At 37.3% G+C, this 57671-nt stretch carries 46 protein-coding genes (2 of these 46 running past the window's edge); 24 read left to right on the forward strand and 22 right to left on the reverse strand.

Annotation, left to right across the window (positions count from 1 at the left end; translation table 11 throughout):
• From BLR60_RS01100 to BLR60_RS01120, 4 genes are all read right to left on the reverse strand, one after another.
• Window positions 1-463, reverse strand: the 5' portion of a protein-coding gene (locus BLR60_RS01100; RefSeq protein ID WP_090496213.1) for a bifunctional 5,10-methylenetetrahydrofolate dehydrogenase/5,10-methenyltetrahydrofolate cyclohydrolase. The gene continues 419 nt to the left of window position 1, outside the view; the window shows 463 of its 882 coding nt (coding positions 1-463); its start codon is at window positions 461-463; the stop codon falls past the left edge of the window.
• Window positions 464-546: 83 nt separating this feature from the next.
• Window positions 547-2334 carry a translation elongation factor 4 gene (lepA, locus tag BLR60_RS01105; RefSeq protein ID WP_090496214.1) on the reverse strand — a complete coding sequence of 596 codons (1788 nt, stop codon included), beginning with the start codon at window positions 2332-2334 and terminating at the stop codon, window positions 547-549.
• A gap of 284 nt (window positions 2335-2618) precedes the next feature.
• Window positions 2619-4043, reverse strand: a complete 1425-nt coding sequence (locus BLR60_RS01115; protein WP_090496216.1) for an MATE family efflux transporter — start codon at window positions 4041-4043, stop codon at window positions 2619-2621.
• Window positions 4044-4290: 247 nt separating this feature from the next.
• Window positions 4291-4710: an acyl-CoA thioesterase gene (locus tag BLR60_RS01120; protein WP_090496675.1), complete on the reverse strand. Its 420-nt coding sequence runs from the start codon at window positions 4708-4710 to the stop codon at window positions 4291-4293.
• A gap of 259 nt (window positions 4711-4969) precedes the next feature.
• On the opposite strand from BLR60_RS01120, the gene rpsO reads away from it, so the two are divergent.
• The 6 genes from rpsO to BLR60_RS01150 all read left to right on the forward strand — a co-directional run bounded on the left by rpsO (window position 4970) and on the right by BLR60_RS01150 (window position 13398).
• Window positions 4970-5254 carry a 30S ribosomal protein S15 gene (rpsO, locus tag BLR60_RS01125; RefSeq protein WP_025146265.1) on the forward strand — a complete coding sequence of 95 codons (285 nt, stop codon included), beginning with the start codon at window positions 4970-4972 and terminating at the stop codon, window positions 5252-5254.
• Window positions 5255-5429: 175 nt separating this feature from the next.
• On the forward strand, window positions 5430-7565 hold the full coding sequence (pnp, locus tag BLR60_RS01130) for a polyribonucleotide nucleotidyltransferase (RefSeq protein ID WP_090496217.1): 2136 nt from the start codon (window positions 5430-5432) through the stop codon (window positions 7563-7565).
• 285 nt (window positions 7566-7850) lie between these two features.
• Window positions 7851-8522, forward strand: coding sequence for a ribulose-phosphate 3-epimerase (gene rpe, locus BLR60_RS01135; RefSeq protein ID WP_090496218.1), 672 nt, complete (start codon window positions 7851-7853; stop codon window positions 8520-8522).
• Window positions 8523-8658: 136 nt separating this feature from the next.
• On the forward strand, window positions 8659-11079 hold the full coding sequence (locus BLR60_RS01140) for a TonB-dependent receptor (RefSeq protein WP_090496219.1): 2421 nt from the start codon (window positions 8659-8661) through the stop codon (window positions 11077-11079).
• Between the two features lie 217 nt (window positions 11080-11296).
• A complete protein-coding gene (serC, locus tag BLR60_RS01145) occupies window positions 11297-12370 on the forward strand; it encodes a 3-phosphoserine/phosphohydroxythreonine transaminase (RefSeq protein ID WP_090496220.1) in 1074 nt (357 codons plus the stop codon).
• Window positions 12371-12447: 77 nt separating this feature from the next.
• The gene (locus BLR60_RS01150) at window positions 12448-13398 is read left to right on the forward strand and encodes a D-2-hydroxyacid dehydrogenase (RefSeq protein ID WP_208600547.1); all 951 of its coding nucleotides are present in this window, start codon (window positions 12448-12450) and stop codon (window positions 13396-13398) included.
• 297 nt (window positions 13399-13695) lie between these two features.
• Here the strand turns inward: BLR60_RS01150 and BLR60_RS01155 are convergent, their stop codons facing one another.
• Entirely contained in the window at window positions 13696-14223 is a 528-nt protein-coding gene (locus BLR60_RS01155; protein ID WP_090496221.1) for a hypothetical protein, read from the reverse strand.
• Window positions 14224-14414: 191 nt separating this feature from the next.
• The gene (locus BLR60_RS01160; protein ID WP_090496222.1) at window positions 14415-15194 is read right to left on the reverse strand and encodes an SAM hydrolase/SAM-dependent halogenase family protein; all 780 of its coding nucleotides are present in this window, start codon (window positions 15192-15194) and stop codon (window positions 14415-14417) included.
• A gap of 103 nt (window positions 15195-15297) precedes the next feature.
• On the opposite strand from BLR60_RS01160, the gene BLR60_RS01165 reads away from it, so the two are divergent.
• The 4 genes from BLR60_RS01165 to BLR60_RS01180 all read left to right on the forward strand — a co-directional run bounded on the left by BLR60_RS01165 (window position 15298) and on the right by BLR60_RS01180 (window position 19036).
• Window positions 15298-16257 carry a PhoH family protein gene (locus BLR60_RS01165; protein ID WP_090496223.1) on the forward strand — a complete coding sequence of 320 codons (960 nt, stop codon included), beginning with the start codon at window positions 15298-15300 and terminating at the stop codon, window positions 16255-16257.
• Between the two features lie 439 nt (window positions 16258-16696).
• Window positions 16697-17641: a phosphoribosylaminoimidazolesuccinocarboxamide synthase gene (locus BLR60_RS01170; protein WP_090496224.1), complete on the forward strand. Its 945-nt coding sequence runs from the start codon at window positions 16697-16699 to the stop codon at window positions 17639-17641.
• Between the two features lie 42 nt (window positions 17642-17683).
• Window positions 17684-18061 (forward strand): STAS domain-containing protein, encoded by a 378-nt coding sequence (locus tag BLR60_RS01175; protein WP_090496225.1) that lies wholly within the window; start codon window positions 17684-17686, stop codon window positions 18059-18061.
• A gap of 69 nt (window positions 18062-18130) precedes the next feature.
• On the forward strand, window positions 18131-19036 hold the full coding sequence (locus BLR60_RS01180) for a ribonuclease Z (RefSeq protein ID WP_090496226.1): 906 nt from the start codon (window positions 18131-18133) through the stop codon (window positions 19034-19036).
• Window positions 19037-19547: 511 nt separating this feature from the next.
• Here the strand turns inward: BLR60_RS01180 and BLR60_RS01185 are convergent.
• The 3 genes from BLR60_RS01185 to BLR60_RS01195 all read right to left on the reverse strand — a co-directional run bounded on the left by BLR60_RS01185 (window position 19548) and on the right by BLR60_RS01195 (window position 22369).
• Window positions 19548-20501: an MlaD family protein gene (locus tag BLR60_RS01185; protein ID WP_090496227.1), complete on the reverse strand. Its 954-nt coding sequence runs from the start codon at window positions 20499-20501 to the stop codon at window positions 19548-19550.
• Window positions 20502-20671: 170 nt separating this feature from the next.
• Window positions 20672-21448 (reverse strand): N-acetylmuramoyl-L-alanine amidase family protein, encoded by a 777-nt coding sequence (locus BLR60_RS01190; RefSeq protein ID WP_090496228.1) that lies wholly within the window; start codon window positions 21446-21448, stop codon window positions 20672-20674.
• 12 nt (window positions 21449-21460) lie between these two features.
• The gene (locus BLR60_RS01195) at window positions 21461-22369 is read right to left on the reverse strand and encodes an N-acetylmuramoyl-L-alanine amidase family protein (protein ID WP_244155557.1); all 909 of its coding nucleotides are present in this window, start codon (window positions 22367-22369) and stop codon (window positions 21461-21463) included.
• 29 nt (window positions 22370-22398) lie between these two features.
• Here BLR60_RS01195 and BLR60_RS01200 point away from each other — a divergent pair, with 29 nt between their 5' ends.
• The 5 genes from BLR60_RS01200 to trxA all read left to right on the forward strand — a co-directional run bounded on the left by BLR60_RS01200 (window position 22399) and on the right by trxA (window position 28857).
• Window positions 22399-25059, forward strand: a complete 2661-nt coding sequence (locus BLR60_RS01200) for a putative LPS assembly protein LptD (protein ID WP_090496229.1) — start codon at window positions 22399-22401, stop codon at window positions 25057-25059.
• Between the two features lie 4 nt (window positions 25060-25063).
• A complete protein-coding gene (locus BLR60_RS01205; protein WP_090496230.1) occupies window positions 25064-26308 on the forward strand; it encodes a competence/damage-inducible protein A in 1245 nt (414 codons plus the stop codon).
• A 56-nt stretch (window positions 26309-26364) separates the two neighbouring features.
• On the forward strand, window positions 26365-27720 hold the full coding sequence (locus tag BLR60_RS01210) for a dihydrolipoamide acetyltransferase family protein (protein ID WP_090496231.1): 1356 nt from the start codon (window positions 26365-26367) through the stop codon (window positions 27718-27720).
• A 72-nt stretch (window positions 27721-27792) separates the two neighbouring features.
• Entirely contained in the window at window positions 27793-28407 is a 615-nt protein-coding gene (locus BLR60_RS01215; RefSeq protein ID WP_090496232.1) for a hypothetical protein, read from the forward strand.
• A gap of 153 nt (window positions 28408-28560) precedes the next feature.
• Window positions 28561-28857, forward strand: coding sequence for a thioredoxin (gene trxA, locus BLR60_RS01220; protein ID WP_090496233.1), 297 nt, complete (start codon window positions 28561-28563; stop codon window positions 28855-28857).
• Here the strand turns inward: trxA and pdeM are convergent.
• The 4 genes from pdeM to BLR60_RS01240 all read right to left on the reverse strand — a co-directional run bounded on the left by pdeM (window position 28854) and on the right by BLR60_RS01240 (window position 34956).
• Window positions 28854-29492, reverse strand: a complete 639-nt coding sequence (gene pdeM / locus BLR60_RS01225) for a ligase-associated DNA damage response endonuclease PdeM (protein WP_090496234.1) — start codon at window positions 29490-29492, stop codon at window positions 28854-28856. The genes trxA and pdeM overlap by 4 nt on opposite strands.
• A 71-nt stretch (window positions 29493-29563) precedes the next feature.
• Window positions 29564-32041: a ligase-associated DNA damage response DEXH box helicase gene (locus tag BLR60_RS01230; protein ID WP_090496235.1), complete on the reverse strand. Its 2478-nt coding sequence runs from the start codon at window positions 32039-32041 to the stop codon at window positions 29564-29566.
• Between the two features lie 294 nt (window positions 32042-32335).
• Window positions 32336-33925 carry an ATP-dependent DNA ligase gene (locus BLR60_RS01235; RefSeq protein ID WP_090496236.1) on the reverse strand — a complete coding sequence of 530 codons (1590 nt, stop codon included), beginning with the start codon at window positions 33923-33925 and terminating at the stop codon, window positions 32336-32338.
• A gap of 2 nt (window positions 33926-33927) precedes the next feature.
• On the reverse strand, window positions 33928-34956 hold the full coding sequence (locus BLR60_RS01240) for a ligase-associated DNA damage response exonuclease (RefSeq protein WP_090496237.1): 1029 nt from the start codon (window positions 34954-34956) through the stop codon (window positions 33928-33930).
• A 155-nt stretch (window positions 34957-35111) separates the two neighbouring features.
• On the opposite strand from BLR60_RS01240, the gene BLR60_RS01245 reads away from it, so the two are divergent.
• Both BLR60_RS01245 and BLR60_RS01250 read left to right on the forward strand, forming a co-directional pair.
• Window positions 35112-35723, forward strand: coding sequence for a SatD family protein (locus tag BLR60_RS01245; protein ID WP_090496238.1), 612 nt, complete (start codon window positions 35112-35114; stop codon window positions 35721-35723).
• Window positions 35723-36433 carry a DUF3307 domain-containing protein gene (locus BLR60_RS01250; RefSeq protein WP_090496239.1) on the forward strand — a complete coding sequence of 237 codons (711 nt, stop codon included), beginning with the start codon at window positions 35723-35725 and terminating at the stop codon, window positions 36431-36433. Before BLR60_RS01245 ends, BLR60_RS01250 begins: the two co-directional genes overlap by 1 nt.
• A gap of 34 nt (window positions 36434-36467) precedes the next feature.
• Here the strand turns inward: BLR60_RS01250 and BLR60_RS01255 are convergent, their stop codons facing one another.
• From BLR60_RS01255 to BLR60_RS01280, 6 genes are all read right to left on the reverse strand, one after another.
• Complete coding sequence (locus BLR60_RS01255) at window positions 36468-38636, reverse strand: S9 family peptidase (RefSeq protein WP_090496240.1); 2169 nt, start codon at window positions 38634-38636, stop codon at window positions 36468-36470.
• A gap of 98 nt (window positions 38637-38734) precedes the next feature.
• A complete protein-coding gene (locus BLR60_RS01260) occupies window positions 38735-39382 on the reverse strand; it encodes a DUF4412 domain-containing protein (RefSeq protein WP_090496241.1) in 648 nt (215 codons plus the stop codon).
• A gap of 22 nt (window positions 39383-39404) precedes the next feature.
• A complete protein-coding gene (locus BLR60_RS01265) occupies window positions 39405-40181 on the reverse strand; it encodes an enoyl-CoA hydratase/isomerase family protein (protein WP_090496242.1) in 777 nt (258 codons plus the stop codon).
• Window position 40182: 1 nt separating this feature from the next.
• On the reverse strand, window positions 40183-42270 hold the full coding sequence (locus BLR60_RS01270; protein ID WP_090496243.1) for a ComEC/Rec2 family competence protein: 2088 nt from the start codon (window positions 42268-42270) through the stop codon (window positions 40183-40185).
• A gap of 3 nt (window positions 42271-42273) precedes the next feature.
• On the reverse strand, window positions 42274-44505 hold the full coding sequence (locus tag BLR60_RS01275; protein WP_244155558.1) for a helix-hairpin-helix domain-containing protein: 2232 nt from the start codon (window positions 44503-44505) through the stop codon (window positions 42274-42276).
• A 146-nt stretch (window positions 44506-44651) separates the two neighbouring features.
• Window positions 44652-44987, reverse strand: coding sequence for a MerR family transcriptional regulator (locus BLR60_RS01280; RefSeq protein WP_029274329.1), 336 nt, complete (start codon window positions 44985-44987; stop codon window positions 44652-44654).
• 116 nt (window positions 44988-45103) lie between these two features.
• On the opposite strand from BLR60_RS01280, the gene alaS reads away from it, so the two are divergent.
• Entirely contained in the window at window positions 45104-47761 is a 2658-nt protein-coding gene (gene alaS / locus BLR60_RS01285) for an alanine--tRNA ligase (protein ID WP_090496244.1), read from the forward strand.
• Between the two features lie 70 nt (window positions 47762-47831).
• On the opposite strand, the gene BLR60_RS01290 is transcribed toward alaS, so the two are convergent.
• Window positions 47832-48338 (reverse strand): hypothetical protein, encoded by a 507-nt coding sequence (locus tag BLR60_RS01290; RefSeq protein WP_090496245.1) that lies wholly within the window; start codon window positions 48336-48338, stop codon window positions 47832-47834.
• A gap of 124 nt (window positions 48339-48462) precedes the next feature.
• The gene (locus BLR60_RS01295) at window positions 48463-49056 is read right to left on the reverse strand and encodes a hypothetical protein (protein WP_090496246.1); all 594 of its coding nucleotides are present in this window, start codon (window positions 49054-49056) and stop codon (window positions 48463-48465) included.
• Window positions 49057-49371: 315 nt separating this feature from the next.
• Between BLR60_RS01295 and BLR60_RS01300 the strand changes: the two genes are divergently transcribed.
• From BLR60_RS01300 to BLR60_RS01325, 6 genes are all read left to right on the forward strand, one after another.
• Window positions 49372-50559, forward strand: a complete 1188-nt coding sequence (locus BLR60_RS01300; RefSeq protein ID WP_090496247.1) for an ATP-binding protein — start codon at window positions 49372-49374, stop codon at window positions 50557-50559.
• Window positions 50560-50669: 110 nt separating this feature from the next.
• Window positions 50670-52133, forward strand: coding sequence for an Asp-tRNA(Asn)/Glu-tRNA(Gln) amidotransferase subunit GatB (gene gatB / locus BLR60_RS01305; RefSeq protein ID WP_090496248.1), 1464 nt, complete (start codon window positions 50670-50672; stop codon window positions 52131-52133).
• A complete protein-coding gene (locus tag BLR60_RS01310; RefSeq protein WP_090496249.1) occupies window positions 52133-53245 on the forward strand; it encodes a TlpA disulfide reductase family protein in 1113 nt (370 codons plus the stop codon). Before gatB ends, BLR60_RS01310 begins: the two co-directional genes overlap by 1 nt.
• A gap of 103 nt (window positions 53246-53348) precedes the next feature.
• On the forward strand, window positions 53349-54038 hold the full coding sequence (locus BLR60_RS01315; RefSeq protein ID WP_090496250.1) for a response regulator transcription factor: 690 nt from the start codon (window positions 53349-53351) through the stop codon (window positions 54036-54038).
• Window positions 54039-54292: 254 nt separating this feature from the next.
• Entirely contained in the window at window positions 54293-55015 is a 723-nt protein-coding gene (locus BLR60_RS01320) for an RluA family pseudouridine synthase (RefSeq protein ID WP_090496251.1), read from the forward strand.
• Window positions 55016-55091: 76 nt separating this feature from the next.
• Window positions 55092-56882 carry a chloride channel protein gene (locus BLR60_RS01325; RefSeq protein ID WP_090496252.1) on the forward strand — a complete coding sequence of 597 codons (1791 nt, stop codon included), beginning with the start codon at window positions 55092-55094 and terminating at the stop codon, window positions 56880-56882.
• A 123-nt stretch (window positions 56883-57005) separates the two neighbouring features.
• Here BLR60_RS01325 and BLR60_RS01330 read toward each other — a convergent pair whose 3' ends face one another.
• Window positions 57006-57671: the end of a sigma-54-dependent transcriptional regulator gene (locus BLR60_RS01330; protein ID WP_090496253.1), read on the reverse strand. Its footprint extends 741 nt past the window's final position; 666 of the gene's 1407 nt are visible here — the last part of the coding sequence; its start codon lies beyond the right edge, outside the window; the stop codon is at window positions 57006-57008.

Genomic DNA, 57671 nt, shown 5'->3' on the forward strand with positions numbered 1-57671 from the left:
TATCGATATTGTATTCTTGTAACATCAATAAAATACCATAAGGTGTTGCAGGGATAAAGCAAGGTAGATTACGCATCATTCGCCCCAAATTAACCGGATGGAAACCGTCCACATCTTTACGATAATCAATTTTTTCGGTTACTTTTTCAGGGTCGATATGTTTAGGTAAAGGCAATTGTACAATTAAGCCATCTACATCAGCATCCTGATTAATTTCTTCAATTTTAGCTAATAATTCGGCTTCGGTAACCGAGTTGTCGTAACGGTGTAAGGAAGATTTAAAACCAACCTTTTCACAGTTTTTCATCTTACTGGCCACATAGGTTTCGCTGCCGCCATCGTTGCCCACTAAAATGGCGACAAGATGTGGCTTGCGACCTGTTTTATTCAAAAAATCAGCCGCCTCTTCAGCAATCTGAACTTTGACTTTTTCTGATACGTATTTACCGTCTAATAATTTCATACTTATGAGATGTGAGATACGAGATGTTAGATTTGAGATTGACGGTTCTGTCTCAAATCTCAAATCTAACATCTCAAATCTAATTAATCTAATTTCAAAACCGCCATAAATGCAGATTGAGGGATTTCTACGTTACCCACCTGGCGCATACGTTTTTTACCTTTTTTCTGTTTTTCCAATAACTTACGCTTACGTGAAATATCACCACCATAACATTTAGCGGTTACATCTTTACGTAAAGCGCTCAGTGTTTCGCGGGCAATAACTTTCGCACCGATGGATGCCTGTATTTTAATCTCAAATTGTTGACGAGGGATCAATTCTCTTAATTTCTCGCAGATTTTCTTACCAAAATCATAAGCGTTACTTCTATGGATCAATGAAGATAGTGCATCAACGGGTTCGTCATTGATTAACATATCTAAACGAACCAAATCCGATTTACGGTAACCAACCTGATGATAATCAAATGAGGCATAACCTTTAGAAATGGTTTTTAATTTATCGTAAAAATCAAATACGATTTCGCCCATCGGCATTTCGAAAACCAGTTCAACACGGTCGGATGTTAAATAGGATTGATTAACAATAATTCCGCGTTTTTGAATACAAAGCGACATTACCGGACCAACAAATTCTGCTTTGGTAATAATATTTGCTTTAATAAAAGGCTCTTCAACGGAGTCCAATTTGCTTGGGTCTGGTAAATCAGAGGGGTTGTTCACCGTAATTTCGACACCTTTGGTGGTATGTGCAATGTACGAAACGTTAGGTACGGTCGTAATTACCGTCATGTCGAATTCGCGTTCTAAGCGCTCCTGAATAATTTCCATGTGCAACATGCCCAGGAAACCGCAACGGAAACCAAAGCCCAAAGCGGCAGAACTTTCCGGCTCAAACACAATCGAAGCATCATTAAGCTGCAATTTATGCATCGCTTCACGTAATTCTTCAAAATCGTCTGTATCAACAGGATAAATACCTGCAAAAACCATCGGCTTAACCTCTTCAAAACCTTGAATGGCACCTTCTGCTGGCCTGCCAACTGTTGTGATGGTATCGCCAACCTTTACCTCGCGCGCTTCCTTAATTCCGGAAATAATATAGCCCACATCACCGGTTTTAACTACACTACGTGGAGCCATATCCAGTTTCAGAATTCCAACTTCATCAGCCAGATATTCTTTACCGGTGTTAATAAATTTTACTTTATCACCTTTTTTAATTTCACCATTTACCACTTTATAGTAGGCGATAATGCCTCTGAAAGAGTTAAAAACAGAGTCGAAAATTAAGGCTTGTAATGGCGCTTCCGGATCACCAACCGGAGCTGGTACACGATCAACAATAGCCTGGATAATATCAGGAATACCCAATCCTGTTTTACCCGAAGCTGGAATAATATCTTCACGTTTGCAACCGATCAAATCAATAATCTGGTCTTTAACTTCCTCAGGCATAGCCCCAGGTAAATCCATTTTATTTAAAATCGGGATAATTTCAAGATCGTGCTCTAAAGCCAGATATAAATTCGAAATGGTCTGCGCCTGAATGCCTTGCGAAGCATCTACAATTAATAACGCACCTTCACAGGCTGCAATGGAACGTGAAACTTCGTAGGAAAAATCCACGTGCCCTGGTGTATCAATCAGGTTGAAATTGTATTCAATATCGCCAACCTTATAGTTCATTTGTATGGCATGACTTTTAATGGTTATGCCTCTCTCACGCTCTAAATCCATGTTATCGAGCAATTGCGCCTGCGCTTCACGCTGCGAAATCGTCGCTGTATATTCTAATAACCTATCAGCCAGTGTACTTTTACCATGGTCGATATGTGCAATAATGCAAAAATTACGTATATGCTTCATCTTTGCGCAAAGATATGTTTTTTAATGGGAAATTTAAGATGCAAAATTAGTGATGGAACGCTTAGTTATTTATTAGTTTTTGTAAAGCGAAAGCGTTGGTTTTCGGTTGCTGCAATCCTGCTTTTCGTTGCAATCTTTTTGTCATTGTGCTTCGTTCAAATTCGGTCATTGCGGGCAGGAAAAAAGCGGCAATCTAATTCTATAGATGAACAAAAAGTATTTCCACTGCAATCAGGTTTATATCAATGTAAATCCATTTTTTCCTGGTAAGTTGAAACAAAAAATTAAACCATCGTTTTCTTCCACTTACCTTTTTTGAATAAAATAAATGCAGCTAATGCAATACCTGCTTCTGCTGTTGGGATCGCAATAAAAACACCTGTTGGACCCATTTCGAAATATTTGGCCAAAAAGTATGCTAATGGAATCTGAAAGAGCCAAAAGGCAAAAACATTAATTTTGGTTGGTGTCCAGGTATCGCCAGCACCATTAAATGCGCTGCTAAATACCATTGCGGCTCCATAAATTACAAAACCAATGCTTAAAATTTTTAAAGCTTCACCGGCAACTGCAATTACATTTTTATCCGAAGTAAAAAATGCGGCAAACAAATGCCCGCAGGTTAAGAACAGCACACTTACTATTGCCATGAAAATAATAATGTATTTCAAGGTCTGGAATACCGATTTTTCTGCACGATCTATGTGGCCAGCTCCTAAATTCTGCCCAACCAGCGTCGCGGCCGCATTGCTTAATCCCCATGCCGGTAACATAAAAAACATCATGAGTCGTAGTGCAGTCTGGTAACCTGCCGAGCCGGTATCGCCACCTGTGGTGGCCACCAATTCGGCCAGAAATACCCAGCTACAGCTGGCAATAACAAACTGAAAGATCGCTGGAGCAGCAATTTTTATAATGGCTTTAATCTGTTCCCAATCAGGGATAAAGTGACTGATCTGTATTTTTAGAGCGTTTTTCCCATTGAACAGATTGTACACCTGATAGATAACGCCTAAACCACGACCAATAGTAGTGGCAATTGCTGCGCCGGTTAAACCAAATGCAGGTATCGGGCCAAAGCCATTGATCAAAATAGGGCATAGGATGATATTGGCAATGTTCGCGATCCACAAACTCCGCATGGCAATCGCCGCATTACCTGCGCCACGAAAAATTCCATTAATTAAGAATAGCAGAACAATAATGACACTTCCGCCCATCATAATGCGAACGAATGTAACACCTTGATTTGCTGTTTCTATGGAAGCACCCATAAGTAAAAGGATATCTCTGGCGTAAATTAAGCCCAGGATACTGATGATAATATTTATAAAAACAGCTATTATAATGGTCTGCATGCCAGCTTTTGACGCCGCTTCGGGATTTTTCTCGCCAATTCTCCGCGCCACAACCGCAGTTGCCGCCATACTCAAGCCAATGGCTAAGGAATAAATAATGGTTAATACCGATTCTGTTAAACCAACGGTTTGTATGGCATGGCTGCTATTTTCCAGGTGACCAACAAAATATAAATCGACTAAAGCAAAAACCGATTCCATAGCCATTTCCAGCATCATCGGAATGGCCAATAAAATAATGGCTCGTTTAATGCTGATTGAGGTGAGATCAACTTCATGACCCTTTAAAGACTGTACCAGGATATCAAAAAAAGATGATAGTTTACCCTGTGCCTTTGTAGACTGTGACATATAATATATAAAAAAAATGATGTATAAACCAATGATACGCGATTAAGCGTACATACCTAAATTGAGTTGGGAGGTAATCCTCGGTTGTCTAGAACCTTAAACGGATTGCAGATACTATCATGGCTCTGGTCTTATTGATAGATCAAAGATAAAGAAAAAATCTAAACGACAAATTTGATACTGATTTTTTGTTTACGACTGTTTAGTACTCAAAGAGTGAAGAGATAACGCTCCATAAAACATAACTTTATATACTATAAGCTTTAATCATTTCTGCACTAACTTTTGTTCCTCTGCCTGTATTTAAGTCAATAAGCACGTAATCAAAAACACCGTCTGATGCGATTTTACCGGTTTTCTGATTAATAATCTCAAATTGTACCGAGCAGCCTTTATCATGCATAGCTAAAATGCCTGTCCTGATCAACATTAAATCGTTCATTAATAACGGGCGTTTAAAATTGATATCCACGTGGCTTACCACCCAGCCCAAGCCTTGCTGGGTAAAATGTTCCCACGGCATGCCGTAAAACTTTTCCATCTGCTCATAACGGGCAGCGAGTACATAATCTAGGTACTTGCTGTTATGTACATGGTTAAACATATCTATATCATCCGGGCGGACGCGTAATTCGCTTTCAAATATGCTGTATTGATTCTTTTCCAAGGTAAATGTTTTGGGCAAAAGTAAGCTTTTGATATCTTTATATAAAGATGTATTTCGTGACTACGTATGACGGAAGTTTTTAAAAGATTTCAGCGCGGACGGGAGTGAGGCAATTGATTAGCGCAGCGCCTTGCTTTATCCTAAACCAACTAAAGTGGACTTTGGCTTATCATTCAATAAAAACTTGCTTCTAATTAAAAAGAACCTTATCTTTGCGCCACAATTAATTAATTTTTATTGCTTTAATATTATTCAAGAAATGTATTTAAGTCCAGAAAAGAAAGCCGAAATCTTTAAACAACACGGCGAAGTAGAAACCAACACGGGTTCTGCAGAAGGTCAAGTAGCGTTATTTACATACCGTATTGCGCACTTAACAGAACACTTAAAGAAAAATCGTAAAGATTTCTCTACTCAGTTGTCACTTCAAAAATTGGTAGGTAAACGCCGCGGTATTTTGGCATACCTATACAAAAAAGATATTGAGCGCTATCGTGCTATCATCAAAGCTTTATCGCTTCGTGATATCATTAAACAAAAATAAGCGAATTTTATCAGCGAAAGCCATTCTTAAGGGAGTGGCTTTTTACTTTCCTGTTAATTTTTTTAACGGGATTTGTTATGATAGGCTTTTTTAATCCTATCTTCGTTTGCAAAAACAAAAACATATATAAACAACGGTGTGTAGAAAGAGGAAAACACACCATAATTCTAATTAAATGAATGTAATAAAAAAATCGTTCGATTTGGGCGATGGCAGAATTGTAGAAATTGAAACGGGTAAACTGGCTAAACAGGCTGATGGTTCGGTTGTAGTAAAAATGGGCGATACCATGTTACTAGCAACGGTTGTATCTACTGTAGGTGCTAAGCCAGGTACTGATTTTTTACCTTTATCGGTTGATTATCAGGAAAAATATGCGGCTACCGGCCGTATTCCAGGTGGCTTTTTACGTCGTGAAGCAAGATTATCTGATTACGAAGTATTAATTTCACGTCTAGTAGATAGAGCTTTACGCCCAATGTTTCCAAGTGATTATCACTCTGATACGCAGGTGATGATTTCTCTAATCTCTGCTGATAAAGATATTATGCCGGATTGTTTGGCAGGTTTAGCGGCATCTGCTGCATTATCAGTTTCTGATATTCCTTTCAATGGTCCGATTTCTGAAGTACGTGTGGCTAAAATTGATGGTAAATTAATTATCAATCCTAAAGCCAGCGATTTAGAGCGTGCAACTTTAGAGTTTATGGTTGCTGGTTCAGCTAACGATATAGGCATGGTTGAAGGTGAGTGTGATGAAATCCAGGAAGACGAAATGGTTGAGGCTTTAAAATTTGCACACGATGCAATTAAAGTTCAATGTGCTATTCAGGTTGAATTAACAGAGGCTACTGGCAAAACCGTTAAGCGTGAATATAACCATGAAGACCATGATGCTGATTTAAAAGCTAAAGTTTATGCTGATACTTACGATAAAGTTTATGCTGTAGCAAAAGCTGGCGGCAATAAAGATGTTCGTAAAGAAGGTTTCACTGCAATCATTAACGAATTCTTCGAAGCAATGCCAGAAGATACTGCAGATTTAACGAAAGCAATGGCTAAACATTATTACCATGATGTTCAGTACGATGCGATTAGAAATCTATTATTAGATGAAGGCATCCGTTTAGATGGTCGTAAGACTACAGAAATCCGTCCAATCTGGAGTGAAGTTGGTTATTTACCTGCTGCTCACGGTTCGGCTGTATTTACACGTGGCGAAACTCAATCTTTAACATCGGTTACTTTAGGTAGTAAAGATGATGAGCAAATGATTGATGGTGCTTTCTTTAATGGTTATAACAAATTCTTATTGCACTATAATTTCCCTGGTTTCTCAACTGGTGAGGTTAGACCAAACAGAGGCGCTGGCCGTCGTGAAATTGGTCATGGTGCTTTAGCACAACGTTCATTGAAAAAAGTATTGCCTCAAGGTGAAGCAAATCCTTATACCATCCGTATCGTTTCTGATATTTTAGAATCTAACGGTTCTTCATCAATGGCAACTGTTTGTGCTGGTACATTAGCATTAATGGATGCTGGTATTAAAATCAAATCGCCGGTTTCTGGTATCGCAATGGGTTTAATTACCGATGAGAAAACCGGTAAATATGCAATCCTTTCTGATATTTTAGGTGATGAAGACCATTTAGGTGATATGGACTTTAAAGTAACCGGTACTGAACACGGTATCGTTGCTTGTCAGATGGACTTAAAAATCAATGGTTTATCTTACGAAGTTTTAACTAAAGCTTTGTTACAGGCTAAAGAAGGTCGTTTACACATCTTAAACGAGATGAAGAAAACCATCAGCTTACCTAACGAAGATTACAAACCGCATGCTCCACGTATTGTTTCTTTAACAATTGATAAAGAATTTATCGGTGCAATTATCGGCCCTGGAGGTAAAATTATACAGGAAATGCAACGCGAAACTGGTGCATCAATCTCTATTGAAGAAGTTGATGGTAAAGGTATTGTTGAAGTTTTCGCAGATAACAAAGCGGCTATAGATGCAGCAGTTACCCGTATCCGTAACATCGTAGCTAAACCAGAAATTGGTGAAGTTTACCAGGGTAAAGTAAAATCAATTATGCCATTCGGTGCATTTGTTGAGGTTATGCCAGGTAAAGATGGTTTACTACACATTTCTGAAATTTCATGGGAACGTTTAGAAACTATGGATGGTGTATTGAAAGAAGGTGATAAAATCGAAGTTAAATTATTAGACATCGATAAACAAGGCAAAATGAAACTTTCCCGTAAAGTTTTATTGCCGAGACCAGAAAAACCAGCAGCGCCACAAGCGTAATAAAAACCGAAGTCGGGAGACCGGAATCGGAAGATATTAAGATTAGCCCTTTCAGTGTAAAACTGAAAGGGCTTTTTACTTCTAAATCGAATTAATGCGCTTCGTCGTGCTGAATTTATTTCAGCATCTTTGTTTCTAACTTAAAAATTTTCACAGTTCTTTTGTAACTTGCATCATACCGTCATGCTGAATTTATTTCAGCATTTTACCAACTCATAAGTCCCTTAAATGAATTCAGGGCGACGGTCGTTTTAAAATGTTACTTTAATACTAAGAGATAATTAAATGAAATACATCATAGCCCCATCCATACTTTCTGCCGATTTCGGCAACTTACAGCGAGATATTGAAATGATTAATCAAAGTGAAGCCGATTGGTTCCACGTTGATGTAATGGATGGTGTTTTCGTTCCAAATATCTCTTTTGGTTTCCCGGTAATGGCTGCTGTAAAAAAACATGCTATTAAACCATTGGATGTCCATTTAATGATCGTGGAACCTGATAAATACATTGAGGATTTTGCCAAGGCAGGGGCAGATAGAATTACAGTGCATTATGAGGCCTGCACACACTTGCACAGAACGATCCAGTTAATTAAGGCATCTGGTTGTAAAGCGGGTGTAGCGCTAAATCCGCATACACCGGTTACTTTGCTGCAGGATGTGATAGAAGACTTAGATCTGGTACTCATTATGTCCGTTAATCCAGGTTTCGGCGGGCAGGCCTTTATTCATAATACCTACAAGAAAATAAAGGATTTAAAAGTCATGATTCAAGGGGTAAATGAAAACTTAATTATAGAGGTTGACGGTGGCGTGGGTTTACAGAATATCGCTACATTAATAACAGCAGGTGCAAATGCCTTCGTGGCCGGAAACGCAGTTTTTGCCACAGATAGTCCGACACAGACTATTTCCCAAATGAAAAGCTTGACAACTAGCACCATAAGTATTTAATTGTTAAATGTTTCATTGCTAAATTGTTCGAATGATAACGAGTTTAGTTATCTTGCTACTTAATATTTTTATCTCAATACTTAATACTCTTGTCTTAATACTTTTATCTTGATAGGCTTACATCTTGATACTAAAAATGCTCAAATTTCGGCTAATCCTTTTCCTTTTAATTGCGGGTTGCGGTTTTGCCGTCGCTCAGCCTTTAGTCAGGGTTTCGGGAATAGTTTATAACGATGAAAAGTTACCGCTAGCACAGGTTACCGTAACCGTTTTAGGACAAGCGCAATCTACAGTTACCGATGAATTTGGGGTATATACCATTTATTCCAAATCAAAAACGTTTAGTATCAAATACTCGCTCCTGGGTTACCAGCCCAAAACTGTTGAGTTTCGTGAACGCTCGGGTGCGCGAATTATCAGGCAGGTAAGCTTAATTGCCAACATAAACGAATTAGAACAGGTTAACATAGCCAATAAACAGAATCAATTAAGTAATACCACTACAATCAACATTGGCAGCGTTTCTTCGATGCCTTTAGTATCCGGCAATTTCGAAACCATGCTCAAAACCCTGCCAGGGGTATCTACCAACAACGAATTAAGTGCGCAGTATAGCGTTCGAGGAGGTAATTTTGATGAAAATCTGATTTACATTAATGATATAGAAATTAACCGGCCTGTATTGATCCGCAACGGGCAGCAGGAAGGCTTAAGTTTTATCAATTCAGATCTGGTGAGTAAAGCAAAATTCTCTGCCGGTGGCTTTGAAGCAAAATATGGCGATAAACTTTCGTCGGTTTTAGATATCAGGTATGATAAGCCAGATAGTAATCAAACGATCTTGAGTACAAGTTTGTTAAATACTTCATTAAGCACAAAGAGAGTATTGAAAAACAGCTTTTTACTCGCCGGTTTGCGATACAAAAATAATACAAGTGTTTTAGTTAAGCAGGATGAGAAAGGAAGCTACAGTCCTAATTATGCTGATGCTCAAGTGCTTTACCAGTACGATTTTTCGCCTAAATTTAATATCAGTTTTTTAAGCAATTTTAATATTGGTCAGTTTAAGTTGGTGCCTACCAATCGCGAAACCCAGTTTGGTACCTTAAGCACTACATATAGATTAGATGTTGATTATACCGGGCAGGAAATAGATGATTATCAGGCTTTTGGCAGTGCTATTACTGCTGCTTATTCGCCTAAGCCAAATTTGGTAGTTAAATTTATAAACAGCTATTTCAATACCACTGAAAAGGAGCGTTTCGATATTAACGGAAGCTATATTTTTGCACAGGTAGATAAGAATTTTTATGGTGAAAATTTTGGACAAATTAGTAAAAGCAGGGGGCTGGGGAGTTATTATAATTATGGACGAAATAGTTTAAATACCGAGGTTTTTGCTTCAGAAATAAAGGTGGATCAGAATTTTGATAGTCATGTTTTTTCATGGGGACTAAAATTCGACCAGTCTAAATACAGCGATCAGTTGAATGAATACAACTATATTGACTCTGCAGGATATATTTTGCCCAATAATTCGAAAAATATTACTTTACAGGATGTCATTAATGTTAAGAATGACCTTGATATTAGAAATTTTAGCGCTTATATTCAGGACAGTTATTCGCTTTCCAGTTTAGCCGAACTACAGTTAGGCGCACGTACTACTTATAGTTCTTTAAGCAAACAATTGCTGATCAGCCCGAGGATGTTAATTGCTTATCGCCCAAACGCTAACAATAAAATATTGCGGTTTACTGCTGGTATTTATAATCAGCCACCTTCGTACAGAACTATCCGTGATTTTTCAGGGATATTAAATATAAGCCAAAAGGCTCAGCGTTCTTATCATACTTCTGTAGGTTATGATTATGCTTTTGATGGTTTTGGAACCCGGTTAAAGTTTACTTCGGAACTTTATTTTAAATATTCAGACCGATTAATTCCATACAAAATTGATAACCTCAGAATTAAATATCTGGCTAACGAAGTGTCGCGGGGTTACGCTTACGGTGCTGATTTTAGTATTGGCGGTGAATTTGTTAAAGATCTGGTGTCTTATTTCAGAATGTCGGTCATGCATGCCAATGAAAATATTTTGGCAGATAGTTACGTTCAAAATGGGACGACATTTTATCCTGGCTATTTAAAGCGGCCAACAGATCAACGCCTTAACTTTTCTATATTTTTTCAGGATAGGCTCTTGAATAGCCCAACATATAAAGTTCACCTGAATGCACTTTATGGCTCTCGGTTGCCAATTGGTCCGTCACAAACACCAAGATATCTAGATAAGTTTTATATTCCATCTTACAAGCGGGTGGATATCGGTTTTTCGAAAGACTTTTTAGATGATGCAGCTATGCATAAACCAAAATTCCTGGATAGAAATTTTAATGCTGTAATCTTGTTTTTCGAGGTTTTTAATATGCTGAATATTAACAATACAGTTTCTTATCTCTGGCTAAAAGATGTAGATAATGTTCAATATGCGGTTCCAAATTATTTAACAGGCAGGCAGTTTAACCTGAAGCTGATTGTGAAGTTGAAGAATTAGCTAGGCTATAGGATTTTCATGATTTAATCCGGATACACCTTTTACTTACAACCTGAATATTGAATGTTTAGATTAATTCGTTTAATTGTAAAAACTGCAATAAATCAATCAATTTATAGCTTTTTTTTAACAAAATTTAATTTTTTAGGTGACGATTTTGTGGGTATAACTGCTTTAAAAATTTTACATTTACGCCCATAAAACATTATATAATAACATGAAGCATAATTTTGGCGCAGGCCCTTGTATTTTACCTCAAGAAGTGTTTAAACAAGCAGCTCAGGCTGTTTTAGATTTTAACGATGGTTTATCAATTTTAGAAATTTCGCACAGAACAACTGAATTTGAGGCAGTTGTTGCTGAAGCTGGTAAGTTGGTGAAAGAATTATTAAATGTGCCGTCGGGTTATTCCGTTTTATTTTTACAAGGTGGTGCAAGTTTACAGTTTGCCATGGTGCCAATGAATTTATTGGGCGATGGACAAACAGCAAGTTATTTAGATACTGGCGTTTGGGCAACCAAAGCCTTAAAAGAAGCTAAATTTATCGGTAATGTAAATGTAGTTGCCTCATCTAAAGATGCAAATTATACTTTCATTCCAAAGGATTTTGAAATCCCTGCTGATAGTGCTTATTTCCATTATACCTCAAACAATACCATTTACGGAACTGAGCTTTTCGAAGTACCTCAAACAAACATTCCGGTTGTTTGCGATATGTCTTCTGATATTATGAGCCGCGTAATCGATGTTTCTAAATTCGACCTTATTTATGCAGGTGCTCAAAAAAACGTAGGCCCGGCTGGTTTAACCATCGCTATAGTGAAGAATGAGATCTTAGGCAAAATCGACCGTAAAATCCCTTCGATGTTGAATTATCAATCGCATATTGACAATGATTCGATGTATAATACTCCTCCGGTTTTTTCTATTTACGTGGCTTTATTAAATCTTCGTTGGTTAAAATCTAAAGGTGGTGTTGCCGAAATTGAAAAAGAAAACAAACAAAAAGCGGAAGCACTTTACAGGGAAATTGATCGTAATCCTTTATTTAAAGGAACTTGCGCTGTAGAAGACCGTTCCAGAATGAATATTTGTTTTGTAATGGAAAATCCGGAGTTGGAAAAACCATTTTTAAAATTTGCTGAAGAGCAGGGGATTGTGGGCATTAAAGGACATAGAAGTGTTGGCGGTTTCCGTGCCTCCATGTACAATGCTCTACCAATTACAAGTGTACATGCTTTAATTGATGCGATGCAATCATTTGAGGAAAAACAGGCAAAATCAAATTAATTTAAGTTTTAACCGCAGAATGTTACCCTGGTTATTTAACTGGGGTAATCGTTTTAATCTGTGCCATCATATATAAAATGATTAAAATATTAGCAAACGACGGAATTGATCCGATCGGAAAAGAATTACTAGAAAAAGCAGGCTTTCAGGTAGATACCGAAACTATTGCCCAAGATCAATTAGCTGAAGCTTTAAAAAACTATGACGCCATTACCGTTCGTAGTGCTACAAAAGTTAGAAAAGAACTGATTGACGCTGTACCCAATATTAAATTAATTGGTAGAGGTGGTGTTGGTATGGATAATATTGATGTAGAATATGCACGTAGTCAAGGTATTGCAGTTGTGAATACGCCAGCTGCTTCTTCGTTGTCAGTGGCTGAATTAGTATTCTCACACTTGTTTACCGGTATCAGATTTTTACAGGATGCCAACCGTAAAATGCCTGTTGAAGGTACCACCCAGTTCAACAACCTTAAAAAAGCTTACGCTAAAGGAACTGAACTAAGCGGTAAAACTATCGGTATTATCGGTTTCGGACGTATCGGCCGTGCTACAGCTAAAGTAGCTTTAGGCTTGGGAATGAATGTTTTGGCTTACGATTTATATCCTTCAGAATCAGAAATCACTTTAGAGTTTCAGGGTGGAAAATCAGTAAGTATTCCCATTAAAACCGTTTCCTTAGAAGAAGTAATTACCGGAAGTGATTTCTTGAGCTTACACACGCCATTTGCTGATAAGCCTATTTTGGGTGCTGAAGAATTTGCTAAAATGAAAAAAGGTGTTGGTATCGTAAACTGTTCCCGTGGTGGAACAATTGATGAGCCAGCTTTAATTGAAGCACTAAATGCTGGTCAGGTTTCTTTCGCTGGTTTAGATGTTTTTGATAACGAACCTACGCCATTAGCTGAAATTTTAACTCATCCAAAAATTTCGTTAACACCGCATATCGGTGCTTCAACAAACGAAGCTCAGGAACGTATTGGTACTGAACTTGCTACTTTGATCATTGAGCATTTTAAGAAATAAACCTTATTGTCGTCATCCTGAACTTGGTTCAAGGGTCTCTCACAACGGATGCTGACCATGAAGTAGCTACGAGGCCATTGAAAACATTACCTCCACTCGTAAAATGAATCAAATAGCTATCGGATCAGCATGACGAGCTTATAAAAAGACCAATCCGAGATTGGTCTTTTTTAATCTAACGCATTCGTTAGTACCCAATAACGATAACCTAAGAGAGCCTTTTGCCATGTACTTAAATGATTAGGATCTTTCTTGTATAAACTCGGCAAAATGGCATTGTTGATTTTAACCATAACTTTAAACAGTGCTTTTTTCATACCTTTTATATTGGTTTATTTTTTTATTGAAGAAATAAAAGCCACCGGCAATTATCAAAATCAAAAATGCAATAATATAGGTCGATAGACTACCTTTATTCTTTCTATCTAAATCCTCTTTCAACTGTGCATTCTGGTCTTGTAGTTTTTTAATGGTGGTCATATAGGCTTCAATCCGCTCCTGGGAATGATCTGCTACAGCTACTTTCTGTTGATTCTGCAGATCTTTATAATCCATTAAAATTTTCAGTTCCTTAAAAATATTATTATCTGTCAATACCACTTGACGGAGAATTTCATTCGAATTTTTAATGTCTTTCTTTGTTTGCCAGCCAAAAATACCGGAACGCTGCGTTAAACTTTCATCATATTGACCAAATTTGGCACTTCGTTCCTGGAGCATAGCATTTACTTTAACCCTTTGTGCCGCATATGCAGCAGAATCCTGTTGGGCAAAAGCTTTAAAGCTAAATAAGATAACCGAAAATAGGTAAACATATTTCTTCATGTGCTATAAACGCGAAAAGGATAGAAGTTGTTTTATTGTATTCCCTCACGCTGAATTTATTTCAGAGTCTTTTTCAAGATAAATGCTGACCAAGAAGTAGCTATTAGACCTTCAAAACAATGAAAATTGCTAATAAAATAAATCAAGCATGATAACCACTTTATCTATGCTAAATTCTAATTTTAGTCTTTTTAAGAATGAAATTCGACCCTTACAATGTCGCCAAGATGCAAGCCTAACAATCCACTTGCTTTGCCTTTATTAATCGCAATTTCTAAATGGTTACTAATTCCGAACAGGCAAAGTTTTTCGCCTTCCTGCACTTCATTGTAATGCCAGCTTAATTGCGTAATGGTTTCACTTTTTCTAAAGTATAAGGTGAATTCCCTGTTTCGCTGTATTTTGGTAAAAAGATCTTTAGTGATATTGGTAATTACATTGCAAAAAGTGTCAATATAAACCACACTCCCGCGAATCATATCCCGTTCAATTACAGGGTGTAAAAGCATCTTTTGTTCAATCTCTGCTACAGGTAAACCAATATCTTTCAGTTTGCCACCTTTGGCCAAATGTGTTGCTGCCTTAACAAAAATATCAACCAAAGGGAAGTGCAGGTATTTCAGATCCTGCATAATATTCAACTCCACCACATCTTCAGGAACATCATCAAAAAGCAGGGAGAAGATCCCATTATCAGCCCCTACAAAGAAGTGATCACGGTGCTTTATGGCAATGTATTTTGTGTTTTCGCTGTATACCGAGTCGATACCGATTAAGTGTACAGTGTTTTTTGGAAAGTAAGGATAAGCGTTTTTTAGAACGAAGGCGGCGTACGAAATATTGAATGATGGCACCTCATGGGTAATATCAACTAAATTAACATTAGGCATAAGACTCAACAGACTACCTTTAAGGGCACTCTGGTAAAAATCTTTCGAACCTAAATCTGTTGTTAAAGTAATTATCCCCATTAAAAATTCATTATTATTGCTTATTCTTGTGTACAGGCCTAAGCGTCTGCAAATATTCAAATTTTAATTAATATACCCCGATAACTTTTTAAAATACTACAGTTTGAACGAATTAAAATTAACCCTGGATAGCGTAAATCCAGCTCACTTTTGGGGGGCGAACAATGAGAATTACGAAATGATTAAAGGTGCTTTCGCAAAGTTAAAACTGGTGGCGAGAGGTAGTGATGTTAAGGTTCTCGGTGACGAACAGGAACTTAAGGCTTTTGAGGAGAAGTTTAACCAACTGATTGCACACCTTGAAAAATATAGCTCGCTAAGCAATAATGACGTAGAAAATATACTGGGGGCAAAGGCTTCAGGTGTTGTAAAAAAAGATGCAGAACAACCATCAGGTGGTGGTGGAGAAGTAATTGTTTTTGGTACCAACGGTCTGCTGGTAAAAGCTAGGACGGCAAACCAGCGCAAAATGGTGAACAGTATCGCAAAAAACGATATTTTATTTGCCATTGGCCCAGCCGGTACCGGAAAGACCTATACCGCGGTAGCCTTAGCAGTAAGGGCATTGAAAAATAAAGAAATAAAACGGATTATTTTAACCAGGCCTGCAGTGGAGGCAGGAGAGAACCTCGGTTTCTTACCAGGTGATTTAAAGGAGAAAATCGATCCTTATTTGCGCCCACTTTATGATGCGCTGGATGATATGATTCCGGCAGAGAAATTAAAATTCTATATCGAAAACCGTACGATAGAAATTGCGCCTTTGGCCTTTATGCGTGGACGTACCTTAGATAATTGTTTTGTGATTTTAGATGAGGCACAAAATGCCACTGATATGCAGTTGAAGATGTTTTTAACCCGTATGGGACCAACAGCTAAATTTATTGTTACCGGCGACGTTACGCAGATCGATTTACCTAAAAAACAAATGTCGGGCTTGTTTAATGGCTTGAGGATTTTAGAAGATATTAAAGGCATCGATATTATTTACCTAAGTGGAGAAGATGTTGTTCGCCATAAGTTGGTAAAAGATATCTTAAAAGCTTACGGGGATATTCAATAAGTCGGAGGTCAGAAAGTCAGGGGTCCGGAGTTATGATTCATATTGAATATTATAAAAAGTATAAATTTGGAAAATAATTTGAAGCTTTCTTTTGACAAATTAGTTCATACCATACGGCTGATCATCTCAAAACCTGATGAAGAATGGGTTTGTACAAAGGAAAACACTAAAAAAAGCTGTTCGAATTAGTTAATGTGGATCAGGCACATGCCTTTAAAGGAAAGCTTCAGTTGATTAAAATTGATGTTTGTATTATAATTCAGATCAAGAATGAAAATGTCAGCGCCGTTTAAGCAAAGACTTTTAAAGAGGTATTGAATAAATTAAAATAATCAAGCCTCCGTAGCTTATTAACTGCGGGGTTTTTTATAAATTATATCTTCGCACTTCTGACCCCGGTCTTCGGACTTTCGGACTTTTTCCCTATTTTTACCCCCTCATGAAAGCACAAAAAGAAACCCATTTTAATTTTCCAAATCAGAGCAATTTTTATAAAGGTAAAGTACGCGATGTATATACTATAGCCGACCAGTTTATGGTAATGGTGGTATCAGACCGTATTTCTGCTTTTGATGTTGTATTGCCTGAAGCTATTCCATTTAAAGGTCAGGTTTTAAACCAGATTGCGGCTAAATTTTTAGCAGCGACTCAAGATATCGTTCCCAATTGGGTTTTAGACGTTCCAGATCCAATGGTTACGATTGGCCGTATCTGCGAGCCGTTTAAAGTAGAAATGGTAATCAGAGGGTATTTAGCCGGTCATGCCTGGCGCGAATACAGTGCCGGAAAACGTTCAGTGTGTGGCGTTTCTTTACCTGAGGGATTGAAAGAAAACGACAAATTGCCTCAGCCAATTATTACCCCAACAACCAAGGCTTCGGTAGGACATGATGAAGATATTTCCAAGGAAGATATACTGGCAAAAGGAATTGTTTCAATAACGGATTACGAGCAGTTAGAACAATATACCTATGCACTTTATCAGCGCGGAACCGAAATTGCAGCTAAAAGCGGATTAATTCTGGTAGATACAAAGTATGAATTTGGTAAGGCCAATGGTGTGATCTACCTGATTGATGAAATTCATACGCCTGATTCATCACGTTATTTTTATGCAGAAGGCTATCAGGAACGTCAGGATAATAATGAACCGCAAAAACAGCTTTCAAAAGAGTTTGTGCGTAAATGGTTAATTGAAAATGGCTTTCAAGGTAAAGATGGTCAGGTTGTACCGGAAATGACGCCTGAAATCGTAAATTCTATTTCCGAGCGTTATATTGAGCTATATGAAAAAATTGTAGGGGAGACCTTTATAAAAGCTGATGCTGATGCAATTTCAAGCCGTATTGAAACTAATGTTTTAAAGGCTTTAGAAACACTTTAAATTCGAAAGAAATTTATACATTAGTAAAATAAGATTAGAGAGATGAAATTTTCAGTTGATAAACACGATAAATATGTAACCTTAAAATTAGAAGAAAATAAGTTTACAAATGATAATGCCCCAGGTTTGAAAGCAGAATTTTACTTGCTTAATTCACAGGGTTTTGAAAATATCGTTGTGGATTTAAGTTGTGTTACCGAGTGTAACGATGCGCAGGATTTAAGCTGTTTATTAGTTGGCGACAGGCTTTGCAAATCAGCAGGTGGATTATTTATTGTAACCGGAATCAATGATGAACTGGCGTCTATTATCGAATTGTCAAACATATTTCAATCTGTAATGTTTGTTAATACAATAGACGAAGCTACTGATTTTATCTTTATGGAGGAGTTGGAGAAAGAGTTTAGAGGCGCCAAATAACAAATAGTTAAATAACATTCTGGCCTCGTAGTTTCTAAAAATCTACGGGGCTTTTTATATTTTATCATGATGAAATTTGAAGTTACAATTTTAGGAAGTAGTTCTGCAACACCTGTATTTAACAGGAATCCTTCTGCACAGCTTTTAAATTGTAATGAAAAATATTACCTGATCGATTGTGGCGAAGGTACACAACAACAACTGACTAAATACAATCTCAAAGCATCCCGCATTGATTATATTTTCATCAGTCACTTACATGGCGATCATTATTTTGGGTTAATCGGCTTATTATCCAGCTTGCATTTAAACGGCCGTATAAAACCGATGCAGATATTTGGTCCTAAACATTTATTAGAGATTTTAGAGATTCAGTTTAAATACTCCGATACTGTGCTGAGGTATCCTATTGAATTTTTTCCAATTGAAGCTGACAAGTCTGTACAGATATTCGAGAATAGCGATTTAACAGTTAAAACGATTATTTTAAATCACCGGATTCCAACTACAGGCTTTATTTTTCAGCAAAAGAAACGCCAGCGCAAACTGATAAAGGAAAAGACTGATCAGGTACCAATGGCTTATTATACATCCTTAAAAAAAGGGATAGATGTAGAACTGCCAAACGGTGATATTTTGCGCAGTGAAGATTACACCACAGAAGCGGATGCACCACGCTGTTACGCTTATTGTTCGGATACCTTGTTCGATGAACGTTATTTTGATACCATAAAAGATTGCGACACCTTATATCATGAAGCTACTTTTATGCACGATTTATTGGAAAGAGCCAAAGAGACTCATCATACAACTGCATTACAGGCAGCAGAGGTAGCTAAGATTACCGGAGCAAAGAAATTACTCATCGGACATTTTTCCTCGCGATACAAAACTTTACAGATGCTTTTCGAAGAAGCGCAATCGGTTTTTGAAAATACTGAACTGGCCATTGAAGGCAGGACCTTCCAGTTGTAAGCATTTTCAACCAATGAGTACACGAAGGAATGCACCGAGTAACGCAGAGATATATCGGGTCCGTCACTCTGAATTTATCATGAACTTCTTAGCTGGATTATCCAGTTTCATTAAGTTATAGATTTATCAACTGTATAATTTGGTCGTTCCCACGCATGCGGGAATCTTAATAGGGTTGCATTAGATTATTCATGAGTTTTTTTATTTAACGGGATTCATGAGCGCTCCGTGGTTCCTATCCGATACCTATATGATGAAGTTGGCAATAACGATCTCTTACAGTTAAACTAACTTCACAGGTTGACATTAATAGGAGTGTATTAATTCATTTCTTTTTGCCAAAAATGCTTTTGTTTCTCCTCCTTTAAAGATCCTTCACGGTGTTCGGGATGTCAGTGGCTAGCTACTTGAGTACTCGAACTCTGTACCTCAGATTAAAACAGCATCTAACAATCACAAAAAAAAGCCTTGCAATTTACACTGCAAGGCTTTCTGAATTATAAAAATTAAATTACTTATCTTTTTTATTACCGCCACCAAATACAGAGAAGTGTACATAACGCTTAGGATTAGCTTTCAAATCAATCATTAATTCATCGAGATTTTTCGACGCATTATTTAAATTCTGATACATTTTATCATCATTTAATAATAACCCTAAACTGCCTTTTCCATCTTTAATTCCGGATATTACACTTTGTAAATCAGCGATAGCATTATTTGCATTATCTAAAGTCTGTTTAAAGTTAGCAGCAGCAAACTTATCGGTAACCGTATTAATATTGGTTAAAATATCACTGATTTTTTGATTGTTGTTGTTCAAGTTAGCGGTAATACCTTCCACATTTTTAAAGATGGCTTCAATGCGGGCGCTTTCTGAACCAACTAAACCATCAACTTTTTTCGAGGTTGTTTCTAAAGAGGCTAACGTACCCGCTATGCTATTGAAACTTTTATCAACATTTTTCTGAAAGTTAGGATTTAGGATAGAATTGACACTACTTAAAATAGAGTCCATTTTACCGATAATTAACTCCGCTTTCTTTTGAACCGGCTGCACTTGTTCCAGTAAGCCTTTCTCTACATTAGCATTTAAAGTATAACCCTCTTCAGCCATTTTTTTAGAGTTACCTAACGACATCACAATGGCCTTGCTGCCTAAAAGATCTGTACCCTCTAAGCGGGCAATACTATTTTCTGGAATTTCGTATTTGCTGTTTATGTTTAAGGTGGCAATAATACTCCCATCTCCCTGTAGCTCTAATTTTGCTACACGGCCAATCTGATAACCATTGATAAGGACAGGTTTTGATACAGTTAAACCATCAACCCTGCTATATTTTGCATATAATGTAGTTTCATTTGAGAAAATTGAATTTCCTTTTAAAAAATTATATCCAATTATTAATAAAGCAATGGCAAATGCAGCTAAAATACCTACTTTGGTTTCGTTCTTAATCTTCATGAGTGTTTTATTTAATGATTACAAGTGTTGAAGTATTCTTTCTTTCACTTGTAAGAGCGTAAATATTTTTATTGTGCTAAACCCTATAAATACACAAAGGCAGCACTGTTTGTTTGGTATCTGTTTTATATTTTTTCCAAAGTTAAAATAACTATCATTTATAATGCCACTTATTTAACCTCAATATTTTTTTTGTATGTTTTTATTGCTTCCAAAATAGAATTCGCGATCTCATTCTGCCCATTTTGTGAATTAATATATTTTTCTTCCGCTGTGTTAGAGATAAAGCCTACTTCTGTTAAAACAGCAGGCATACCACATCGTTGCAATACCAAAACGCCCTGTTCTTTAACGCCGCGACTCAGTCGTTCATCCCGCTTGATGTAACTGTTCTGTATTAATTTGGCAAATTTAATGCTTTTGTCCCGAAAGGTGTTTTTTAAAAGCGATAATAGAATAAAGCTACTCGGGTCACTAGGGTCGTAACCATCATACTTACTTTTGTAGTTTTTCTCTAATTTAATATCCGCATTCTCCCGTATGGCTGCATCTTGCTCTTTTAACCGGTGAGATCCAGCAACCAACGTTTCCGTTCCTTTAACGTGCTTGTTGCCTGGCGGCATAGAATTGCAATGCACAGATATAAAAAGATCTGCATTGGCTGCGTTAGCTATTTCTGCACGTTTGTATAAATCGACATCTATATCCGTTTTACGAGTAAAAATTACTTTAATTTCCGGCATTTCTTCATTTAATAATTTCCCTAATTTCAATGCAACCTTTAACGCTACATCTTTTTCTTTTGAAAAACTACCTGAAGCTCCGGGTTTTCTGCCGCCATGGCCGGGATCAATAACAATTGTTTTGATCTTATAGCCTTGAGCAGGTGCTTTTTCAATAGCGAGTAACGAAAATAAGATGATTGTAATCAGAAGTTTAATCTTCATGCATGCAGGATATTAAAATGATGTTTCGGCTATACGTTTATAATTTTTGATTGCTTTGATAATTCCACTTACAATTTCATTTTGTCCTTCAGCAGAGTTCATATAGTCTTCTTCTTGAGGGTTACTCACAAAACCTATTTCTGTTAAGACAGCAGGCATCGCTGCACGCGCCAATACCGCAAGGCTTTTCTCTTGCACGCCCCTGTTAATACGGCCAGCATTAACATACTCTTGTTGAAGCATGGAAGCAAACTTTAAACTCCGCTCTCTATTGGTTTGTTTCATCAGGGATAACATAATATCACTTTCAGGGGTATTTGCTATAAAGCCCTCATAGTTTTTCTGATAATTCTCTTCCAGAAACATGGATGCATTTTCCCTTTTAATCACTTCATCCTGTTCATCTAAACGGCGTGTTCCGGATACAAAAGTTTCTGTTCCCCTGGTTGAGGTACTTTTAGAGGTAATCGTTCGGTAAACCGGTACTTTTCTGCCCCTTACCTTTTTATAATAATCTACCACTCTAGATACCCTCACCGGCATATCATTTAAGTGAATGGAAATAAATAAATCGGCTTTTGCATTATTGGCGATATTGATACGCTCGTACAAAGGAATAAATACATCCGACTCACGGGTATAAATAACCTTAATATCTTTTAAGCTATCCTGAAGCGCACGACCCAGGTTTAATGCGGTTTTAAGTGCCACATCTTTTTCCTTCGAATACACGCCATGTGTTGCGCCATCTTTACCACCATGACCAGCATCAATTACAATTGTTTTGATTTTATATCCCTGCGCAAATGCTTGATTATCAATGGTATTTGATAGTACTAAATAAATAATAATGGTTAAAATGGATTTAAGATACATCAATGGTATATTTTTCACTAATTTTGGACGTTTTTGATTAAACATTTGTGCAAAAATAACATTCAAATACGAATTTGAAACCCCTAAAGAGTTCTATTTTACTAATATCTGTCATTTTATTAACACATGTTGTTGGTAAAGCTAACGCATTTTCTCATTTTTCATTGCAACAGATTATCCGGCAAGACACCACTAAAAACGATACGGTTAAAAAAACGGGTAAGAATAATAGCAGTATCGACCAGAAGGTAGAATACAAAGCGGAGGATTCTGTTAAAATGAGTGCCGATAAAAGTATTGTCTATTTATACGGGAACGCCAGGGTGGTATATGGTGATTTTGAGCTAGATGCGGCTTATATTAAATACGATCAAAAACAAAATTCTATTTTTGCCCGTGGTATTAAAGATTCAAAAACCGGCAGATATACCGGGAAACCCATTTTTAAATCAGGTGCCGAAGGCACTGCTATAGCAGATTCTATTTTTTACAATTCAGAAACAACCCGGGCGAAAGTATATGGTGTTTTTTCTGAACAGGAAGGAGGTTTCTTCTCTGGCGGGCAAAGTAAAAAGCAAATAGATGATGAGCTGCATGTTAAAAATGTGATGTACAGTACCTGTAATCTTCCACATCCGCATTTTGGGTTAATGATTTCTAAGGGTGTAGTAACAGAGAAGCAGATTATTACAGGTCCGGTTTATATGATTATTGAGGATGTACCCACGTTTCTCGGGCTACCATTTGCATTTTTCCCTAAACCGAATAAGCGAACTTCGGGGGTTATTCTACCTACACCCGGTGAGGATGCAACCAGAGGATTTTTCTTGCAAAACGGTGGTTATTATCTCGGCTTAAACGATTATTGGGATGCTAAACTGATCGGTTCGATTTATACCAATGGTTCTTATGAAACAAGTTTACTCAGTAATTATACCAAGAGATATAAGTTTAATGGCAATATAAACCTGGCTTATGCCAGTTTTAAAGATGGTTTAGAGGGTACTGATGCTTTTAATAACCCGACCAAAAACTTTAGTATTAACTGGAGCCACAGCCAAAATGCTAATGCCAATCCGGGTACAACCTTTAGCGCCAGTGTAAGATTGGTGTCAACAGGAAGAAAGGGATACTATAGAAATACTGCAGCAGGTACCACATACGATATCAATACCATTGCTACCAACTCGACAAGTAGTAGTGTTAGTTATGCAAAGGCCTATTCAAACGGCATGAATTTCTCTTTGGCTGCATCAAGTGACCAGACCCTGAGTACCAGGGCGATATCACTCAGGCTGCCCGAAATGACATTTAACGTACCTACATTTAATCCATTTAGCCCTAAAAATGTGGTTGGTGAACAAAAATGGTATCAAAAAATTACAGTAGGATACAGTCTGCAAGGAACAAACCGTATTGATACTTTTGATAGTTTGCTTTTTCAAAACGATGGACTAAAACGTCTACGTAGTGGTTTTTCGCATAGTATTCCTGTAAATATGTCGTTTACGGCTTTGAAATATCTTAATTTTAGCCTGGGCGGTACTTATAACGAAGTTTGGAACTTTCAGAACGTAAGTAGAAGATATACCAGTTATGCTGATAATACTTATTCATTTAGAGAAGATACCACGAGTAGTTTTAAAAGAGCAGGTAGCTACAGCTTGTCAACAAGTATGTCGACTAAAATATATGGTAGAAGAGACTTTAACCCGGCGGGTAAAATACAGGCGTTGCGTCATGTAATGACACCAAATGTTTCTTTTTCATACTCTCCTGATTTTACAAAAGCAGGCGCCGGGCCTTATAAGCCTGCTAAAGATCAGAATGAACAACAGATTTATGTCGGTGGGCAACCTTTAAAGTATTCTATTTTTGATGGTATGGCACAGCCAGGCTCTTTTGGTGGGCCAAATGCATCTATTGGTTTTGGCCTGGATAATACAGTTGAGCTAAAAGTGAGGAATAAGAACGATACCACAGGAACAGGTTCTAAAAAGATTCCGATCATCCAGGGTTTGAGTTTTAGTGGCTCATACAATTTCCTGGCTACATCTTATAAACTATCTACCATTGGTTTTAGTGGGCGATCTCAGTTTACAGATAAATTAGGGATAAACTATAATGGAACTTTAGATCCATATTCGTTAGAGGCCGATAGCATACCAGGTTCTACACGGCGGATTAGACAAGACCGGTATTTCTGGCAAAGTGGTAAGTTTTTACCGCGCCTGGCCAATTTTGGTTTCTCATTCGATTATAGTTTAAATCCAGAGGCATTAAAACGTAAAAACGAAGCTAATGATAAATTGGGTGCGGCAGCCAATAAAAAAGGATTGACTGATATCCAGTCTGAACAATTGGCGGCTATAAGCCGTGACCCAAATGCATTTGTCGATTTTAATATTCCCTGGAACTTCTCGTTCTCTTACAGTTTTCAATATTCAAATGATGGAAACGTTAATACCGTTTCGAATACATTAAACTTTAATGGCGATGTTAATTTAACACCGAAATGGAAGGTTACTTTTAATTCAGGCTACGATTTTAAGAATAATGGTTTAACCCCAATGAATTTAGCTATTTACCGCGATTTGCATTGCTGGGATATGAGTGTAAACTGGGTTCCGTACGGCGCTTATAAAAGTTATTCTGTTACCATAAAAGTGAAAGCATCAATATTGCAGGATTTAAAATTGAGCAAAAGACAGGGTTTTTACAATACATACCGATAAATTTATGCTAGCCGAAATTATTACCATTGGTGATGAGATACTCATCGGCCAAATCGTTGATACCAATTCTGCATGGATGGCTAAACAATTAAATTTGATTGGCGTTTCCGTTAAGCAGATTACTTCAGTTTCTGATGATGAACAGCATATTTTAGAAGCGCTGCGACTTGCTGAAACACGTGCGGATTTAATCTTAATTACTGGCGGCCTTGGACCGACCAAAGATGATATTACCAAAAAAACTTTGGCAAAGTATTTTAATATGGGCTTCCGTAACGATGCAGCTGCATTGGAAATGGTTCGTCAGATTTTTGAAAAATACAAACGTCCGCTGTTGGATATCAATATACAGCAAGCCGATGTTCCTGATGGTTGTGAAGTTATTGTAAATAAAAATGGCACTGCGCCCTGCATGTGGTTTGAGCAAAACAACACCATTTTTATATCCATGCCAGGAGTGCCATATGAGATGATGTATCTGATGGATGACGAAATCCTTCCCAGAATTACAAGCAGCTTTAAACTGCCCTTTATTGTACATAAAACTATCCTTACTGCAAATATCGGTGAATCATTTCTGGCTAAAGAGATTGAGGAAATCGAAGATAGCTTACCAGCACATATCAAATTGGCTTATTTGCCAAAATTAGGACAAGTTCGCTTACGTTTATCGGCCAAAGGTGATAACGAAGCAGAATTACATCAAGAGGTGGAGGTTTATGCCAAACAGATCATTTCAAAAGTGAATAAGTTTGTGGTAACGGATGAAGATATTCCATTAGAAAAAGCGATTCTGGACTTAATGAAAAGTAAAGGACTTACTTTATCAACAGCAGAAAGTTGCACGGGTGGATATATTGCACATCTAATTACACAACATCCTGGCTCTTCTGCTGTTTATTGGGGCGGGGCGGTAGCATACGCTTACGAACTTAAGGAATCTATTCTTGGTGTAAAAGAAAGCACTTTAAATACTTTTGGTGCCGTGAGTGAGCAAACTGTAACAGAAATGGCAGAAGGAGCAATAGAACATTTCAAAACCGATTATGCCATTGCGGTTAGTGGCATTGCCGGCCCGGATGGTGGAACAGAAGAAAAACCAGTTGGTACGGTATGGATTGCCATTTCTTCAAAACACAAAACCGTAGCTAAGGTGTTTAATTTCAGTAATAAACGGATTCAAAACATAGAACGTTCTGCAGCCTCGGCTTTGGCTATGTTATTAAATGTCCTTAAAGAGACAGTTTAGAACGAATAAAAACTGTATTTTTGTAGCGTTACCAATATAAAATACTGTAATTTAATATGGCTCAATACGAACTATTGTTACCAAAAATGGGTGAAAGTGTTGCGGAAGCAACTGTGATTAAATGGGTAAAACAACCAGGTGATGCTATTGATTTAGATGATACCATTTTGGAAATCGCTACCGATAAGGTAGATTCTGAAGTTCCATCTCCGGTTGCCGGTAAATTGGTAAAACAGTTATTTGCTGCAGATGAAGTTGCCCAGGTAGGCGATGTAATTGCCATTATTGAAACTGAAGGTGGAGATACCACTGAAGTTGTAGCGCCAGCTACAGAAAAACCAATAGTAGAAGAAAAACTAGAGGCTATACCTGGAATTGAACAGCTTCCGGATCATGATACCAAGACAAACACCGATTTCAGTTCATCTGATCGCTTTTATTCTCCTTTGGTAAAAAGTATTGCAGCCCAGGAAAATATTTCATTATCAGAGTTAGATGCCATAAAAGGTTCTGGAGTTGACGGGCGTTTAAATAAAGACGACCTGTTGGATTATATTTCCAGAAAAAATGGCGGTACTGCAAAAACGGCTACAGTTATATTAAATCCACCTCCTCCGCAAGTTAACGAAGTTGTAGCGCAAAAACCGGAACCATCCTCACCAGCTCCGGTTACAAATAAACCTTCTACAACAAGTATTAATGGTGCCGATGAGGTTATCGAGATGGATAGAATGCGCAAACTGATTGCCGATCATATGGTAATGAGTAAAACAACATCACCGCATGTAACCTCATTTGTTGAAGCCGATGTAACCAACATGGTATTGTGGCGCAATAAAGTGAAAAACAGTTTCGAGAAACGTGAAAATGAAAAAATTACATTTACCCCAATCTTTGTAGAGGCGGTTGCAAAAGCGATAAAAGATTTTCCGATGATTAATGTTTCTGTTAACGGGACTCAGATTATCAAAAAAGGTAATATAAATATCGGCATGGCTGCAGCTTTACCAAGCGGGAACTTAATCGTTCCGGTAATTAGAAATGCTGATCAGTTAAATCTGGTAGGTTTAACGAAAGCTGTTAACGATCTGGCAGGCAGAGCAAGAAACTCCAAACTAAAACCAGACGAAACACAAGGTGGAACTTTTACATTAACCAATGTAGGTAGTTTTGGAAATGTGATGGGTACACCGATTATTAACCAGCCTCAGGTGGCTATTTTAGCGGTAGGCGCCATCAAAAAGAAACCTGCTGTATTGGAAACCGAGCATGGTGACGTGATTGCGATCAGACATATGATGTTTCTATCGTTATCGTACGACCATAGGGTCGTAGATGGTTCATTAGGAGGTATGTTTGTGCGGAGGGTGGCAGATTATTTAGAAGGCTGGGATCTGAACAGGGAGATTTAGTCAGTTTACAGTTAACAGCTTTCAGTTGGCAATTGCCAATAATTAATCAATTTACTAGTTTAACAATCAAGAATGTTAGCGTCAAATTTAAAATCAATAGTTTCAGATAACGTATTGCATGCCAAATGGTTAAATACGCTATCTTATATGGAAAATGCAGGTGCAAAGAAGATTTCTGCTTCGGAGCATAAAGAAAATGTAAATCTGATTATTCTTAAACACGCTGCAGAAGAACACCGTCATGCTTACTACTTAAAAAAACAGATTTCGAAGGTTGACGAGGCACTTTGTAAAACTTACAGCAATGCCGAGTTATTATCACCAAATCATACCAAATACTATTTACACGCTTTAGATATTGCAGTTTGTCGTTATTTAAAAGCTGTATTTAATCTTTCTGGTTACGATTTAAAATTCGCTGCTTATTTATTTGTTACTTACGCCATTGAGGTTCGTGCCGATGAGTTGTATCCAATTTATCAGGCGGTTTTAGATGAAGCCAAAAGCAAGGTAAATGTTAAGTCGATTATCCTGGAAGAAGAAGGACACCTGGAGGAAATGCTGAACCAACTGGTTAGTTTTTCTGATGATTGGGAAAATCATGCTGCCGAAGTCATAAAAATAGAAAAAGCTTTATTTGGTAATTGGGTTGCTGCCTTAGCTGCAGAATTGCCTGTAAGTGCTTAATCATATTGTTATCGCATATTGTCGGGTTTCACGGCATTGAGTCTTGTAAATAGAAAAGAAGTCAAGTTTAATAGCTTATGTGCCAGGGAAACTTGACTTCTTTCCTTAAAAACCAATCCAGTTCATCTTTGTTTCTACATAAAAACAAATATCATGGCTAAATTTTCAGATTTAATTAATGGAGATAAACCAGTGCTGGTCGATTTTTTTGCTGAATGGTGTGGTCCGTGTAAAATGATGAAACCGATCCTGGAACAGCTAAAATCTCAGGTAGGCGACTCGGTATCGATTATTAAAGTAGATATCGACAAAAATCAACCGGCCGCTTCATCGTTTAATGTTCAAAGCGTTCCAACACTAATTCTATTCAAAAAAGGTAAACAGGTATGGAGGCAAAGTGGCGTATTGCAGGCTTCGCAATTGAAACAGGTGATTGATGCCCATGCTTAAACCTCCAACACGCTTTTAGGTGTAACGGCAAATATCCGCTCAGTGGTTTTAGGGTAGATATTGTATAGTCCTGTAAAAAGGCTAAAAGCAGGCAGAACGGCATATTCTTTACCAAAATAAAAACAAGGAAATTTTAATCTTTGCTTTGCTTTTCCTACAACGGTCACACCGGGATGGATATGCCCGCTAATTGGGTATAATTCTTCTTCGGTACAATTTGGTGCATCATGGATAAAACAAAAAGGCCCCAAACAAAAGCTTGGCTCATGTATTTCGATATTCATTGCTGCATAATTGGCGTCGGAAAGCCGATCGTGATTTCCTTTTACCAATAAGAAATTAAGTTCCTGGTATTGCTTTCTCCAAATGGAAAACGCCTCAATGTCTGTATTTAAACCGTGGTGAAACATATCACCGTTGATCAGTAATGTTTTAGGCTGATATTGCTTAATTAATAAGCTTAAACGCTGTAAATCTGTTTGGGCAATGGTTGCCGGTACTTGTAAACCTGACTGGCGGAAGTGTGCAGATTTACCCAAATGCAAATCGCTTATCGCTAAAAGCTGATGTTTCGGTAAGAACAAAGCCCTTTCTTTATCTAAAATCAGTTCTTCACCCTGGCTTGTAATGGTCATTTATTTTATGCTATTGTCATCCTCAGCTTGTCGAAGAATTTTTTAAACTTTGACGAGTCAAGAAGATGAATCTATTTAATTTTCTCTGCTTCGGCTTTCATTCTGGCAATTCGCTGCTCTAATTCTTCCGAACTCATGTTTTCACGCAAACTGTCTACTTTAATAGGAAAAGACAGCGGTGTGAAACTTTTTGGATTGGTAATAATAATCGCTCCATTCTGAATTCTTTCTAAAGCGGCCGCCAATCTGGGTTCCTCCAGTTGTTGGTAAAAAACCTCATCGTATGCCTGTCGCAAAAGTAAATTATGTTTATCGTAATCGCTAAAAACATTAAAAAACAGACCAGCAGATGACTGCAGATGTTTATTGGCTACATATTTACCTGGGTAACCCTGAAAAACGAGTCCGGAGATACAGGCAATATCTCTGAATTTCCTTCTTGCCATTTCAGTTGAATTGATACTCAGTGTAATATCTTCCGTTAAATTCTTGGGCGAAAAAACTTCGTAAGCAATCGATTCATCCATTGGGATTTCCGTTTCACTCAAAAGCTCAAAGCCATAGTCATTCATGGCAATAGAAAAACTGATGGGCAGTAATTTACTTAAACGATAAGCTACCAGCGCTGCTAAAACCTCATGCACTAATCGGCCTTCAAAGGGATAGGCAAAGAGGTGAAAACCTTCTTTATTATTAATGAGTTCTATTAGTAACTCATCATTCTTGGGTACATGAGAGCGTTTTTCCTGTAATAAAAATAGCGGATAAACAGAGTCAAGTTCCTCATCCTGATGGGTTTTGTCTAAGGCTTCATTATACTTTTTCCTTAAAACCGCACCTAAATTGGAAGATAGCGGTAAGCGGCCACCATTCCAGCTCGGAGAGATTGCATTTTTCTGTTTACTCACCCGCACCACAACGGTCATATCTTTCACCTGCACAAATTCCAAAACCCTTCCTGCTAAGCGGAAATTATCGCCAGCTTTCAAACGCGTAACAAAATATTCTTCCACCATGCCAATGTAGCCACCAGAAATGAATTTTACTTTCAGCATCGCGTCGCTTACAATTGTTCCAATATGTAACCGGTGCCGCATGGCCAATTGCCTGCTCTTCACTTTCCACAGTCCGTCCTCATCCTTCGTTACCTTTTTAAATTCGGTATAGGCGCTTAAACTATCTCCTCCAGAGGTGATGAACTGCATTACCCAAGCCCATTCTTCAGGTAAGATAAGTTTAAAAGCATGGGTATTCTTAATCTCTTCGTAAATGATCTTATCATCAAATCCATCGCCTATCGCCAGTGTAACCAAATACTGGATCAAAGTATCAAATACCATAATAAATGGCTCGCGGCTCTCAATATTATTTGTTTTGGCGGCTTCCTTAATTGCTGCCGCCTCAACCAGTTCTAAAGCATGCGTGGGTAGAAAATATATTTTAGAAATTTCGTGAGGGGAGTGGCCGGAGCGCCCCGCCCTTTGTAAAAACCGTGCAACACCTTTTGGCGATCCGACCTGAACTACTGTATCCACGGGTTTAAAATCTACGCCCAAATCTAAGGATGAAGTAGCAATAACGGCTTTAAGCTGTCCGGTATGTAATGCATCTTCAATCCAGTTGCGGAGTTCGAAATCTATCGATCCGTGATGTATGGCAATGCGCCCCGCAAGTTCAGGTTCTATATTCAGCAAATGCTGGTACCACATTTCAGATTGCCCCCGGGTATTAATGAAAATTAAGGTCGTTTTACTTTTTTCAATAATGGGTAAAAGCTTGTAGGCAAGTTTTAAACCCAAATGCCCGGCCCAGGGCAAGGTTTCAATATCATCAGGTAAGATGGATTTGATCTGGATTTTCTTTTCCAGATCGGCCTTAACAATGATTCTTTTGGCGGCTAAATTTGGTTCCAATACATCTAAAGCTTCCTCAATATTTCCAATGGTTGCAGAGATTCCCCAGATTCTTAAAAACTGGTTTTTTTCTAACTTTTGCAAACCTTTAATGCGAGAAACGGCTAACTCAACCAGGACACCTCGTTTACTGCCCAAAAGTTCATGCCATTCATCCGCCACAATGCATTTAAGATTCCTGAATAGGGTTGACGAGCCTTTTTGTGCCAACAACAGATGCATGCTTTCCGGCGTAATTAATAAAATTTCTGGCATCGATTTTTTCTGCTGTAATTTTTCTGCCTGCGAAGTATCGCCATTGCGAACACCTACGTGCCAATCCAATTCCAGTTCCAATAAAGTTTCCCGCATCGCCCTGGCAATATCTTTTGCCAAAGATCGGAGTGGGGTAATCCAGATTAACTGCAAACGATCTTTCGCTTTTTTGTTATTAGCTTCTGAGGCATTTAAGGCTTCAATTACTACAGCTAAAAAAAGTGAAAATGTTTTTCCGAAACCCGTAGGCGCGTTTACCAAACCGCTGTAGCCATTAAGATAATACTGCCAGGCATCTTCCTGAAATTGAAAAGGCCTGCGTTTATTTGCCTTTAACCAGGCTTTTATCTTTTTATAACCTTTGGTTTTGGTTTGGTCCATGCTTAATATCTTTCCTTGTAGGTTTTATATTGATAAGTTTGAGGTTCTCTTGTTCGTTTTGAAAAGCAATAACAGTAGTTCTTCTGTAACAACAGTCCCGCCATATGCTTTACCTTTTTTGTGATTATTCTTTTAACATTGATGATATTCTGGCAAAAAAGGGTGCCGCTCCTGTCGGGTTTAAAATCGTCGGGCCATTCGTCCAAATTAAATCTTTCTACTCGTTGTACCTGCAGACCGAAATTGTTAAGCTTCGATCTGATGTTCTTTGAGGACACAGGTCATGGGATTTTCTTATAAGGTAGATTGCAATAATTGCCTCAAATCTTCCAGCGTGTTAATTTCATCTGCTTTTTTATCTTTTCTCCACCGCAATATACGTGGAAAACGTAAAGCTAAACCTGCTTTATGGCGTTTACTTTCAGCAATTCCTTCAAACGCAATTTCAAAAACCAGTTCAGGTTTTACGGTACGTACAGGCCCGAATTTTTCAATTGCGTTCCGGTTTACAAAAGAATTTACTTCTTTAATTTCCTTATCAGTTAAGCCCGAATAGGCTTTGGCAATTGTCACTAAATTTTCGCCATCACGAACGGCAAAGGTATAATCGGTAAAAAAATTAGCCCTTCTGCCACTTCCTTTTTGCGCATAGATCATTACCGCATCAACCGTATACGGATTAATTTTCCACTTCCACCAATCGCCCCGTTTTCTTCCGCTGTGATAATGAGAAGTTAACTTTTTAAGCATGATGCCTTCACTGTTTATCGAACGCGAAGTTTGTCTTAAATCCGCTAACGCTTCCCACGAGCTGCAATTGATTACTGGAGATATAATCACCGGACTTTCATCTAACCCACCGATCAATTGTTCCAGTGTTTTACGCCTTACACTTAAAGGTTCTTCCCTAAAATCCTTTGCTTCATATTCTAAAATATCATAAACAAAAAATCCGATGGGTGCATCTTCCAGATGTTTTTTATTAATCGTTTTACGGTTTAAACGCTGTTGTAAAGTACTAAACGATAAAACCTGTTTATCTTGTACTGCCAGTATTTCGCCGTCTAAAACCACACCATCTGGCAAAACATCGATCATAAAATGCAATTCGGGAAACTGTTCTGTAACCAGTTCCTCGCCACGGCTCCAGATAAAGAGTTCTCCGTTCCGCTTTACAATCTGCCCACGAATACCGTCCCATTTCCATTCGGCTTGCCATTCAGCAATATCTCCCAATTTTTCAGGCTCTTGCTCCAGGGCATATGCCAGGCAAAAGGGGTAAGGCCATGAATTATCGGTATTTACATGGATACCATTAATTAGTTCATGAAAAGTAATTTCATAAGGATTCCATTTTCCCATAATGCTGTGCATAATCTGGGCGCTATCTAAGCTGCTTTGTTTGGCCAAAGCATTCACCAGCATTTTATTGGAAACACCAATCCTGAAATTACCCGAAATCAGCTTGTTAAAAATAAAACGTTCCTGGGTTTCAAGTTTGTTCCATGCACTTAAAATGAAATCTTTTTTGGTTTCATCATCTTTACCTTCTAAATCGTGCAAGTCTTCCACCCACTTATGCAATTGAAAATCTGATGTATTTTCGGCAGGGGGCAATAACAAAGCAATGGTCTCACTTAAATCGCCAACATTGGCATAACTTTCGGCAAATAACCATTCTGGTGTTTGGGTAATATCTATAGCCCAGTATTTCAACAAAGCTGATTTAATTGGTCTTTTAGGTTTTTTACCTGTAAATAAGGCTATTACCCATACTTTATCTTTATCGTCAGCGTAATTAAAATAATCAACCAGGGCCGCAATTTTATCGTTGGTTTTATTGCTCAGTTCGAGCTGCTGGATCAGTTTTGCAAAACGTTTCATGGCTATTTATTTTCGTTTTGCTCGGCTAAATCAACTTTGTTTTCTTCATCATCTTCCTGGCCAAACTTAGTTAAAACTTCTGCCGCTTCTATACCTTCATCATTTAAAAAGCGGCTAAAAGCAGCTGTAAAACCATGGGTAACATATACTTTTTCGGCGCCTGTTGCGGTAATGGCTTCCATTAAACCTGGCCAATCTGCATGGTCACTTAGTGCAAAACCAGCGTCAGCACTTTGCCAGCGGCGGTGTGCCCGTACTTGCATCCAGCCAGAACATATACCGGTAACCGGGTGGGATAAGTTTTTGATCCATCGGCTATCGCGCATGGCAGGCGGTACAATTACAATTCCTTTCTGTAACTCATCCTTAGTGGTTTCAGGGGTAATCCTAATGGTTTTGGGAAGGTTTACGCCAGCTTCTATAATCACTTCGTTCAAGTTAGCAATGCTGTTATGTACATAAATAGGGGTGTCGCCAGCCAGATTTTTAATTAAACGCTGCGCTTTGCCCAAACTATAGGCAATCAATACGCTTGTTTTCTGTTGATTGATATTATCATTTACCCAGTTCTTAATTCCGTCGAAAACAATTTCCTGTTTTTGCCATTTGTAAACTGGTAGTCCAAAAGTGCTTTCTGAAACAAAAGAATGGCATTTTACAGGTTCGAATGGCACAGTGATGCCATCATCTTCAATTTTATAATCGCCAGAGATAACGCAGATTTCGCCTTTATATTCCAAACGTACCTGTGCAGAGCCAATAATGTGCCCGGCAGGAAAAAAAGAAATGTTTACGCCATTACGGCTAATGCTTTCTCCATACTCCAGTGTTTCTACATTTAAATCTTCACTGATTCTGCGTTTGATGATGGGTTTGGTTAAAGTATGGCAGAGGTAATATTTATTTCCAAAACGCACATGATCGCTATGTCCATGTGTGGTTACGGCATAATCTACAGGCCACCAAGGGTCTACATAAAAATCGCCCTGTTTGCAGTAGATCCCTCTTTTGGTAAATTCTATTAATGCCATAGCTAATAAACAATAAAATTAATAATTAGTTTTAGGCAATTATCGGCTAATTGCCCGATAAATTTAAATATCGGCTAAATACCCGATAAATAGAAATATCGGCTAATTAGCCGATATTATTTTTGAAATATGAATAATAAATTCGATATTGTAATATGATTTGCATTATAACAGGTGATATTATAGGCTCAAGGAAGATCAAAGATAGCTGGTTGTTGAATTTAAAAACTGCCTTAAAAGTAGTTTCCGGTCGTAGCCATAAGTGGGAGATCTATCGGGGAGATAGCTTTCAGTTAGAAGTAGAGCCAGAGAATGCCATCAGAACTGCGGCTTATTTAAAAGCGTGCATTAAGGTAAATAAACCTGCAGATGTAAGAATGGGTATCGGGATTGGAGATCTAAAAAACAAACGGAAAAAGCTTTCCGAATCCAGTGGAGATGCTTTTGTGCATTCAGGAGCAGCTTTTGATAGTTTAAAGCAGGGCAAGGTTAATTTAGCTATTAAAACAGATTCTGTTGATTTTGATGAAGAAATTAACGTTTTGATCAAGTTATCTCTCATTGCAATGGATAGCTGGGGAGTTGTAGCTGCCGAAATGGTAAAACTTGCATTGGAAAATAACGACTTGTTGCAGAGCGAGCTGGCAGCAATTTCAGGCCGGACACAATCATCCGTAAGTGAGGCATTAAAACGTGCACATTATACCGAGATTATGGAAATGGACAGGATTTATCGTAAAAAATTAAACCAAATGATTTTAAAATAATGGATATTTATTTAATCAAGCTTATTCTTGCTCATTTAATTGGAGATTTCTTTTTGCAGCCAAATGCCTGGGTAAAAGACAAGGAAAGGAGAAAGTTAAAATCAACCAGGCTCTATTTACATGTAATGATACATGTAGTTTTAATATTTGTTGTTTTTTTAAGTTTTGATGTTTGGAAAACGGCGTTAACAATAGGGATAATCCATTTAATTATTGACGCTTTAAAATCCATCTTTCAAACCAACAAAAATGCCCGAATACTGTTTTTTGCCGATCAGGTTTTGCATTTTAGCTCCATTGTGGTGGTATGGCACCTTTTCTACAAAGGAAGTTTAGATATCAGTTTTTTTAATGAAACCAAAACCTGGATTTTAATAGCAGGGGCTTTATTTCTAACAATGCCTACATCGATTGTAATGCGGGTAATTATTGCCAAATGGCTTCCAGATAACCAGCCAGACAGCCCGCAGTCGCTACAAAATGCAGGTAAGTATATCGGGATACTGGAAAGGGTGCTGATCTTCCTGTTTATCTTAACCAATCATTTCGAAGCAGTTGGTTTTTTACTTGCAGCAAAATCTATATTTCGGTTCGGTGATCTAAAAGAAAAACACGATCTTAAATTAACAGAATATGTACTGATTGGAACTTTGTTAAGCTTCGGGATAGCTATTGTAACCGCTATGCTCACTCAAAGTTTTATCGCATAAAAAAAGCAGCCCGAAAGCTGCTTTTTAAATTTTTCTATTTTGCTCCCGGAGGACAATTTTCTTTTAGAAATTTAGTATAAGTTAAAGATAAATGTTTACTGGTCCCTTCGCCTTCAGAAATACTGTGGGTACGGTTTGGGTAACTCATCAATTGAAAAACCTTTTCGTTTTTGATTAACTCATTAATCAACATTTCGGCATTTTGATAATGTACGTTATCATCGCCGGTACCATGAATGTACAATAAATTTCCTTTTAAGTTTTTGGCATAAGTAATAGGAGAGCCCTTTATATAAGCTTCTTTACTTGGAAAAGGTGTACCCATATAACGTTCCTGATAAACATTATCGTAAGTTAACTGGTTGCCAACTGCTGCAATGGCAATACCTGTTTTGTAAATTTCAGGATATTGGAACATCAGGTTTAAAGTAGACGAACCGCCACCGCTCCAGCCCCAAACAGCTACACGGTCTTTATCCATAAAAGCGTTGGTAGCCAATAGTTTTTTAGCAGCCATGGCCTGGTCGCGGATGTTAAGCACACCGATGTTTTTATAAATGCTTTTGCGCCAAGTGCTTCCTTTTGGAACAGGGGCACCTCTATTATCCATTGAAATATAGATATAACCATCTTTAGCCATATCGCCAGCATATAAGAAGTTCCTTCCGGCGCCATAAGTATCCGCTGCTGTAGGAGAAGCAGGTTCACCATAAACATAAAACACAACCGGATATTTTTTCGAAGGATTAAAATTGTCAGGTTTTTTCATCCATCCGTCCATTTCAATGCCATCTTCGGTGGTTACTTTGAAAAATTCAACTTTGTTTTTAGCAGCTTCCTGTTTCGATAATTGGGTAGTAATGCTTCCATCCATCGTAAATGGATTCCCGGTAGTAAAATTCATCCACTCGGTAATTGGCCTTACGATTGAACTGTTGTAGGTATGGTGGGCAAAAACAGCATTAGGTGAAATATCGTAATTGTGCGTCCCTGGTAAAACAGACGGCGTAACCTGTTCTAATTTGCCTTTGCCATCTAACTTGGTTTTAAAAAGATACTTCTGGGTAGCATTAGTTGGTGAGGCCAGAAAATAAACCAGGTTATTTTTAACATCGATCAATTTAACATCAATCACATCATAATTGCCCTTTGTAACCAATGTTTCTTTCTTTCCATCCAAACTAATCCTGTATAGGTGGTTCCAGCCATCTTTGTCTGATACAATGGTAAACTCTTTATTGTCATTTAACCACTTCCATTCATCCTGTGCATCAATCCAGGCTTTGGCTTTTTCAGTATAAACAGCTTTTGCCGATCCTGTAGATGCATTACAGATAAATACTATACTTTCATTCTGCTCGCGGCTAAGCTGTTGTAGAATAATATCATTACTATTGGGTACCCACTGCATACGTGGAATGTAGTGCTGAATATTATCGCCAGGAACCTTTAGCCAGCTTGTTTTGGCTGTTGTAATATCAACTACGCCAACTTTGCAGGCAGAAGGATTTTCGCCCACCTTTGGATATTCTACTGGGATAGTAAATGGATAAATAGAATCGGTATTATTAATCATTAAGAAATTTTTGATTTTCGTTGCATCCAGCTGCCAATAGGCGATAGATTTACCATCCGGGCTCCATCTGAAGCCATCCCTGCAATCAAATTCTTCCTCGTAAACCCAATCGAAAGTACCATTGATCAATCGGTCTGTGCCATCCGTAGTTAAGGCTTTAGCACCAGTTCCATCGATATTTTCTACATATAAATTGTGCTTGCTTACATAGGCTACCTTATTGCCATCTGGCGATAATTTTGCAAACATTAAAGATGAGGCCGGTTTATCTTTTCCGATCTGGGTAATTTTGTTAGCTGTTAAATCAGCCAGCCAATAATCACCACGTGTATCATAACGCCAAACTTTTTTACTGTTGGTGTAGATTAATGCTTTGGTGCCATCATCCGACAGTTGAAAGCTCCTTACCGGAATGGCATTAGCTTTTCCCGTTGGTGTTAAAAGCGCCCTGGATATAATTGTTTTTCTATCGCTTTTAGGGAGGGTAACCGAAATAATTTCTCCATTTACAATCTGATAGTAGGAATTACCGTCTTTTGCCCAGTTGATAGTTTGAGCTTTTGCATCAATTAGCGAGCAAAATGCTATACAAGTAACTGATAATCTGAATAATAATTTTTTAATCATATATAATTTTTGGACATAAAAAAAGCTTTTCAACTTTCGGGCTAATTTAAATAAAAAGCCCGCAGTTAAAAAGCTGTAAATTACCTTGAATTGGCTAATTATTCACCACCACCTTGCATGGCTTTCAAATCTTCCATAGTTACTACTTCGTAACCGGCAGGAATTTCAGTGTTAATGGCACCTACTTTGGCTTCAGAAAGAGACTTTAAAATCAGATCTGAATTTACACCATTAATTAATGCCGAATATTTTACAGGAAGTGCACCCAGGCCTTTAAAAAGACCACCAGTTGTAATTGCAGCAATGTCAACATCTTTTGTTGCCCATAATTCGTGCGCTCCGCCTTTGTCATCTTTGTAAGTATATTTTTCTGCATTAAATCCAGCGATGGTCTGTTTTTCGCCAGTTGCTTTATAATCAGAATATTTTGGCATTAAAGCTTCCTGTGCTTCTGTTTCTGCTTTGCTCACCTTTACAGCAAACTGTTTTTGAGCTACAGGAACATCAATTAATAATAATCCGCTTTTATCAGCCGTATTCGAAATGATATTTACCAAGGCCGGACCATTTTCAATTTCTATTTTGGTTAAGCTTCCATTAAATTTGGTTTTAACGTCAGTTGTTGTACCATTAGCAGTTACAGCAAATACCAAAGTACCTTCAGCAATTTTCTTTTGTGCATGGGCAATTATAGCTGTGCTCACTAATATTAAAGCTACAATGCTAGTTTTGATTGATTTGAACATGTTTTATTTTAGTTTAAGTTATTTACCAATTAATTTTTTCTTTTTTTAAAAATGAAGAAATCCCTTTTTTAAAATCATCACTTTCTCTTACCCTCGCATTAATCTGTATTGCAAATTCCAAACTCTTTTCCAAGTACGGATTAACAGTTTGTGTAATCAGTTGTTTCGTAATCATTAGTGAATTACCAGAACTCTCCGTACACAAACTTAATGCAAATTCTCTTGTTTTTTGATGGATATCGGAAGAATTTGTTACAAAATTTATCAAATTATATTTTAATGCCTGCTCAGCAGAGAAAATTTTTCCGGTAAGTAAAATTTCCTTGGCGATCGACTCGCTTACCTTCTGTTTTAAAAAACATGAAACTATAGCAGGCACAAAACCAATCTTTACTTCAGTGTAACCAAAATTACTTTCAGGAGTGGCAAAAACAATATCACATATGGTTGCCAAACCACAGCCACCAGCAATAGCATGCCCCTCTACCTGGGCAATAACCACTTTTGGCAGATAATAAATAGTTGTAAAGAGTTTTTTTAAGCGATTGGAATCGGCTACGTTTTCTTCAAATGTATTGTTTTGCAATTGCTGAAGATAGGCTAAATCGGCACCAGCACTAAATGCATCACCATTAGCATTTAAAATAACCACTTTTACCAGATCATCTTCTGATGCCTTTATAAATGCATCAGTTAATTCAGCAATAAGTTGAGGGTTTAGCGCATTTCTCTTTTCAGGCCTGTTTATTGTTATTGTTGCTATTCTTTCAGCAACTTGATATAAAACCAGATTTTTCATATTATCGGCTTAGTTGCACCAAATATGCTTTATTTTTCTTTAAAATATGAACATCTAGATTATTATTCTCAATTTCTTTTTTCAGGATCTGAATTAGATAATCTTTATTCGTGGCATCTATGATTGCCGCTTTATATTTTATATCCGGCTGTATTTTAGCTAAATTAATTTTTGTATTTCCACTTAACCATATGCTCGAAAAGGTAGCCTTTCCATTTATCTTTTTGTTATTCAGATTTTCATCAGCTAAGAGTATTTTATAATGAAAAAAGACAATCTGGTTGTTCTTTGATGCAAAGTGCCCTAAAACAGTATCTTTCTTTAAACTGATCAAATGTATTTTATCTACTTGCAATTGCGATAATGCCGGCTCAACGGAAAAGGTGTAATTTTTATCTTCAGTAGTTAAATCTGAAACCAAAACAGCTTCTTTTCCATTGATAAATGCAGCCGCGTAATTTTTTCTCAGGGAAAAGAAAATGATTTTCCGCTGGTGAAAAGCCTTCAGGTCATCGCGCAGAATTAAAAGGTGATAACAAATAAATAAAAATAGAGCAGAAAACAAAAGTGCTTTATTAAATTTTGTTAATGCATAAATAAACATACCTAGCGAGAAGCTTAATAATATAAATTCGGGCTCATTAACCCATATTGATGAAACACTGGCGTACGGCAAATTTGCAATCCAATTTAGCACAGCGTTGGTAAAATTTATGATCCATTCGAAAATGGGGGCCAGAAACCCGAATGATGGGATTAATACGCCAATCCCCAAATACATCATTAATATCAATGGGATGGTAATGAAAAGGTTAGCAAACAGAAAATAAAGTGGAAATTGATGAAAATAATAAATACTCAATGGAAACGTGACAGTTTGTGCCGCTAAAGACATAGAGGTAAAACTCCATAATTTATCTATCCAATTATGCTCAATGTAAAAAAGCCGATAAATTTTAGGCTGAAGATAAATTAATCCAAATACAGCCAGGTAAGAAAGTTGAAATCCAACATCCCAGATTAAAAATGGATTATAAACGAGTTGACAAAATGCTGAAAACGCTAAAGTATTATAACTATTGGTTTTTTTAGATAAAACTTTTGCTGTTATTAAAATACTAATCATAATGGCTGAACGGACTACAGAAGGCGATAATCCGGTGAGCAGAGCATATCCCCAGATCAAAGTGCAAATGAGTAATAACTTTACTATTTTTAATGTTCGATTCTTATTTAAAAAGAAGAGCATAAAATCTAAAACGACATAAATAATAGCTACATGCGCTCCTGATACGGATAAAGCGTGAATGGTTCCTGTTTTGGAGTAGGCGGATAAAGTTTCTTTACTTAAATCGGCACGGTAACCTAAAATAAGGGTAGAGGCCACAGCAAAAGCCTCGTCACTCTTAATCAGGCTTCTGTATTTTGTTACCTGCTTTTCTCTTATGTTTAGCGCCATCTTTATAAGCGGATTACCAATATTGTTTTTGGTGTTAACGATATGATTCTGATCTATAAATCCCTGATGATAAATATTCTGACTGGCCAACCAGGCTTTAAAGTCAAATTCTGCAGGGTTATATGGAGGTTCTACTGCTGTGTATCTTACCGATATCATCATTTCGTCGCCATACTTTAATTTAATAGGTTTTAGGCTATCTAATCTTACGGTAAGCAAAATTTGTCCCGATAGGTTGATCTGCTTATCTTTTTGATATCCAGCTACTACATTTGCTTTAAAGCGTAAAATGTTGCCATTTTGCTGAGGTTCGTTATTGACCCAAACTTTTAAATAATCACATCTGGTTTTTGCAAAGTAATTTTGGTTTAAACTTTCATTATTAAGCAGGCAAAACAAACTGCCAAGGTTAAAAAAAAGTGTGTAAGTTAAAATACCAATTGAGCCTTTGTAACGATATATATTGAACTTTTTATAAGTAATATTTAAAAATAAAAGAATCAATAAAATAACGGATAGGGTAATAGTCAACCATTGAATATATGCTAATGCCGGAAAGAAATAAAAAATACAGATGCCCAGAATAAAGGGAAACAGAATCCTGACAAAAATATATTCAGTCTTGAACATGGATTAAAATTGATAGCGCACTTGAATTTTAACTTCAGATTTTTTATTACCCTTAATCTCGTCCAGATAAGTGCCAACCGTTTTCACATCCTTGTAAATGAACAAGCCATACCGAAACCATACATCTAGCCTTTTGATGATGTTGTATTTCATGTTGAGGTAGGTTCTGAAACCTTTTCCATTGTACATTCCGAAAGCAAAACTGTATAAAACATCATCCTCATAGGCGTAAATTCTACTATTATAACTGGGCGTATTGAAATAGGCAAATCGTACATTTCCAGTAAGCTTAGCAAACATTGGCGAATAGTCTATATCCTGATAAATAAGATATCCAAACTCCCGTTTTGCACTTCCTTTTTTATATTGAGAAACCTCCAGCCGGTTTTGAAAATGCCAATTCTTATTCAGTTGCCAATTGGTCTCTGCCCGGTAGCCTTCTCTTTTTAAGTCATCTAAAAAATTAACAGGTACATCCAGATCGGTGTTCTGTTGCTTATTTTCTGATTTAAACCGAACTAAAATTTTAAAGGTTTTGCTAGGCGTATAAATCGCCTGACCTAAAACTTCGTAACCCTTTGAAGGTTCATCAACACGATATTTTAACCAGGGAAAACGAAATAAATCACCATAGAAAGAAAAGGCCCAATATTTATTTGGATTAATATTTAAACCGGCATACAATCCCCTTTCGTTTATTGCTTCGCTCGATTCAGATACAGCCTGATTAAAGAAATTATGATAATCTTTGGCATAATTACGATAGGTTATGGCTGCAGAAACTGCTGACGATAAACTCACTAATACACCATTAATATAAGCAAATCCGCCACCCAAACCTTTTGCTCCCTCGCCATAGAGGTACATATTTTTATAGGTATAATTATAAAACAGGCCCAAATTGGTTAAAGATTTTCCCGTAAAACTATACCGATCGTAAGCTGCAGTCTGCGTGATAAAACTAGTTTTAAAATTGGTATGATAGGCAATCGTACCAATAGCAAGGTCGTTTTTGGAATATTGAACGGTGGTACCATATATAGTCTGGGCCAAAACACCTTTATTTTTAAGTTCTGTTGGCGTTCTGTGCAATCCAGTTTGATTGATCGTAGACTGAACTAAATTTCCGTCAGCATCTAACTTTTGACTCGCATCAAGGTTGCGGAATGAAATAAAAGGCGTAATGTCTACATTTTTAAATAAATTAATGGTTGCGGCAGCGCCTCTGAAAAAGGAATATTCATTAGTAGAATTGTAAGGTCTTAAACCCAAATCTTTTTTAGCTACACTCGTTACATCAGGTCCTTTGCCAAAAGAAAAACCCGACCATAAGGTTAGTCCCTGGCCAAATTGCTGTGTATAATCGCCAATTACCAATTTTTTTAATTTGCCCAATTTGAATAGCGCAATATTGCCTGAATAAAAATCGAAAGGTTTGCCTGCAAATTTCTCTCCGGCATCTTTATCTAATGTAAAGGCTGCTGATAGAATTGAACTGTATTGATATCGATATCGCATCTGAAATCTTTCTGGAGAACCTAAATACCTGTTCCCAGGCAAATCGGTATAGCCTTTTTGTTTTTGTAATGTTTGCGCAAAACGCATCGTCAGATCGTTTTCGCCAGCATTTATGAGGTTTTTAAAACTGAGCTGCTGATACGCTGTGATATCGGTTAACGTTACAAATGGGAGCAGGTTTTGAATCGTTTTAACATCAAATCCAGGAATGCTCTGTAGTTCCAGCACATCTGCTAGCGGACCGTTTTCCTTTATATGGTTAAAGATATTGCCAATCTGCAGGGGAGATAAGAATACCAAAGTATTTAATTCTTCTACCGAAGCTCGATTCAGATTAATGGGGTGTTTACGATATCTTTCCAGTACATCAATCAACTCGGTCATATCGTAATCGTCGGGTAGGTTTTCAGCCATACTTTCCAAAATATCACGTATATCTGCTTCTTGCGTATTGGTTTGGGCATCTGCCCCAAAACCAATCGTTACAAATGCAACAGTTAAGATCTTTAACGCATAAGCACTTCTAACTAAAAATTTATGATACAGATCAATAAGCCATGAGATGATTAAATTTCGGCTACGAAAAAGTTTTTCTCCAGAAGGATTTGTTTGCCAGGGCAAATTACCTGTTAATACAGGTGAAACTATACCAAAATATTTTTTGGACACTAAAGAATAGGGAGAGGAGACGGGCAATAATACACACCATATTTTCATAAGCAGGGGTTAACTGGTTAATAAAAATTAGGGTGATTTTTGTATTAGTAGTTCTAATATAGATAAATAATTAAAAAACTACAAGAAATGTATTTCTTTAATTACTATAAATGCACATTGAGGTTACAAATAAGATGAATATGTGATTAGAGTTCTTCAGCAAGGTTTACTAAAAAGCCCTTCAGTTTTTCTAACGAATCAATAATCTTTTGATTCTCTCTAACACCTGTTTTATTGTTCTTTAAATAATCTTTAGCACCTTTTAAGGTAAATCCTTTCTCATCAACCAGATTAAAAATGATTTTTAGGTTTTCAATATCTTCTGGCGTAAAAAGACGGTTACCCTTCTTGTTTTTTTTGGGCTGGAGGATATCAAATTCCTTCTCATAAAAACGGATCTGCGATGCGTTAACATTAAACATTTCAGTCACCTCGCCCATGGTATAATACATTTTATTAATGTCTCTTTCTTTATATGGCATATTTTGTGATTGATTATGAGTGTTTTATATCGATTAATTAAAGTATCCAAATGTAGCGCGATTTTTCCTTATTAACGCAATAAAATTTTAATTTTGTTCCCTCCAATAATATTGAAATGACAGCAAAAGAGATTAGACAGGCATTCCTTAGTTTTTTTGAATCGAAACAACATCATGTTGTTCCTTCAGCACCGATTGTGGTTAAAAACGACCCAACTTTAATGTTTACCAACGCCGGTATGAACCAATTTAAAGATCTGTTTTTAGGGGAGGCCGCCATAAAATATTCTCGTGTTGCAGATACACAACGCTGTTTACGGGTTTCGGGTAAACATAACGACCTGGAAGAAGTAGGTATTGATACTTACCACCATACCATGTTCGAGATGCTGGGTAATTGGAGCTTCGGCGATCCTGCCCGTCCGGCAGGCGGGTATTTCAAAAAAGAAGCCATTGCCTGGAGTTGGGAATTATTAACTGAAGTTTACAAAATTCCGAAAGATAAATTATATGTTACCTATTTTGAAGGTGATGAAAAAGAAGGTCTGGAGAAAGACCAGGAAGCTTACGATCTCTGGAAACAGTATGTTGATGAAAGCCATATTTTACCTGGAAACAAAAAGGATAATTTTTGGGAAATGGGCGATACCGGACCATGCGGGCCATGTTCAGAAATCCATGTAGATTGCCGTACTGATGAAGAAAAAGCTTTAATTGATGGTGCTACCCTGGTAAATGCAGATCATCCTCAGGTAATCGAAATCTGGAATAATGTATTTATGCAGTTTAACCGTTTAAAAAATGGTTCATTGCAAAGTTTACCGGCTAAACATGTTGATACCGGGATGGGGTTTGAACGTTTGGTACGTGTTTTACAGGAAAAAACATCTAACTACGATACCGACGTTTTCCAGCCGATGATTCAGTTTATTGCAGAGAAATCGGGTATTAAATATGGTACTGATGAGAAAACAGATATTGCCATGCGCGTAATGGCCGATCATATCCGGGCCATTTCTTTTGTTATTGCCGATGGGCAACTGCCTTCTAATAATAAAGCAGGTTATGTGATCCGCAGGATTTTACGCCGGGCTGTACGTTATGCTTATACTTTTTTAGACTTTAAAGAGCCATTTTTAAATCAGTTGGTACCGCTATTGGCTGAACAGTTTAAAGCGGTTTTTGATGAGTTGATTTCGCAGCAGGATTTTGTACAAAAAGTGGTGCTGGAAGAAGAGGTTTCTTTCTTAAAGACATTAGAGCAAGGGATTAATTATTTTGAAAGACAAATGCTTGCAAGTAAAATGTGGGCAGATAGTTCTGTTTTAGAAGGAGGTTCTGCATTCTTTCTTCAAGATACATATGGATTTCCAATAGACCTAACAAATTTAATGGCTATGGAAAAAGGAGGTAGTGTCGATATGGCTGGTTTTAATATAGCTCTTGAAGAACAAAAAAATCGTTCTCGTGCCGCAACGACCATTGATACAGGTGATTGGGTTGTCGTAAATACTGATGAGCAAAGCGAATTTGTAGGTTATGATGATCTGGAAATCGAAACCGAGATTTTAAAATATCGTAAAGTTAAAGCAAAAGGGAAAGAGCAATATCAGATCGTATTGCGCCAAACGCCTTTTTATGCTGAAAGCGGTGGTCAGGTAGGCGATACCGGGCGTTTAGAAGACCATAGCCGCCAGTTTTGGGTAGATGTTACCGATACCAAAAAAGAAAACGGACTAACGGTTCATTTCACCGATATATTACCCGATAACCTGGAAGGTAAATTCTGGGCGGTTGTAGATGAAGATAAACGGATTTTAACAGAAGATAACCACTCGGCTACACACTTGTTGCATGCAGCGTTAAAACAGGTTCTGGGCAGACATGTTAACCAAAAAGGTTCACTGGTTAATGCCGATTACCTGCGTTTTGATTTTTCTCATTTCGCTAAGGTGACAGAAGAAGAACTGGCGCAGATCGAGGTAATTGTGAACCAGAAAATCAGACAGAACATTAAATTGAAGGAACAACGTAATGTTCCTTATCAGGATGCCATAGAAAGTGGCGTAACGGCTTTATTCGGTGAAAAATACGGCGATTTTGTTCGCATGATTACCTTTGATGATCACTTTTCTAAAGAGCTTTGTGGAGGTACGCATGTAAAAGCTACCGGACAGATCGGTTCTTTCAAAATTATTTCTGAAAGTGCAGTTGCAGCCGGTGTTCGCCGTATCGAAGCCATTACCGCAGATAAAGCAGAGCAGTTTTTCTTAGATCAAAGAAAAGAATTAGGACATTTAAAAGCATTATTAAACGGAAGCAAAGACTTATCGGCAGCTGTGCAGGCTTTACTTGATGAAAATGCAAAACTGAAAAAGGAAATTGAAAAATCAACAATTGAGCGTGTAAATACTTTAAAACATGAAATCGTACATCATGTAAGAGGCATTAATGGTGTTAACCTGATTGCTAAACACATTGATCTGCAAAGTGCTGAAGCCGTTAAAAATCTTGCTTTTTCTTTGAAAGATATGGTTGATAATCTGTTTTTAGTTTTCACAACAGAAATTGATGGTAAACCAGGGATAACGGTAATGATTTCTAATGATCTGGTGAAAAAAGGATTTAATGCTTCAAATATCGTTCGCGAATTAGGTAAAGAAATCCAAGGCGGCGGTGGTGGACAGCCATTTTATGCCACAGCAGGCGGTAAAAATCCGGCTGGACTAAATGTAGTTTTAGAAAAAGCGGAAGGCTTTATACCACAGCACTAAAATATCCTCTGGGTTGAATTAGCAAAACTGTAGTTAAAACAAAAAAGAGGCTTTAAGCCTCTTTTTTGTTTTAATGTCTACCATGACCATGTTTTTCTCGGTGTCCTCTAGAGAATAAACCAGGGTTTACTCTTCCACCGTGATGACCGCGATCTATATGTTGAGGTTTGAAATGATTTCTAGGCCCGCGGTATCCGATCCTGCCGCCACCATAAGATGAACGGTAATAATTGTTACGGCTAACATAGGTTACCCTATGCGTGTGATAATTTCGGTAAGGACTATTGCCATACATTACAATTTTTCTTCCATGATGTAAATCGTAACCTCTATACCTTGCTGGTAAATATCTTGATCTTGTCCAACGGTTCCCATTTAAATAAACAAATTGTCTTTGAGGAACGTAATAATAAGATTGTACTTCTGGAAGATAGTAATAATTAACATTTTGGTACCCTGCAGGAACCCACGCTGGTTGATGACCAATATTTACATTAATGTTTACTTGAGCGTTAGATTGATTAGATGTTAAAGCCACGATACCTAAAATCGCAGAGATGATGAATAACTTTTTCATAATAATCTATTTTATTTGTGTGTAGTTCAAACAATTCAAACGCTGTGCCAAAACATCTATTGTAACAGTTATATGAAAAAGGAGTCTCTTTCGAAACTCCTTTATTAACAACTAAGTACCCGTTTTAATGGCGTCCATGATCACGACCCTTCCGGTTGTCTCTTTCCGGACGGTTATCGTGGCCATTGTTAAATTGAGGACGGCCATTATTTTGAGCAGGTCTTGTTACGTTTTTTTGCACGATACGGGTAGGGCGGCTATTGATAACGCTGACGTTTCTTACAGGTCTTTGGTTGTACTTAGGATGTCCTTTTACAACAAAGTACTTTGTATCTCTACTATCCCTGATAATGGTTTGATGGCCACCATAGTTTTTATATTTACGGTATCTGGTTACATATATATTGTTTCTCAAATAAGGTTTAGGTTCATTGATTACCACTTTATAGGCACGGTATAAATCAAAGTTCCCGTATTGCGCAGGCAAACTATTTGCCCAAACCCAACGTCCTCCATTTGCATAGATGTATTGGCCTGATGGAACGTAATAATAAGCATCTATATCAGGGAAATAATAATAGTCTACGTGGTCATAACCTGTTGGGCCCCAAACGGGCTGTGAGCCAATATTAATATTTAAGCTAACCTGTGCTTTTGCATTATTAATGCCAAATAATGAAACCATCAGTACTGCGGCAAATAAAATTAACTTTTTCATAATTTTTTAATTAAAGTTTCTTATGTGTTTGGTTAGATAGACTACAGCACCAGAAGGTAGTTTAATGATGAAATCAGCTTTAACATTTTTTTAACTATTAATATTTCATTGAGTAATTTTACTCAGGTTATTGAGTAAAATGTAATAATCATTATAACTTGTTAATATTTAGCGTTTTATGTGATAATCTTAATTAGTGAAGTTGAGGATATCTAATTGTTTAAAGCTTAATTCATTACAATGAAAAATATTAACATTTGCAATTACTTAAGGAATTGAGTAATTTTACTCATTACATTGAGTAAATTGTTAAAAATGTTCCAAAGATCTTATTTACAGAATCTTATAAAGGTGATGAACCAGCCAAAAAGGTTTATTCAAGTGCTTGTAGGGCCAAGGCAAATAGGCAAAACAACGTTGATCAGTCAATTGGTTAAAGAAATTGATACGCCTTATATATTTGAATCAGCAGACGCAGTTGCCGCTTCAGACAGATCTTGGTTAGAGCTAATCTGGTTTAATACCAGGGAATTATTAAAAGAACCTGGTATTAATGAATATCTGCTGGTAATCGATGAAATTCAGAAAATTGATAATTGGAGTGAAATTGTAAAACGATTATGGGATGAAGACATGCGGAATGGAGTAAACTTAAAAGTAATTCTATTGGGGTCTTCAAGACTGCTCATTCAACAGGGGCTTACCGAGTCACTTGCCGGCCGTTTCGAATTAACTTATTTAGGACATTGGAGCTTTGCAGAAATGGAGAGTGCTTTTGGTTTTACTGCCGAGGAATATGTATGGTTTGGAGGTTATCCTGGTTCAGCAGGTTTAATTAAAGATGAAATACGCTGGAAAAACTATGTTTCAAATGCTTTAATAGAAACCAGCATCTCCAAAGATATTTTAATGCTTACGCGTGTTGATAAACCTGCGCTAATGAAACGTCTGTTTGAATTGGGCTGCCTTTATTCCGGTCAGATATTGTCGTTTACTAAAATATTGGGACAGCTTTCTGATGCCGGCAATACCACTACCTTATCACATTACCTGCAATTATTGGATACAGCAGGCTTGTTAGGCGGTATTGAAAAATTTGCGGCCGATGTAATTCGCAAACGTTCATCAAGTCCTAAATTCCAGGTGCATAACAATGCATTAGTGAGTGCACAGCGAAATGAGCTTTTTGCGGAAATAAAGAAACAACCAGCAGAATGGGGGCGAATGGTAGAATCATCAATTGGGGCGCATTTACTAAATTCTTCTTTTATAGAAGGTTACAAGGTCTTTTACTGGCGGCATAGAAATGATGAGGTAGATTTTGTTTTGGAGAAACGCGGTAAAACAATCGGCCTGGAAGTTAAAAGTCCCGGCTCGGTTAGTGGTACATCGGGCATGGATGCTTTCAGAAAAATGTACAAGCCCGATAAAATGCTTTTGGTTGGTGGCGGCGGATTGCCCTGGCAGGAATTTTTAAAAATTTCTCCATCGAGCCTTTTTTAACGAAAGACCAAATAATAACTATATTTGACACATTAATATTTAACCATTGATTAAACTGTATTAAGCTATAAAACTTGGTTAATAAAATTTATAACAATAGGAAGCCTTAAATGCCTTTACAAGAAACAAGCCCCCAAACTGATTACGAACTCGTTTCTGGATTAGAAATTCACGTTCAGTTAAATACAAATACGAAAATATTTTCTGCTGATAGTGCATCATTTGGGGCTTTACCTAATCAAAATATATCTACAGTTTCGCTGGCATTGCCTGGGGCCTTACCGAAGTTGAACAAAGAAGTAGTGGCAAAAGCTATCCGTATTGGTTTAGCTTTAAATTGTACCGTTAACCAGATCAATCATTTCGACAGGAAAAACTATTTCTATGCCGACTTGCCAAAAGGGTATCAGATTACCCAGGATAATCAACCGATCTGTATAAATGGTTTTTTAGAACTTGAATTGGCAGATGGTACTAAGAAGAAGGTTGGAATCAATCGCATTCACCTGGAAGAAGACGCTGGAAAAAGCATTCATGATCAGGATGATAACTATTCTTTGGTTGATTTGAACCGTGCAGGTGTACCACTGATCGAGATTGTGACCGAGCCTGATATCCGCAGTTCGGAAGAAGCTTCTGTTTTATTAGGTGAAATCAGGAAACTGGTGAGGCATTTAAATGTAAGTGACGGCAATATGGAAGAGGGCAGTTTGCGTTGCGATGCCAATATTTCTATACGCCCAAAAGGCACTGCTGAATTTGGAACACGTTGCGAAGTAAAAAACCTAAACTCAATGCGTAACGTACGTAGGGCTATGGATTTTGAATTTGGACGTCAGGTAGAAGTGATTGGTAATGGAGGGAGAATCATCCAGAGCACTTTAAACTTTGATGCCGATAAAGGAACAACTGCTCCAATGCGTACCAAGGAAGAGGCCAATGATTATCGTTATTTTTCTGATCCTGATTTACAACCTGTCTATATTTCGGATGATTGGCTGGCAGAAATTAAATCTCTAATGCCGGCCTTACCAAATGAGATTTCGCAGCAAATGGTTGCTGATTATGGAATCAGTAAAGCTGATGCAGCACTTTTTGCTGAAGATTTAGGCTTGTTGAACTACTTTAATACGGCCCAGTTAACTGTTAACAATAAAAAAAGCTTAATTAACTGGTTAATTGGCCCAATTAGAGCTGTTTTAAATGAAAAAGGAATTACGATATCCGATTTCAAAGTTAGTCCAGTACAACTGACAGAAGCGGTTAACCTGGTTGATGATAAAAAAATTACGCAGCAAATAGCGATACAGCAATTATTACCCGCTGTTGAAATGGCAAATGATGCTAAAGTTATCGATTTGGCACAATCATTAAACCTATTGATTTCTGAAAACGGAGATGAACTCAGTAGTTTTATTGATGAAGTGTTAAATAAATATCCGCAACAGGTAGCAGCGTACAAGAAAGGGAAAAAGGGCGTTTTAGGTTTGTTTGTTGGCGATGTAATGAAACTAGCTAAAGGAAAAGCCGATGCTAAAAAATTAAATGAACTAATACTTGAAAAACTGAAATAATGAGAATAAAACAATTGAGCCTGATCATGCTGATTGCGATTGCTTTCACTGCATGTAAATCTAAAGATAGCTTTACAATTGACGGAACTTTTCTAAATCCGGGTAAGGAGAAGAAAGTGTTTTTGTACGGCATGCAAAATAGCAATATGGTTGCAATCGATTCAACCAATTTATCCGAAAAAGGTGAATTTAAATTCATCCGTAAAACGCCGTCTGTTGATTTCTTCAGGGTATCAGTAGGTAACCATGAGTTTATGTTAATTGCAAAAAATGGCGATGAAATCAAATTAGAAGCTGATTTGGCTGATAAAAACATGGCTTATAAAATTTCAGGTGCAAATGAGGTAGAAAAATTATCAGAACTAAATGCCATTAGAAACAATTTTGCCAAACAGGTAGAAAAATTACAGGCAGATTTTGAAGCAAAAGTGGCTACACAACCTCAAAATAGGGCAGCTGTGTTAGAATCGATGAAACCACAGTACGAATCGTACATCAATCAATTAAATACACAGATTATAAAATTTGCGAAAGATAATAAAGGTACGTTAGCCAGTTTCTATGCCATGAATACTTTAAGTCCGCAAGAATTTGAAGCTGAATTGGTACAATTTGCCGATGAGGTGAAAGAAGAGATTAAAGGTAATGCCACGGTAGATGCTTTTGTAAAACAAATGGCACTTTTAAAAACGGTTCAGGTTGGTCAGGTTGCCCCGGCATTTACGATCAATACAGCGGATAACAAGGCAGTAAGTTTATCAGATTATAAAGGGAAGTACGTATTGATTGATTTTTGGGCATCATGGTGCCAGCCTTGTCGCCAGGAAAACCCGAATGTAGTTAAGGTGTACAATAAATATAAAAATAAAAACTTCGATATCATTGGCATTTCACTAGATACGGATAAGGCTGCCTGGTTAGGTGCGGTGAAAGCAGATGGGTTAGCCTGGACGCATGTTTCGGAATTGAAAGACTTTAATGGCGAAACGGTAAAAAAATACCAGGTGCAAGCTATCCCAACATCTTACCTGGTTGATCCTGCAGGAAAAATAGTGGCTAAAAACCTACGTGGTGATGAACTAGATGCATTTTTAGCCAAAACGTTACGTTAAAACAAATTCCATGTTAAACTAATTTAAGTAATTAACAATTTCTTAACTTAGCCTTAACTAAATATTGCATCATAGACACTACTTTCGTAACAAATATTTAACTATGAACAACGCAGGTCAGAAAATATTAATTGTTGATGATGAACCAGATATTCTGGAGCTTATAGAATATAATCTTAAAAAAGAAGGTTATCAGGTTTTCACAGCTACCAATGGCCAGGAAGGAATTACTGTTGCGAAAAAGGTACATCCAGATTTGATTATTTTGGATATTATGATGCCTAAAATGGATGGAATTGAGGCTTGCCGTTTAATGCGCGCAATACCAGAGTTTAAAAATACATTTATGGTTTTCTTAACTGCCAGAAGTGAAGAATATTCAGAAATAGCAGGTTTTAATGTGGGTGCTGACGATTATATTGCAAAACCGATTAAGCCACGTGCTTTAGTTAGTCGTATTAATGCGATTTTGAGACGGAATACCGGAACCGAAGAAGTTTCTGAAAACAAATTGGAAATTGGTGATTTAGTAATTGACCGTGAAGCTTATTTGGTTTTTCAGGGCGGTAACAAAGTAGTACTGGCTAAAAAAGAATTTGAACTTTTATACTTACTGGCATCAAAACCCGGAAAGGTGTATACCCGCGAATCGATCCTGAAAAATATCTGGGAAGATTCGGTCGTAGTAACCAATAGAACAATTGATGTACATATCCGCAAGTTGAGAGAAAAGTTAGGTGAAACTTATGTTTCAACTGTAAAAGGAGTTGGCTATAAATTCGAGTTAGCATAAATACATTAACTTAAAAAAAAATAGGCCGTCCGGATTTAGCATCCAGGCGGCTTTTTTTATCTATTTAAAATCTTCAATTAGATACTGAAACACCCGTCCGACCGGCCGGGCGGAAGTTCAGGATCGAATTTAAGAATTCGTCATGCTGAATTCATTTCAGCAACTTTGTTAATAAAGACCATGAAATAAATTCAGGGTGACGAGCGCCTTAAAAAATAAATCGTATTTTTGCGCTTCATTAATTAATACGCAGTTTGAAGTTTCCAAATTTTAAAGACCTTATTCTTTTCGAAGACAACGATTTTATTGTGATCAATAAACCTCCGTTTTTAGCCTCACTTGATGAACGTGGCGGATCAGGAGAGACCAACGTATTGCGTTTAGCTAAACAATACAGCGATGATGCACAGGTTTGTCACCGTTTGGACAAAGAAACTTCAGGCGCATTAATTATTGCTAAAAATCCGGAAGGTTATCGCCATGCTTCGATGCAATTCGAGAGAAGAAAGGTAAATAAAACTTATCATGCGGTGGTAGATGGTCACGTTATTTTTGATCATTTAATGGTTGATCTACCGATTTTGAACGATGGCAATAAAAATGTAACCATTGATAGGGCAGAAGGTAAAAGAGCGGAAACTATTTTCGACTCGTTAAAATACTATAAACACTATACTTTGGTGGAATGTAAACCCATTACAGGTCGTATGCACCAGATCCGCATCCACCTGGCCACGCAAAGAGCTGCCATTGTTGGTGATGATATGTATAAAGGGAAACCAGTTTTTCTTTCTTCAATTAAAAGAGGTTATAAATTAACCAAAGGCGAAGAGGAGCAACCTATTATGAAACGTTTTGCGTTACATGCCCGACATTTGGTTTTTAAAGGATTAGATGATCAAGATATTGTGATTGATGCTCCTTATCCAAAAGATTTTGCAACTTTAATTAAACTATTGGATAAATTTGATGCATAAAAGAGCGCTTTAAATTGGCTTCTGTTTTTGTTTTTCATACTTTTGTGCATCCTCCCTCTATTTAAAAAACAATAGAATGTACATCAGATTTGTAAATTACCTTGATAAGATTAACCAGTACCGAAAATCTAAAATATCAAACCGTAATTTCTTAGTTATCCTTGCCGTAATTGTTGGGATTTTAGCCGGATTGGCTGCAGCTGTTCTAAAAAGTTTAACCCACCATATTGAAGAATTTCTTCAGTCAGACTGGCACTGGAAATATAAATACTATCTGTACTTTATATTTCCGATGATCGGTATTTTGTTAACGGTTTTGTATATTAAGTACTTTATCCGTAAAACAAAATTCGAAACAGGTTTAACGCCTTTGCTTTACGCCATTTCAAAAAAATCGAGTAAGGTAGAAGCCCATAATATTTACTCGCAGATTATTACTGCAGCGATTACCGTTGGTTTTGGCGGTTCAACAGGTTTAGAAGCACCGATTGTAACCAGTGGATCAGCCATTGGTTCCAATCTTGGACGTGTATTGGGTCTATCATACCGCGAAATTACGATGTTGGTAGCCTGTGGTGCCGCAGCAGGTATTGCAGGTGCTTTTAATAGTCCTGTAGCTGGGATTGTTTTCGCCATCGAAATTCTATTGCCTGAATTTACCATTCCGGCATTTATTCCTCTTTTACTATCCGCAGCGACTGCAGCGGTGGTGGCCAGATTATTTTACACCCAACAACTTTTCTTTTTGGTTACAGAAGGTTGGAAAGTTAATGCCTTATTCTACTATGTCATATTAGCTTGCTTTATTGGTCTGTTCTCCATTTATTTTACAAAAGCAAATTATGCCGTAAAGGGGCTATTCTACAAAATAAAACATCCCTACACCAAGGTTATTGTAGGTGGTTTAATGTTGGGCGCTTTGGTGTTTCTATTTCCAACTTTATACGGGGAGGGATATATTACCATAAAAGGTTTATTAAAAGGTGATTATCAGACAGTTATTAACAATAGTATTTTTGCTGATTATAGTTCGATTTCAGCTTTGGTTGTGCTATTTACAGTTGTAACCATCTTTATGAAATCGATCGCTACACTGGTTACTTTAGGCGCTGGCGGTAACGGTGGTACCTTTGCGCCCAGTTTAATTATGGGCGGTTTAATTGGGTTTATCTTTGCTTACACGGTAAATCTTTCTGGTATAGCACACCTCAACGTATCTAACTTTATTGTGGCTGGTATGGCTGCAGCATTAGGATCAATTATGCATGCACCTTTAACAGGCATTTTTTTGATTGCCGAAATTACGGGTGGATACATTTTAATGGTACCGCTGATGATTACCACCGCCATTTCTTATGCGATTAACCGCAGCTCGCAAAAACATTCAATTTATACCAAGGCACTTGCAGATAAGGGAGAGCTGTTGTCTCATGAAGATAAGGATACTACCGTGTTGAACCAGATGAAGTTAAGATACCTAATCGAAAAAAGCTATCCTCAGTTACAGATGAATGATTTAATTTCATTGAAAATGAATGAAATTATGCAATCTCACAAGAATGTAATTGCGGTTACCGATGAAATTGGAGATTTTAAAGGTATAATTTACATAGAGGAGTTATTTAACGAAATGGTGAATCATCCTGATAAGGAAAATTTGAAAGCATCTCACCTGGTACAAACCGCACCAAATGCTATTACCGATAATGATGATTTGAAGACGGTATTGGAAAAAATGGAACGGGATAATGTATGGATTTTACCTGTGTTAACCGTTAAGAACCAATATTTGGGCTTTGTTTCTAAAACAGCAATTTTTAACAAATACAGGGCTTTGCTGATGAGGCAAAATGATTATATGGGTTAATCCCTAATCCTGTGATATCGTCATTTCGGCCGTAGTGGAGAAATCTATTAACAAATAATTCAATAGATCTCTCCATTTCGCTATGCTTTCAGTCGGGATGACGATTTTGTAAATTAGTTAATCTTACTCAGCTCTTTTTAAGCCGAACTTTTCAATTTTACTATATAAGTGACTTCTTTGAATATCAATTTCATCAGCTGTTTTTGATACATTCCAATTGTTTTTTTCCAGCTTAAACTTGATGAATTCGCGTTCTGCATAATCTTTATAATCCTGGAAATTATTGAACGAATCGAAAGAAGAAGACAGGCCGGCGCCTCCTCCTGCGTTAGCAATCTGTGTACTTGTTGAAGCACCAATGTTTGTACCACCTCCAGGATTAGCAAAGGCGCGCACGTCATTTTCGGTAATAACCTTATCGCTTAAAATAATCAAACGCTCAATCATGTTGTGCAGCTCTCGTACATTACCTGTCCATGGTAAAGCTTGCAATGCCAACATACCACCCTCATTTATTTTTTTAACAGGCATTCCATAATCGCTGCAGATGCTTTCTAAAAAGTTCTGGGCAATAACTGGAATGTCATCAGTACGTTCAGTTAAATGCGGAACATGTATATTGATTACGTTTAAGCGGTGGTATAAGTCCATACGGAAGTTACCATCTTCAATTTCTTTCAATAAATCTTTATTGGTTGCAGCTAAAACGCGAACATTTACATCAATTTCCTTTTCGCCACCTACACGAGAAATCTTATGCTCTTGTAAAGCACGTAGAACTTTTGCCTG

The organism is Pedobacter terrae, from assembly GCF_900100705.1.
GTDB lineage: Bacteria > Bacteroidota > Bacteroidia > Sphingobacteriales > Sphingobacteriaceae > Pedobacter > Pedobacter terrae.

Bases quoted from the DNA above. Each gene is read 5' to 3' on its own strand.
- lepA (WP_090496214.1), bottom strand. From the start codon at position 2,334: ATGAAGCATATACGTAATTTTTGCATTATTGCACATATCGACCATGGT.
- BLR60_RS01115 (WP_090496216.1), bottom strand. From the start codon at position 4,043: ATGTCACAGTCTACAAAGGCACAGGGTAAACTATCATCTTTTTTTGAT.
- rpsO (WP_025146265.1), top strand. From the start codon at position 4,970: ATGTATTTAAGTCCAGAAAAGAAAGCCGAAATCTTTAAACAACACGGC.
- pnp (WP_090496217.1), top strand. From the start codon at position 5,430: ATGAATGTAATAAAAAAATCGTTCGATTTGGGCGATGGCAGAATTGTA.
- rpe (WP_090496218.1), top strand. From the start codon at position 7,851: ATGAAATACATCATAGCCCCATCCATACTTTCTGCCGATTTCGGCAAC.
- BLR60_RS01140 (WP_090496219.1), top strand. From the start codon at position 8,659: ATGCTCAAATTTCGGCTAATCCTTTTCCTTTTAATTGCGGGTTGCGGT.
- serC (WP_090496220.1), top strand. From the start codon at position 11,297: ATGAAGCATAATTTTGGCGCAGGCCCTTGTATTTTACCTCAAGAAGTG.
- BLR60_RS01150 (WP_208600547.1), top strand. From the start codon at position 12,448: ATGATTAAAATATTAGCAAACGACGGAATTGATCCGATCGGAAAAGAA.
- BLR60_RS01155 (WP_090496221.1), bottom strand. From the start codon at position 14,223: ATGAAGAAATATGTTTACCTATTTTCGGTTATCTTATTTAGCTTTAAA.
- BLR60_RS01160 (WP_090496222.1), bottom strand. From the start codon at position 15,194: ATGGGGATAATTACTTTAACAACAGATTTAGGTTCGAAAGATTTTTAC.
- BLR60_RS01170 (WP_090496224.1), top strand. From the start codon at position 16,697: ATGAAAGCACAAAAAGAAACCCATTTTAATTTTCCAAATCAGAGCAAT.
- BLR60_RS01175 (WP_090496225.1), top strand. From the start codon at position 17,684: ATGAAATTTTCAGTTGATAAACACGATAAATATGTAACCTTAAAATTA.
- BLR60_RS01180 (WP_090496226.1), top strand. From the start codon at position 18,131: ATGAAATTTGAAGTTACAATTTTAGGAAGTAGTTCTGCAACACCTGTA.
- BLR60_RS01185 (WP_090496227.1), bottom strand. From the start codon at position 20,501: ATGAAGATTAAGAACGAAACCAAAGTAGGTATTTTAGCTGCATTTGCC.
- BLR60_RS01190 (WP_090496228.1), bottom strand. From the start codon at position 21,448: ATGAAGATTAAACTTCTGATTACAATCATCTTATTTTCGTTACTCGCT.
- BLR60_RS01195 (WP_244155557.1), bottom strand. From the start codon at position 22,369: ATGTTTAATCAAAAACGTCCAAAATTAGTGAAAAATATACCATTGATG.
- BLR60_RS01205 (WP_090496230.1), top strand. From the start codon at position 25,064: ATGCTAGCCGAAATTATTACCATTGGTGATGAGATACTCATCGGCCAA.
- BLR60_RS01210 (WP_090496231.1), top strand. From the start codon at position 26,365: ATGGCTCAATACGAACTATTGTTACCAAAAATGGGTGAAAGTGTTGCG.
- BLR60_RS01215 (WP_090496232.1), top strand. From the start codon at position 27,793: ATGTTAGCGTCAAATTTAAAATCAATAGTTTCAGATAACGTATTGCAT.
- trxA (WP_090496233.1), top strand. From the start codon at position 28,561: ATGGCTAAATTTTCAGATTTAATTAATGGAGATAAACCAGTGCTGGTC.
- pdeM (WP_090496234.1), bottom strand. From the start codon at position 29,492: ATGACCATTACAAGCCAGGGTGAAGAACTGATTTTAGATAAAGAAAGG.
- BLR60_RS01230 (WP_090496235.1), bottom strand. From the start codon at position 32,041: ATGGACCAAACCAAAACCAAAGGTTATAAAAAGATAAAAGCCTGGTTA.
- BLR60_RS01235 (WP_090496236.1), bottom strand. From the start codon at position 33,925: ATGAAACGTTTTGCAAAACTGATCCAGCAGCTCGAACTGAGCAATAAA.
- BLR60_RS01240 (WP_090496237.1), bottom strand. From the start codon at position 34,956: ATGGCATTAATAGAATTTACCAAAAGAGGGATCTACTGCAAACAGGGC.
- BLR60_RS01245 (WP_090496238.1), top strand. From the start codon at position 35,112: ATGATTTGCATTATAACAGGTGATATTATAGGCTCAAGGAAGATCAAA.
- BLR60_RS01250 (WP_090496239.1), top strand. From the start codon at position 35,723: ATGGATATTTATTTAATCAAGCTTATTCTTGCTCATTTAATTGGAGAT.
- BLR60_RS01255 (WP_090496240.1), bottom strand. From the start codon at position 38,636: ATGATTAAAAAATTATTATTCAGATTATCAGTTACTTGTATAGCATTT.
- BLR60_RS01260 (WP_090496241.1), bottom strand. From the start codon at position 39,382: ATGTTCAAATCAATCAAAACTAGCATTGTAGCTTTAATATTAGTGAGC.
- BLR60_RS01265 (WP_090496242.1), bottom strand. From the start codon at position 40,181: ATGAAAAATCTGGTTTTATATCAAGTTGCTGAAAGAATAGCAACAATA.
- BLR60_RS01270 (WP_090496243.1), bottom strand. From the start codon at position 42,270: ATGTTCAAGACTGAATATATTTTTGTCAGGATTCTGTTTCCCTTTATT.
- BLR60_RS01275 (WP_244155558.1), bottom strand. From the start codon at position 44,505: ATGAAAATATGGTGTGTATTATTGCCCGTCTCCTCTCCCTATTCTTTA.
- BLR60_RS01280 (WP_029274329.1), bottom strand. From the start codon at position 44,987: ATGCCATATAAAGAAAGAGACATTAATAAAATGTATTATACCATGGGC.
- alaS (WP_090496244.1), top strand. From the start codon at position 45,104: ATGACAGCAAAAGAGATTAGACAGGCATTCCTTAGTTTTTTTGAATCG.
- BLR60_RS01290 (WP_090496245.1), bottom strand. From the start codon at position 48,338: ATGAAAAAGTTATTCATCATCTCTGCGATTTTAGGTATCGTGGCTTTA.
- BLR60_RS01295 (WP_090496246.1), bottom strand. From the start codon at position 49,056: ATGAAAAAGTTAATTTTATTTGCCGCAGTACTGATGGTTTCATTATTT.
- BLR60_RS01300 (WP_090496247.1), top strand. From the start codon at position 49,372: ATGTTCCAAAGATCTTATTTACAGAATCTTATAAAGGTGATGAACCAG.
- gatB (WP_090496248.1), top strand. From the start codon at position 50,670: ATGCCTTTACAAGAAACAAGCCCCCAAACTGATTACGAACTCGTTTCT.
- BLR60_RS01310 (WP_090496249.1), top strand. From the start codon at position 52,133: ATGAGAATAAAACAATTGAGCCTGATCATGCTGATTGCGATTGCTTTC.
- BLR60_RS01315 (WP_090496250.1), top strand. From the start codon at position 53,349: ATGAACAACGCAGGTCAGAAAATATTAATTGTTGATGATGAACCAGAT.
- BLR60_RS01325 (WP_090496252.1), top strand. From the start codon at position 55,092: ATGTACATCAGATTTGTAAATTACCTTGATAAGATTAACCAGTACCGA.